General features: G+C 74.2%; 49 protein-coding genes (2 of these 49 running past the window's edge). 30 read left to right on the top strand and 19 right to left on the bottom strand.

Translation table 11 applies throughout. The annotated features are described in order from the left end of the window. On the bottom strand, window positions 1-508 hold the 5' portion of the coding sequence (locus J5Y04_RS32725) for a C40 family peptidase (RefSeq protein WP_209416029.1). Its footprint begins 173 nt before the window's first position; only the first 508 of its 681 coding nucleotides appear in the window; its start codon is at window positions 506-508; its stop codon lies beyond the left edge, outside the window. A gap of 189 nt (window positions 509-697) precedes the next feature. Between J5Y04_RS32725 and J5Y04_RS32720 the strand changes: the two genes are divergently transcribed. The 5 genes from J5Y04_RS32720 to J5Y04_RS32700 all read left to right on the top strand — a co-directional run bounded on the left by J5Y04_RS32720 (window position 698) and on the right by J5Y04_RS32700 (window position 7,758). Beyond that, window positions 698-1,102 carry a RidA family protein gene (locus J5Y04_RS32720; protein ID WP_209416028.1) on the top strand — a complete coding sequence of 135 codons (405 nt, stop codon included), beginning with the start codon at window positions 698-700 and terminating at the stop codon, window positions 1,100-1,102. Window positions 1,103-1,427: 325 nt separating this feature from the next. Next, window positions 1,428-2,966 carry a class I adenylate-forming enzyme family protein gene (locus J5Y04_RS32715; protein ID WP_307853417.1) on the top strand — a complete coding sequence of 513 codons (1,539 nt, stop codon included), beginning with the start codon at window positions 1,428-1,430 and terminating at the stop codon, window positions 2,964-2,966. 130 nt (window positions 2,967-3,096) lie between these two features. After that, entirely contained in the window at window positions 3,097-6,444 is a 3,348-nt protein-coding gene (locus tag J5Y04_RS32710; protein ID WP_245205875.1) for an amino acid adenylation domain-containing protein, read from the top strand. Continuing rightward, complete coding sequence (locus tag J5Y04_RS32705) at window positions 6,441-6,911, top strand: acyl carrier protein (protein WP_209416026.1); 471 nt, start codon at window positions 6,441-6,443, stop codon at window positions 6,909-6,911. Before J5Y04_RS32710 ends, J5Y04_RS32705 begins: the two co-directional genes overlap by 4 nt. 592 nt (window positions 6,912-7,503) lie before the next feature. After that, a complete protein-coding gene (locus J5Y04_RS32700) occupies window positions 7,504-7,758 on the top strand; it encodes a hypothetical protein (RefSeq protein ID WP_209416025.1) in 255 nt (84 codons plus the stop codon). Window positions 7,759-8,122: 364 nt separating this feature from the next. Here the strand turns inward: J5Y04_RS32700 and J5Y04_RS32695 are convergent, their stop codons facing one another. Further along, the gene (locus J5Y04_RS32695) at window positions 8,123-9,646 is read right to left on the bottom strand and encodes a hypothetical protein (RefSeq protein WP_209416024.1); all 1,524 of its coding nucleotides are present in this window, start codon (window positions 9,644-9,646) and stop codon (window positions 8,123-8,125) included. Window positions 9,647-9,914: 268 nt separating this feature from the next. Between J5Y04_RS32695 and J5Y04_RS32690 the strand changes: the two genes are divergently transcribed. The 5 genes from J5Y04_RS32690 to J5Y04_RS32670 all read left to right on the top strand — a co-directional run bounded on the left by J5Y04_RS32690 (window position 9,915) and on the right by J5Y04_RS32670 (window position 15,435). Continuing rightward, the gene (locus tag J5Y04_RS32690) at window positions 9,915-10,598 is read left to right on the top strand and encodes a ScbR family autoregulator-binding transcription factor (RefSeq protein WP_307853416.1); all 684 of its coding nucleotides are present in this window, start codon (window positions 9,915-9,917) and stop codon (window positions 10,596-10,598) included. Window positions 10,599-10,827: 229 nt separating this feature from the next. Further along, entirely contained in the window at window positions 10,828-11,898 is a 1,071-nt protein-coding gene (locus J5Y04_RS32685; RefSeq protein WP_209416057.1) for an AfsR/SARP family transcriptional regulator, read from the top strand. A 59-nt stretch (window positions 11,899-11,957) separates the two neighbouring features. Next, window positions 11,958-12,608, top strand: a complete 651-nt coding sequence (locus J5Y04_RS32680) for a ScbR family autoregulator-binding transcription factor (RefSeq protein ID WP_307853415.1) — start codon at window positions 11,958-11,960, stop codon at window positions 12,606-12,608. A 108-nt stretch (window positions 12,609-12,716) separates the two neighbouring features. Then, window positions 12,717-14,795 carry an NAD-dependent DNA ligase LigA gene (ligA, locus tag J5Y04_RS32675; protein ID WP_245205874.1) on the top strand — a complete coding sequence of 693 codons (2,079 nt, stop codon included), beginning with the start codon at window positions 12,717-12,719 and terminating at the stop codon, window positions 14,793-14,795. 193 nt (window positions 14,796-14,988) lie between these two features. Further along, a complete protein-coding gene (locus J5Y04_RS32670; protein ID WP_209416020.1) occupies window positions 14,989-15,435 on the top strand; it encodes a hypothetical protein in 447 nt (148 codons plus the stop codon). A 114-nt stretch (window positions 15,436-15,549) separates the two neighbouring features. Here J5Y04_RS32670 and J5Y04_RS32665 read toward each other — a convergent pair whose 3' ends face one another. After that, window positions 15,550-16,209, bottom strand: coding sequence for an HAD-IA family hydrolase (locus J5Y04_RS32665; protein ID WP_209416019.1), 660 nt, complete (start codon window positions 16,207-16,209; stop codon window positions 15,550-15,552). Between the two features lie 271 nt (window positions 16,210-16,480). On the opposite strand from J5Y04_RS32665, the gene J5Y04_RS32660 reads away from it, so the two are divergent. From J5Y04_RS32660 to J5Y04_RS32640, 5 genes are all read left to right on the top strand, one after another. Beyond that, window positions 16,481-17,272: a putative protein N(5)-glutamine methyltransferase gene (locus J5Y04_RS32660; protein ID WP_209416018.1), complete on the top strand. Its 792-nt coding sequence runs from the start codon at window positions 16,481-16,483 to the stop codon at window positions 17,270-17,272. Window positions 17,273-17,441: 169 nt separating this feature from the next. Beyond that, on the top strand, window positions 17,442-18,275 hold the full coding sequence (locus J5Y04_RS32655; protein WP_209416017.1) for a GNAT family N-acetyltransferase: 834 nt from the start codon (window positions 17,442-17,444) through the stop codon (window positions 18,273-18,275). Window positions 18,276-18,478: 203 nt separating this feature from the next. Beyond that, a complete protein-coding gene (locus tag J5Y04_RS32650) occupies window positions 18,479-19,339 on the top strand; it encodes an NAD(P)H-binding protein (RefSeq protein WP_209416016.1) in 861 nt (286 codons plus the stop codon). 154 nt (window positions 19,340-19,493) lie between these two features. Further along, a complete protein-coding gene (locus tag J5Y04_RS32645; protein ID WP_209416015.1) occupies window positions 19,494-20,108 on the top strand; it encodes a DUF1772 domain-containing protein in 615 nt (204 codons plus the stop codon). A gap of 421 nt (window positions 20,109-20,529) precedes the next feature. Beyond that, window positions 20,530-20,961 carry a hypothetical protein gene (locus J5Y04_RS32640; RefSeq protein WP_209416014.1) on the top strand — a complete coding sequence of 144 codons (432 nt, stop codon included), beginning with the start codon at window positions 20,530-20,532 and terminating at the stop codon, window positions 20,959-20,961. A 153-nt stretch (window positions 20,962-21,114) separates the two neighbouring features. On the opposite strand, the gene J5Y04_RS32635 is transcribed toward J5Y04_RS32640, so the two are convergent. Further along, on the bottom strand, window positions 21,115-22,095 hold the full coding sequence (locus tag J5Y04_RS32635) for a LysR family transcriptional regulator (RefSeq protein ID WP_209416013.1): 981 nt from the start codon (window positions 22,093-22,095) through the stop codon (window positions 21,115-21,117). Window positions 22,096-22,202: 107 nt separating this feature from the next. On the opposite strand from J5Y04_RS32635, the gene J5Y04_RS32630 reads away from it, so the two are divergent. The 3 genes from J5Y04_RS32630 to J5Y04_RS43740 all read left to right on the top strand — a co-directional run bounded on the left by J5Y04_RS32630 (window position 22,203) and on the right by J5Y04_RS43740 (window position 24,255). Continuing rightward, window positions 22,203-23,096 carry an NAD(P)H-binding protein gene (locus J5Y04_RS32630; protein ID WP_209416012.1) on the top strand — a complete coding sequence of 298 codons (894 nt, stop codon included), beginning with the start codon at window positions 22,203-22,205 and terminating at the stop codon, window positions 23,094-23,096. A gap of 183 nt (window positions 23,097-23,279) precedes the next feature. After that, window positions 23,280-23,645: a darcynin family protein gene (locus J5Y04_RS32625; RefSeq protein WP_209416011.1), complete on the top strand. Its 366-nt coding sequence runs from the start codon at window positions 23,280-23,282 to the stop codon at window positions 23,643-23,645. Between the two features lie 166 nt (window positions 23,646-23,811). Then, on the top strand, window positions 23,812-24,255 hold the full coding sequence (locus J5Y04_RS43740) for a hypothetical protein (protein ID WP_307853413.1): 444 nt from the start codon (window positions 23,812-23,814) through the stop codon (window positions 24,253-24,255). Window positions 24,256-24,410: 155 nt separating this feature from the next. Here the strand turns inward: J5Y04_RS43740 and J5Y04_RS32615 are convergent, their stop codons facing one another. Continuing rightward, on the bottom strand, window positions 24,411-24,911 hold the full coding sequence (locus tag J5Y04_RS32615; RefSeq protein ID WP_209416010.1) for a DUF1772 domain-containing protein: 501 nt from the start codon (window positions 24,909-24,911) through the stop codon (window positions 24,411-24,413). A 199-nt stretch (window positions 24,912-25,110) separates the two neighbouring features. Here J5Y04_RS32615 and J5Y04_RS32610 point away from each other — a divergent pair, with 199 nt between their 5' ends. Continuing rightward, window positions 25,111-26,121: an AraC family transcriptional regulator gene (locus J5Y04_RS32610; RefSeq protein WP_209416009.1), complete on the top strand. Its 1,011-nt coding sequence runs from the start codon at window positions 25,111-25,113 to the stop codon at window positions 26,119-26,121. A gap of 253 nt (window positions 26,122-26,374) precedes the next feature. Here the strand turns inward: J5Y04_RS32610 and J5Y04_RS32605 are convergent, their stop codons facing one another. The 3 genes from J5Y04_RS32605 to J5Y04_RS32595 form a co-directional block, all read right to left on the bottom strand. After that, complete coding sequence (locus tag J5Y04_RS32605; protein WP_209416008.1) at window positions 26,375-27,223, bottom strand: hypothetical protein; 849 nt, start codon at window positions 27,221-27,223, stop codon at window positions 26,375-26,377. 63 nt (window positions 27,224-27,286) lie between these two features. Continuing rightward, window positions 27,287-29,122, bottom strand: coding sequence for an aminotransferase class V-fold PLP-dependent enzyme (locus J5Y04_RS32600; protein WP_209416007.1), 1,836 nt, complete (start codon window positions 29,120-29,122; stop codon window positions 27,287-27,289). A gap of 46 nt (window positions 29,123-29,168) precedes the next feature. Then, window positions 29,169-31,481 carry an MMPL family transporter gene (locus tag J5Y04_RS32595; RefSeq protein WP_209416006.1) on the bottom strand — a complete coding sequence of 771 codons (2,313 nt, stop codon included), beginning with the start codon at window positions 31,479-31,481 and terminating at the stop codon, window positions 29,169-29,171. Between the two features lie 134 nt (window positions 31,482-31,615). Here J5Y04_RS32595 and J5Y04_RS32590 point away from each other — a divergent pair, with 134 nt between their 5' ends. After that, window positions 31,616-32,278: a TetR/AcrR family transcriptional regulator gene (locus J5Y04_RS32590; RefSeq protein WP_307853412.1), complete on the top strand. Its 663-nt coding sequence runs from the start codon at window positions 31,616-31,618 to the stop codon at window positions 32,276-32,278. Window positions 32,279-32,301: 23 nt separating this feature from the next. Here the strand turns inward: J5Y04_RS32590 and J5Y04_RS32585 are convergent, their stop codons facing one another. The 6 genes from J5Y04_RS32585 to J5Y04_RS32560 all read right to left on the bottom strand — a co-directional run bounded on the left by J5Y04_RS32585 (window position 32,302) and on the right by J5Y04_RS32560 (window position 39,889). Next, window positions 32,302-32,475 (bottom strand): hypothetical protein, encoded by a 174-nt coding sequence (locus J5Y04_RS32585; RefSeq protein WP_209416005.1) that lies wholly within the window; start codon window positions 32,473-32,475, stop codon window positions 32,302-32,304. Between the two features lie 234 nt (window positions 32,476-32,709). After that, window positions 32,710-34,086 carry a carotenoid oxygenase family protein gene (locus J5Y04_RS32580; RefSeq protein ID WP_209416004.1) on the bottom strand — a complete coding sequence of 459 codons (1,377 nt, stop codon included), beginning with the start codon at window positions 34,084-34,086 and terminating at the stop codon, window positions 32,710-32,712. Window positions 34,087-34,177: 91 nt separating this feature from the next. Further along, entirely contained in the window at window positions 34,178-35,698 is a 1,521-nt protein-coding gene (locus J5Y04_RS32575; RefSeq protein WP_209416003.1) for an MFS transporter, read from the bottom strand. A gap of 289 nt (window positions 35,699-35,987) precedes the next feature. Then, window positions 35,988-37,988: an ATP-binding protein gene (locus tag J5Y04_RS32570; protein WP_209416002.1), complete on the bottom strand. Its 2,001-nt coding sequence runs from the start codon at window positions 37,986-37,988 to the stop codon at window positions 35,988-35,990. A gap of 140 nt (window positions 37,989-38,128) precedes the next feature. Continuing rightward, a complete protein-coding gene (locus J5Y04_RS32565; protein ID WP_209416001.1) occupies window positions 38,129-38,527 on the bottom strand; it encodes a nuclear transport factor 2 family protein in 399 nt (132 codons plus the stop codon). A 45-nt stretch (window positions 38,528-38,572) separates the two neighbouring features. Further along, window positions 38,573-39,889, bottom strand: a complete 1,317-nt coding sequence (locus tag J5Y04_RS32560) for a cytochrome P450 (RefSeq protein ID WP_209416000.1) — start codon at window positions 39,887-39,889, stop codon at window positions 38,573-38,575. Between the two features lie 919 nt (window positions 39,890-40,808). Here J5Y04_RS32560 and J5Y04_RS32555 point away from each other — a divergent pair. The 5 genes from J5Y04_RS32555 (at window position 40,809) to J5Y04_RS32535 (ending at window position 46,604) form a co-directional block, all read left to right on the top strand. Beyond that, window positions 40,809-42,194, top strand: a complete 1,386-nt coding sequence (locus J5Y04_RS32555; RefSeq protein ID WP_209415999.1) for a hypothetical protein — start codon at window positions 40,809-40,811, stop codon at window positions 42,192-42,194. Window positions 42,195-42,311: 117 nt separating this feature from the next. Next, on the top strand, window positions 42,312-43,319 hold the full coding sequence (locus J5Y04_RS32550) for an LLM class flavin-dependent oxidoreductase (protein WP_209415998.1): 1,008 nt from the start codon (window positions 42,312-42,314) through the stop codon (window positions 43,317-43,319). A 160-nt stretch (window positions 43,320-43,479) separates the two neighbouring features. Further along, the gene (locus J5Y04_RS32545; RefSeq protein WP_209415997.1) at window positions 43,480-44,394 is read left to right on the top strand and encodes a hypothetical protein; all 915 of its coding nucleotides are present in this window, start codon (window positions 43,480-43,482) and stop codon (window positions 44,392-44,394) included. A 142-nt stretch (window positions 44,395-44,536) separates the two neighbouring features. Then, window positions 44,537-45,457, top strand: coding sequence for a class A beta-lactamase (gene bla, locus J5Y04_RS32540; protein ID WP_209415996.1), 921 nt, complete (start codon window positions 44,537-44,539; stop codon window positions 45,455-45,457). Between the two features lie 235 nt (window positions 45,458-45,692). After that, window positions 45,693-46,604: a glutaminase gene (locus J5Y04_RS32535; RefSeq protein WP_209416054.1), complete on the top strand. Its 912-nt coding sequence runs from the start codon at window positions 45,693-45,695 to the stop codon at window positions 46,602-46,604. A gap of 184 nt (window positions 46,605-46,788) precedes the next feature. Here J5Y04_RS32535 and J5Y04_RS32530 read toward each other — a convergent pair whose 3' ends face one another. Continuing rightward, window positions 46,789-48,024, bottom strand: coding sequence for an alginate lyase family protein (locus J5Y04_RS32530; protein ID WP_209415995.1), 1,236 nt, complete (start codon window positions 48,022-48,024; stop codon window positions 46,789-46,791). Between the two features lie 298 nt (window positions 48,025-48,322). Further along, window positions 48,323-49,279, bottom strand: a complete 957-nt coding sequence (locus J5Y04_RS32525; protein WP_209415994.1) for a GlxA family transcriptional regulator — start codon at window positions 49,277-49,279, stop codon at window positions 48,323-48,325. An 80-nt stretch (window positions 49,280-49,359) separates the two neighbouring features. On the opposite strand from J5Y04_RS32525, the gene J5Y04_RS32520 reads away from it, so the two are divergent. The 4 genes from J5Y04_RS32520 (at window position 49,360) to J5Y04_RS32505 (ending at window position 52,849) form a co-directional block, all read left to right on the top strand. Then, window positions 49,360-50,295 carry an NADP-dependent oxidoreductase gene (locus J5Y04_RS32520; protein ID WP_209416053.1) on the top strand — a complete coding sequence of 312 codons (936 nt, stop codon included), beginning with the start codon at window positions 49,360-49,362 and terminating at the stop codon, window positions 50,293-50,295. 176 nt (window positions 50,296-50,471) lie between these two features. After that, a complete protein-coding gene (locus J5Y04_RS32515) occupies window positions 50,472-51,431 on the top strand; it encodes an FAD-dependent oxidoreductase (RefSeq protein ID WP_209415993.1) in 960 nt (319 codons plus the stop codon). Between the two features lie 242 nt (window positions 51,432-51,673). Beyond that, window positions 51,674-52,051, top strand: a complete 378-nt coding sequence (locus tag J5Y04_RS32510; RefSeq protein WP_209415992.1) for a hypothetical protein — start codon at window positions 51,674-51,676, stop codon at window positions 52,049-52,051. A 153-nt stretch (window positions 52,052-52,204) separates the two neighbouring features. After that, a complete protein-coding gene (locus tag J5Y04_RS32505) occupies window positions 52,205-52,849 on the top strand; it encodes an FMN-dependent NADH-azoreductase (protein ID WP_209415991.1) in 645 nt (214 codons plus the stop codon). 125 nt (window positions 52,850-52,974) lie between these two features. Here J5Y04_RS32505 and J5Y04_RS32500 read toward each other — a convergent pair whose 3' ends face one another. The 3 genes from J5Y04_RS32500 to J5Y04_RS32490 form a co-directional block, all read right to left on the bottom strand. Continuing rightward, the gene (locus J5Y04_RS32500) at window positions 52,975-53,502 is read right to left on the bottom strand and encodes a GNAT family N-acetyltransferase (RefSeq protein ID WP_209415990.1); all 528 of its coding nucleotides are present in this window, start codon (window positions 53,500-53,502) and stop codon (window positions 52,975-52,977) included. 285 nt (window positions 53,503-53,787) lie between these two features. Then, window positions 53,788-54,360 carry a histone deacetylase gene (locus J5Y04_RS32495; protein WP_245205895.1) on the bottom strand — a complete coding sequence of 191 codons (573 nt, stop codon included), beginning with the start codon at window positions 54,358-54,360 and terminating at the stop codon, window positions 53,788-53,790. Window positions 54,361-54,808: 448 nt separating this feature from the next. After that, window positions 54,809-56,035, bottom strand: coding sequence for an alpha/beta hydrolase (locus tag J5Y04_RS32490; protein WP_209415988.1), 1,227 nt, complete (start codon window positions 56,033-56,035; stop codon window positions 54,809-54,811). A gap of 159 nt (window positions 56,036-56,194) precedes the next feature. Here J5Y04_RS32490 and J5Y04_RS32485 point away from each other — a divergent pair, with 159 nt between their 5' ends. Beyond that, window positions 56,195-56,586, top strand: partial view of a TetR/AcrR family transcriptional regulator gene (locus J5Y04_RS32485; RefSeq protein ID WP_209415987.1) — the 5' portion only. It continues 184 nt past the right edge of the window; the window shows 392 of its 576 coding nt (coding positions 1-392); its start codon is at window positions 56,195-56,197; its stop codon lies beyond the right edge, outside the window.

The raw sequence follows: 56,586 nt of genomic DNA, 5'->3' as shown, positions 1-56,586 counted from the left end.
GGGAGAAGAAGAGCAGGTCGCCGGGGAGCAGGCCGGTGCGGGGCACCGGGGCGGAGCGGTGGTACTGCGCGACGGTGTAGTGGGCGAGGTCCACGGCCCCGCCGCTGGCCCGGTACCAGCAGTACAGGGCGAGCCCGCTGCAGTCGAAGCCGACCGTGCTCTCGCCGAGGCACTGGCCGTTCAGGTAGCCGTTCTCCTCGTCGCAGAACCCGGGGCTCGCGCCCAGCCGGTCGCCGCCGCCCCAGGCGTACGGGACGCCGAGCTGTTCGGCCGCGACGGCGGCGGCCCGGGCGCCCCAGTCGGCCGGCCCGGTGAGGTCGTCGAACGCGGGTACGCCGGGCGCGGCGGCAGAGGGTACGGCGGATGCGGGCGCGGGTGCGGGTGCGGGTCCGGGTGCGGGTGCGGCTGGCGCGGCGGTGGCGGTCAGGGCCGGGACGACGCCCGCGCCGAGCGCCAGCCCCAGCAGCCTGCGGCGGCCGACGCCCCGGTCCGGTGACGGGAACACCATGGCAAACTCCCTGGTAGCGGTGGAGTACCAGGATCCCGGCCCGCCGCCCCGGCCCGCCATCACCCGCACCGGTGAACCGGGCGCAGGCCGGCCCATTAGCCGTACGGCGGGTGCCGGTAATTGGTTTGACGGGTGTTCACGAGCGGCCAACGATGAGGCGAAAACACCCGTTCGACCTCGGAGTGCGCCATGGGTAGTGCCGTCCGGCTGATCCGCAACCACCAGCTGACGCAGGCCGTCGACTACGCCTACGGCGCGGCCGTCGACGCCCCGGTCCGCTCGCTCTGGCTGGCGGGCTCCTGCCCGCTCGATGCCGAGGGGCGGACGGTGGCGGTCGGAGACTTCGAGGGCCAGGCCCACCAGGTGATGCGGAACCTGATAGCCGTCCTGGAGGGTGAGGGTGCCGCGCTCACCGACCTCGTCCGGACCACCGTGTACGTGGCCTCGTCCGACCAGAGCGACCTGGTGAAGGTCTGGGAGGTCTACCGCTCCTACCTGGGGGGCCACGACGTCCCCAGCACTCTGCTGGGCGTCTCGGTGCTCGGGTACGACGACCAGCTGGTCGAGGTCGAGGCGGTCGCCGTGCTCTCCTGACCGCCGGCCCCGGAGGCCGCGCCGCGGGCCGGTGGCGGGTGGCGTCGAGGCGGCCGGCAGGGCGACATCGCGGTGGCCCGGGCGGCCGTCGAGGTGGCCCGGGCGGGCGCTGCGGCGGCCGGCCCGTGCAGGCTCGGCCGGAAGATCCTCTCGAATCCTTGACCCGATAGGTGGTCTATGCCAATCTCTCAGCCAGGTCTGGACCAATGCCCCGTGGAGGGGTGTTCGGGGCGGACTTGAGGAAACAACGGGGAGAGTGTCAAGTTCCATGCACAGAGCCGAGTTTGGCGCGACCGCACGTGCCGTCGAATCGTCCGGGCCCGCTGTGCGGACACTCGCGCGCACCGTTCACGGCCTGCTGGAGATCAGGGCGGCGGCGCAGCCCGAGCGGACGGCGATCAGCACCGACGACGGACAGCGGCTGACCTTCGCCGAGTGGCAGGGCCGGTCGACCGCGGTGGCCGCCGCCCTGGTCCGGCGGGGTGTCCGGCCCGGCGACCGGGTGGGTCTGCTGTTCGGCCTGCGGGACTGGCCGGACTTCGCCGTCCACTACTGCGCGGTGACCCGGGCGGGCGGCGTGGCCGTACCGGTCTCGGACCGGCAGCCGGCCGAGGCGGTCGCCTACGTCCTCGGACACTGCGAGGCGTCCGGCCTGATCGCCGGCCCGGCCGCCGCCGTTCCCGCAGGCCCGTGGTGGGCCACCACCCCGCCCGAGCTCGCCGCGGAAGCGGAGGCGGTGACCGGGAGCGGTGCGCAGACCGGTGCGGAGGACGGCACGGAAACCGGTGCGGAGACCGGGCCGCTGCCGTCGGTCGGACCGGACGCACCCGCCCAACTGCTCTACACCTCCGGCACGACCGGTCGTCCCAAGGGCGTCCTGGCCACCCACGGCAACGTCGTGCACGGCACCCGGCCGACCGCCCGGCACCGGCCGCTCACCCACTCCGAGGAGTTCCTGCACTCCTTCGCCGTCGGCACCAACGCCGGACAGACCATGCTGGTCAACGCCCTGGACGCCCACCCGGCGGCCCTGGTGGCCACCCGCTTCACCCCCGGCCGGTTCGCCCGGCTGATCGAACAGCGCAAGGTCGGCAGCGTCTTCGTCGTCCCGGCGATGGCCGCCGAGCTGCTGAACGCCGGTGTCCAGAGCCGCTTCGACCTCTCCTCGGTCCGGTTGCTCGGCTCGACCGCGGCCGCTCTGCCGCCCACGGTCGCGACCGCGCTCACCCGGGCGTTTCCCAACGCCACCGTGGTGAACTACTACACCTCCACCGAGGCCGCGCCCGCCCAGACCGCGATGGTCTACGACCCGGCGCGCCCGACCGCGCTCGGCCTGGCCGCGCGTGGCAGCGTGATGGTGGCGGGGCCCGACGGCCGCCCGCTGCCGGCGGGGGAGACCGGCGACGTCCACCTGCGCTCCCCAGGGGCCCAGCGCGCGTACTACCGCGACGCCGAGGCCGGTGCGGCCGTCTTCCGCTCGGGCTGGGTGCGGATGGGAGATGTCGGATTCCTCGACGAGGACGGCTACCTGCACCTGGTGGACCGCGAGTCCGACGTCATCAAGTCCGGTGCCCACAAGATTTCCACGCTCCAGGTCGAGGCCGCCGCGCTGGAGCACCCGGCGGTCGCCGAGGTGGCGGTGGTCGGCCTCCCGCACCCGGTGCTCGGGATGGGCGTGGGCGCGGCCGTCGTCCCGGTCCCCGGCGCCGACTTCGACCCGGCCGGCCTGCGTGTCTTCCTCGCCGACCGGCTGGCCGCCCACGAGATCCCCACCCGGATCACCGTTCTGGACGCACTGCCGCGCAACGAGGGCGGCAAGCCGCTCAAGCGCGCCGTGCGCGACCTGCTCGCCGCCCCGGCCTGACCGGCCACCGTGCGGCCGGGCAGGGACCGGCGGCCCGACCACGCCGCCGTTCGCCCACCCGCGCCTGCCGGGGCGCGCCCGCCCGCGCCCCCACTCCGTGGCACCTCCCGACCCCTGAAGCGAGTTGTCGATGCCTGACCGCACCCTGGACCCGAGGCCGACCGCAGATGCGGCCGCGGCCGCCGTCCCCGCCGCAGCACCCACCGACGCGCCTGCCGTCGACGGGTCCACCGACGCGCCTGACATGCAGGGGCCCGCCGTCCCCGCGCCCGCCGTCCTCGGGCCCGCTGTTCCCGCTGTTCCCGCTGTTCCCGCGTCCCCCGCACAGCAGGGCGTCTGGATCACCGAACGCCTCGGTGCCGCAAGGTCCGGCCTCCACCTGCCGCTGCGGATCACCTTCGACCGGGTGGACGCCGCCGCGCTGGCCGCGGCCTGCACCACCGTGGCCGGCCGACACCCGGCGCTGCGGTCGGTGCTGGTGGAGCACGACGGCACCCTCGAACTCCGGCCCAGCGAGGCCGGGTTCACCGTCACCGAGGTCGACGCGGCCGCCGGCGGTCCGCAGGGCCTGGCTGAACTGCTGGCCGAGGAGACCGTCCGTCCGTTCGCCCTGGACGCCGGGCCGCTGGTCCGTTTCACCCTGTTCCACGGTCTCGACGGGCGTGCCGATCTGCTGATCGTCGCCCACCACGCCGTCTTCGACGGCGTCTCCAAGGACGTCCTGGTCGCCGATCTGGCCGCCGCCTACAACGCCCTGGTGGCGGGCGGCGGGCGCGGGCCGGAGGAGAACTCCCCTGCCGGGCAAGGCCACCCGGTCGTGCCCGCCCCGGACCCGGCGCTGGTCAAGGAGGCCGCGGACTGGTTCGGCCCGCGGTGGTCCGACCCCGCCGACGTGCTGCTGCCCGGCATCCGGCGCACCGCTCGCGGCGCAGGCTCCGGCCAGGCCGTGACCCGCCCGCTGGACCACGCCGCCCTCGGCGCGGCCGCCCGTGCCTGCGGCGTGACCACCTTCGAGTTCCTGCTCACCGCCGTGCACGTCCTGCTGCGCCGCTACGGCAACAGCGATGCGCCGGTGGCCCTGCCGCTCTCCACCCGGACGCCCGAACTGGCGGAGGCGATAGGTCTGTTCGTCAACGAGCTGCCGCACCACGCGCCGCCCGCGGGCGAGGCGGCACCCGGGTTCGCCGAGTTCGCCGTCGCCGTCCGGGCCGGCCTGCGTGAGTTGTACCGGTTCCGCACCGTGCCGTTCGGGGCCGCGGTCGGCGGCCTCACCCCGCGGGTCGGCCTCACCCCGGTCTCCTTCGGCTACCGGTGCCGCACCGGCGAGCCCGTCTTCACCGGCACGGACGCCCGCGTCGACTGGATGGCCTTCAACCACACCGCGCGCAACACCCTGCACCTCCAGGTGGTCGACGCCCCCGACGATTGCCAGCTCAGCCTCCAGTACGACCCGGCGGTCCTCGCCCCCGAGGCCGCCCACCGGATCGCCGGCCACTTCGAGACCCTGCTCGCCGCCGCAATAGCCGACCCGGCGACGGCCGTCGACGCCCTGCCCCTGCTCGACGCGGCCGAACACCGGCTGGTCACCGAGGGCTGGAACGACACCGCCCGCCCGTACCCCGCGGACCGCACCGTGGTCGACCTGTTCGACGCGCAGGCCGAGGCGACCCCGGAGGCGATCGCGGTCACCGCAGCCGACGCCTCCCTCCGCTACCGCGAACTGCGCGAGCGGTCCGTCGAGCTCGCGGGACGGCTGGCAGCGCTGGGTGTCGGACCCGGCTCGCTGGTCGCGCTCCACCTGGACCGCGCCTCGCGGCTCCCGGCGGCCCTGCTTGCCGTGCTGCGCACCGGCGCCGGGTACCTGCCGCTCGACCCCAGCCATCCGGCCGACCGGCTGGCCTTCGTCCTCGCCGACGCCGGCGCCGCCCTGTTGCTCGCCGACGGCGAGCCGGCCGCCGAGGTCGCCGCCGCCGCGCCCGTCGTGGTGCGGCTGGACGAGCAGAAGGGCGCGGGCGAGCCGACCGGGAGGGTCACCGCGCCCGGCCCGCAGGACCGCGCGTACGTGCTCTACACGTCGGGCTCGACCGGCCGTCCGAAGGGCGTGGCGGTCGGGCACCGGGCGCTGGTCAACCTGCTCTCCTCCTTCGCCGACCGGCTCGGCTCCGGGCCGGACGACGTCTGGCTGGGCCTCACCTCGCTCTCCTTCGACATCTCCGGGCTGGAGCTCTACCTGCCGCTGATCACCGGCGGGCGGCTGGTGCTGGCGCCGGACGGCCTCGCCCTGGACGGCCCGGGTCTGAACGCGCTGATCGGCCGTGAGGGCGTCACCCACGTGCAGGCCACCCCCTCCGGCTGGCGGGTGCTGCTGAGCGGCGCCGAGGGCCCCGGTCCCGGTGCCGTCACCGGGCTGGTCGGCGGCGAGGCGCTGCCGCTGCCGCTCGCCCGCGAGCTCCGGGCGCGGACCGCGCGGCTGTTCAACGTCTACGGGCCCACCGAGACCACCATCTGGTCCACCTGCGCCGAGCTCCCCGCCGGGCCGGAGACGGTCGGGATCGGCCGCCCCATCGCCAACACCCGTGCCTACGTGCTCGATCCGCACCGCCGTCCGCTGCCCGTCGGCGTCGCCGGGGAGCTGTACCTGGGTGGTGACGGCGTCGCCCACGGCTACCTCGGCCGGCCGGAACTGACCGCCGAGCGCTTCGTCGAGGACCCGTTCGGCCCGCCCGGCTCCCGCCTCTACCGGACCGGCGACCTGGCCGCCTGGACAGCGGAGGGAGAACTGGACTTCCTCGGCCGGATCGACCACCAGGTGAAGATCCGCGGCCACCGGATCGAGCTCGGCGAGATCGAGGCCCGGCTGCTGGAGCACCCGGCGGTCACCGAGGCGGCCGTCACCGTCGACGTGGACGCCACCGGTGCGGCCCGTCTGGTCGGCCATCTGGTGGCCCGGCCGGCCGCCGGGGAGCCGCCGACCCCTGCGGAGCTGCGCGAACACCTGCGCAGGACGCTGCCCGCCTCCATGGTTCCGCAACTGTTCGTGCTGCTGGCGGCGATGCCGCTGACACCCAACGGCAAGCTCGACCGCCGTGCCCTGCGCGTGCCGACGGGCACGGAGGCGGCGACCGCGGGGCGGTCGGCAGCGGCTCAGGTGGTCGTGGACCAGTCGGCAGTGGACCAGTCGGCGGCGGCTCAGGTGGTCGTGGAGTCGGAGGCGGTGGAGCCGGAGGGTGCGGAGCCGGGCGTCGGAACCGCCTCGGACCCGCTCGTCGTCGAGCTCGGCGTGATCTGCTCCGAGGTGCTCGGCATCCCGGACATCACCGCGGACGAGGACCTCTTCGACCTCGGCGCCCACTCGCTGATGTTCATCCAGATCGGCGCCCGGATCCGCAAGTCCTTCGGCGTGGAGGTCGACCTCGACGTCTTCTTCGACACCCCGACCGTGGCCGAGATCGCCGAAGCAGTGAAGGAGCAGTTGTGACGGACCACCTGAACACCGACCACCTGAACACCGACCACCTGAACACCGACCAGCTGAGTACTGGCCGCGACCCGGCAGCCGACCACCCGAACGGCAGTCGGCCGGATACCGCACGTGCGGGCGGCCTGCTGGGCGTCCTGGCCGGGATCGTCTCCGACGCCAGTGACGGGGAGCTGAGCGCCGCCGAGCTGCTGGCCGACGCCGATACCCCGTTCGTCGCCCTCGGTATCGGTTCGCTCGCCCAACTCCGTCTGGTGGACGCGGTGGAGACCCGCTACGAGGTCTTCCTCGACCTCGACGGGGACGGCGACTTCCTGCGCAGCCTCGCCGCGCTCGCGGAGCACCTGACCACCGAGCACGGGATCGAGGACCACGCGGCCGATGGCAACGCGGCCGAGGACCACGCGGCCGATGGCAACGCGGGCGACGAGCACGGGGTCCCGCAGGCGGGTGCCGGCGCGGGCTGAGCACGCCGGTTCTCACCATCGTCCGCGCTCGTCGGAAAGCACCGGGGCCCGTCAAAGGGCCCCGGCCGGCGTTCCGGCCACCGTGCCATCGGACGCTCGCGCGGGGGCCTGCGATGCAGCGGGGCCGGGCGGTGATTCCGCAGCCTCGGACCAGGTCGCCCACCGCAAGCGCAACGGCCCAACGTGGCAGGCCGCCCGCCTCGAGCGCGAGGCCTACGAGAAGCGCAACCGCGTCGAACGATGCACCAGCCGCCCGAAGAGACGGAGCGGCCTGGCGACTCGCCGCAGGAAGACCACCACCGTCCTCGGCCCGGGCATGGACCGCTGAACTCTCGATCCGAGTCGGTCAACTGAGCTCGCGTCATGGGAGACGGATCCTCCGGATCAGGCCCTGCTGCGAGGGTTGAATCCCGCAGATCGTCCATCATCCGATGTCCACTGTGAGGGCGCTCTGAGGGCGCTCTCGGTTCCTGATTCATTTCAGCTGTCACACATCTGTTCGTCATTCACATCAGTTGCTACAGTCCCTGCTTGCAGTGACCTTGTACGTGCCGACTCCCGCGCCATCCACCAGGGAAAGTGGAGAACAGCCATGAGTTCGCTTCCTCGCCGCATCGCCGCCGTGACTCTCGCCTCGGCAGCCCTGCTCGGCTTCGCAGGTGCCGCCACCAACGCGTCGGCCAGCACCGTCAAGTACTTCAAGGCCTACGGCGTCAACCCGGTCTACGCCGGCAACCGGGCCTGGGCGGCCGCACATGCAGCGGGGTACACCGACGACCAGTGCGGCGCGGAGAGCGACGTGATCTCGCCCGGCTACTGGGTGGTCGTCGTCACCTGCGTGAGCTGACCGGACACCACGTGCCCGGCCCGGCGGGGCAGCCGGCCGGGCCGGGCACTCCCCGCTGCACCCCGATCCGACCCTTGATCGAACAGGGGCCGGATCGAGAGTGCAGGCTGGAGACCCGGCAGTGGGATGACTCGGCCTGTGGGGCGTCCACGGGGCCGGCACCCGGCGTGCGGGCAGGGTGCCGGCCGCTCCGGACGAGGCCGGCGGCCGGGCACCACCGCAGGGTGCGTCGGCATCGCGACCACTCCCGGCGGGACGAGCCCCGGGCGGCGAGTCGGATGTCACGCCGTGATCGGTGGGTGAGGTCCCGGGCCCCCCGGCCCGCCGAGTGTGCGGGCCGGGGGCTTTCGTGTGCCCTGCGGGCTCAGCCCGTGACGGCCGCCAGGACGCGCTCCTCGACCGCGCGCAGGAACGGCTCGACCGCGGCCGCCGGGAAGTGGCGGGTGTCCACCAGTAGGGTCGCGACCGCCTCGCCGTCGCGGTGCGCCAGGCCGAAGAAGAACTTGCAGTCCTGCCGTGCCCACCGCGACCGCCAGCCGAACCGTCCGGCCGGGAGGTCGGCGGGCTCCACGGGCTCTGCTGACGGGCCCCTGCCGGCGGTGTCGGCGGCCCGGTCGGCGGCGCGGTCGGGGGAGCGTTCCGGCTCCCGGTGGTCGTTGAAGAGCGCGTTGAGGTCCATTGCGGTGCCGCGCCGCTTCTCCTCCGCCTGTACCGCGGCGGCCAGTGCGTCCGGGTCGTAGTGGCCGTGCCGGGAGGTCTGGAGCTGGGATCGCCAGGCCTCCCGGGCGAGTTGGTCGAAGTCGCCGGTCGTGCCCAGGACGACCAGCCCGTTCTGGGCGAAGGCGCCGACCGCTGTCCGCTGGGCCTCGCTCACCCGGTTTCCCAGGATCACCTTCAGCGGCACCGCGGTGGCGCCCGTGCGTGCGCCCAGTTCCAGCCCGACGGCGGCGAGGACGACCGCGCTGGCCGAGGTTCCGGTGCGCACCGCGGCGGCCCGGCTCGCCAGGTCCAGCCGGGGGCAGTCCAGTTGGCCCTCCCACCAGCGCTCGGCTTCCTCGGGGCCGGCCGTCCCGGAGCTCGGCTCCGCCTGGTCGGTCTCCGCCGGGCCGCCGGCCACGGCGGGGTGGCCGGTCTCCGCTGGACGGCCGCTCGTCTCCGGGTCGGTCTCCTCGGGCCAGAGCGAGGCCGGGATGCCGGCCAGCTGTCGGGTCCAGAGGGCGAGGGCCGCCGCGCTGCGGGCGGCCGCCTGCGGGCCGGCCTCGTATCCGGCCTGCTCCCTCGGCTGCCGGCCCGGCACCGGCGGGGGCAGGGTACCGGGGCGTCGGCGCTGCTGGGCGAGAAGGCGGCGCAGGTCGTCCCGGACCACCTGGGCTCCGGTGCCGTCGGCGGCGATGTGTGCCATGGTCAGGACGGCGCCGGCGACCTGTCCGTTCGCCACGACCGCACTGACCCGGACCGGGAGAGCGCCGCCGGCGAGGCCGTCCGCGGTCGCCGGCAGCTCGAACCGGATCGCCCTGTCCTGCGCGGCGACGCGCTCCAGGACGGCGGACAGCGGCTCGCCTTCCGGGGCCGGGACCAGTCGCAGGTGCAGCACACCCGACCCGTGCAGCACCTGCTCCAGGGCGCCGTCGGACCCCGTGCGGTAGAGGGTGCGGAGCGACTCGTGCCGTTCCAGCAGTGACCGCACCGCCGCGCCGAACGCGGCCGGCTCGACGGGGTGGCGCAGCTCCAACGGCAGCGCGATGTTGAAGTAGTGGTCGTCGGGCGCGTACCAGGTGATCGGCGCCCAGATCGTCCGCTGCCCCCAGGTCGCCGCGGTGACGCCCTGTGCGAGCCCGTCGAAACGGACCTCCAGGCGCTCGTCTGCCGGCCCTCTGCCGTTGTCCATCAGGAGATCCCCCGTCCGCGCCCACCCGAAGTGGTTCAGACCAATATGTGGCACCGGATCCTAGGCCACCGGCCCGCGCGCGGCTACCGTCCGCCGGGAAGCGGAATCATGTACCGCACGGTTGGTTTCTTGGCGGCCCGGATGCAGTCGGCCGACAGCGGAACAGCGGCAGCGGTCCGGAATATCGGGGTGGTTAAGATACGGGCTGTTTGGTTTTGTTCAATCGCTGTGGCGGGTGGGTGGTCGTATGGTGCGGCAGGAGCGGGCGGTGCGGACACGCCGGCTGATTCTGGAGGCGGCGGCCTCGGTCTTCGACGAGTTCGGTTACGAAGCGGCGACGATCGGCGAGGTGGTGGCCCGGGCCGGCGTGACCAGGGGCGCGGTCTACTTCCACTTCGCGTCCAAGCGGGAGCTGGCGCAGGGCGTGGTGGAAGAGCAGTTCGTCCAGGACGTCATCCCCGAAAGGGCCTGCAAGCTCCAGGAGTTCGTGGATACCGGCTTGGTCGTGGCGTACCTGATGCCGCGCGACCGGCTGCTGAGCGCGGGGGCACGGCTGTCGCTCGGGCCGGACGTCCACGGCGATCTGGGCGGCGGGGCGATCCCGGGGTGGATCGCGCGGCTGGAGGACCTGCTCAAGGCGGCGGGGGAGCGGGGTGAGCTTCTGCCGCAGGTGGTGCCGGCCGACACCGCCTGGCTGGTGACGGCGGCTTGGACGGGCGTGCAGATCCAGTCGCAGAAGCTCTCGGGCCGTGCGGACCTGGAGCAGCGGGTGGCCGGCCTCTTCCGGCACCTGATGCCGGCCGTCGCGGTGCCGGGCGTGCTGGCCGCGCTGGAGATGGACGCCGGGCGGGGTGCCCGGGTGGTCGCGGAGGTGTCGGCCGCGCGCCCGGCCGAGCGCCCGGTCGTCGGCGCGGCCGAGGGGGCAGAGGGGGCCGAGGGCGTCGGGGGGTAACGGCCGGGCGGTTCCCGGGGATTCGGCAGTCGAGCGCGGCCCGTCTCGGGTCGTCGCGGACTGCCGTTTTCGTCTCCGTCCGACCGGCTGCAAGAAGATGCAGCGCGTCCGGTTTTCCATTGACAAACCGCTCGTCCCGTTTTTGGATGATCGCGTAGTCGAGCGGTGGGCCGAGCGCGGGTCGTCAGGGGCCCGCGCCGTCGAAGGCAGGCGGGACGGGGTGGTGGGCGTGGAGATCCGGGTGCTGGGGGCGCTGGAGGTCCGGGTGTGCGGGGTGTCGGTGGTGCCGTCGGCACCCAAACCCCGCCAGGTGCTGGCCCTGTTGGCCCTGAACGCCGATCAGGTGGTCCCCGCGGCCGTCCTGGCGGAGGAGCTCTGGGCGGGCCGCCCGCCCCGAACCGCGCGGACCACGGTGCAGACCTATGTGCTCCACCTGCGGGACCGCATCGCCGCCGCCCTCGGTGCGGCCGCCGTCGGGGGAGGGGCCGGTGGAGCCGAGCGGCCCGCCGGCCGACCGGCGGGAGGCGGGCCGGCCGGAAGTGACGCGGCTGGAACTGAATCGGCCGGAAGCGAATCGGCCGGAGGTGAACCGGTCGGAAGCGAACCGGCCGGAATTGAACCCGCCAAGACTGTTCTGGAGACGGCGGCGGGAGGTTACCGGTTGAATACCGGTGGGTGCACGGTGGATGTGCGGGAGTTCGAACGGCTCGCCGGGGCAGGCCACCGCGCCATGGAGGAAGGGGACGTTCCTTTGGCGGCACGGCAGTTGGCGAGCGCCCTGGCGCTCTGGCGCGGCGCGGCGGTGGCTGACGTCCCGGCCGGACCGCACCTGGGCGTCGAACTGCGCCGACTGGAGGAGACCCGCCTCTGCGCGCTGGACCAGCGGATCGACGCCGACCTCCGGCTGGGTCGGCACCGCGTGCTGCTGGCGGAGCTGACGGTGCTGGTCGAGCGGTACCGCACCCACGAGAGCCTGCACCGCCAGCTCATGCTCGCCCTGCACCGTTCGGGCCGTCGGGGCGAGGCGCTGGAGGTGTACCGCCGCCTCCGGGGCACCCTGGTCGGGGAGTTGGGGATCGAGCCGTCGGCGGAGTTGCGGCTCCTGCAGCGGGAGATCCTGCTGGCGTCCCCGGAGGAGCAGCCGGAAGCCGGGCAGCCGGCGACGGAGCGACCGGTGGCGGGCCTTTCGCTGACCGGCCGTCCGGGGGCCGGGCAGCTCCCGGCCGGTTGGCCGGCGACGGAGCCGTCGGCGCCGGAACGACCGGTGGCGGGTGCGGGGCGGTTCCTGCGCACGGGGTAGCCGCACGGGCGGGCGGGCAGCAGAGGCGGACGCGAACGCGTCGCCGGGGATGAGGAGTTGTGGGCCGGTTGGGACAGGAGAGGTCGGAGCGGACACGCGGGCGGCTGGTCCGGGAGGGAGCGGTGCGGTTCGACCGGTCCGGCTACGCGGGGGCGACGCTCGCGGAGATCGCGTCCGCGGCCGGGGTGACGAAGGGCGCGCTGTACTTCCACTTCAGCTCCAAGGAGGAGCTGGCACGGGCGGTGGTGGCCCACGCCGAGCGGGCGCTGCGCGGCGCCCTCGGCACGCTGCGGGCCGGTTCCTCGCCGCTCCAGGCGCTGATCGACGCGGGGTACTGGCTGGTCGCGGCGCTGCACACGGACCCGGTGGTCCGGGCGGCTTTCCGGCTCGGCCACGAGGACGGCGCCTGGCAGGGCGAGGGCGAACCGGTGGCCGGCGTGCGCGGTATCCAGGGAGTCTGGGCGGGAGCCGTCCGGGAGCTGCTGGCGGGCGCGCGGCGGGCGGGGGAGCTGCGCGGGCGCTCGGGCGGCACGGGCCCGGAGTCCCTGGTGGTCGCCGCGGCCTGCGGCCTGGAGGTGCTGGGCGTGGCCACCCGTGACCGGGCCGACCTGCACCGCCGGATGGAGGCGCTCTGGGAGTGGCTGCTGCCCTCCCTGGTACCCCCGGGCGCGGTCGGCTCCTACCGTACGGCGGCCCCGCCTGCCCTCTGACCAGCGGTGACGCGGACGCGCCCGGGTGGCCGCCCGGTCGGCGCCCGGTGGTCGTCCAGGACCGGCTCACGACCGTCGATGTCAGTGGTCGGCGCGATGATGGGCGGTATGAAGGACGCAGCCACCATGGCCTCTCCCGCTGCCCTGGCGTCTCCGGACGCCTACGCCGACGCCGTCGCCACGGCCGTACGGGCCGCCGCCGCGTACTACGCCGACGGCTCCACCCCGCTCGGCGACGACGAGTACGACGCCCTGGTGCGCGCCATCGAGGCGTACGAGGCCGAGCACCCGCAGCAGGTGCTGCCCGACTCTCCGACCGGAAAGGTCGCCGGCGGCGCGGTGGTGGGCGACGTCCCGCACTCGGTGCCGATGCTCTCGCTCGACAACGTCTTCTCCGCGGAGGAGCTGGAGTCCTGGGCGGCCGGACTGGAGCGGCGGCTGGGCCGGCCGGTCGCCGCCTGGTGCGTGGAGCCCAAGCTCGACGGCCTCGCCGTCGCCGCCCGCTACCGGGCGGGCCGCCTGACCCAGGTGCTGACCCGCGGCGACGGCCTCGCCGGGGAGGACATCACCCACGCCGCCGACGCCGTCCTCGGCCTGCCCGGCCGGCTCACCGAGCCGGTCGACATCGAGCTGCGCGGGGAGGTGCTGCTCACCCAGGAGCAGTTCGAGCACGCCAACGCCGTCCGCACCGAGCACGGCGCCACCCCCTTCGCCCATCCGCGCAGCGGTGCCGCCGGCACCCTGCGGGCCAAGGACCGGCCGTACCGGATCGAGCTGACCTTCTTCGCCTACGGAGCGGTCGGCCTGCCCGGGCTCGACCACGGCGAGCTGCTGGGCCGCCTGGCCGTGCTCGGTGCCAACACCGCGGCCAGTACCGCCGCCGACCCGCGGCGCTGCACCACGCTGGACGACGTCCGCCGGCGGATCGACGCCATCGCCGCCCTGCGCGACGCGCTGCCGTTCGGCATCGACGGCGTGGTGGTGAAGGCGGACGCGGTCGCCGACCAGGAGGGGGCCGGTTCCGGCTCGCGCGCCCCGCGCTGGGCGGTCGCCCGCAAGCTCCAGGCCCAGCACAAGGTCACCCGGCTGCTCGGCGTCGAGTGGAACGTCGGCCGGACGGGAATCATCGCCCCCCGCGCGGTCCTTGAGCCGGTGGTCATCGACGGCGTCACCGTCACCTACGCCACTCTGCACAACCCGGCCGACATCGAGCGCCGCGGCCTGATGATCGGCGACCAGGTGTTCGTCTACCGCGCGGGCGACGTCATCCCCCGCGTGGAGGCGCCGTTGGTGGACGAGCGGACGGGTGCCGAGCAGCCGATCGCGTTCCCGCAGGCCTGCCCGCGCTGCGGCGACGCCATCGACACCTCCGAGCAGCGGTGGCGCTGCGTGCGCGGCCGCGGCTGCCAGGCCGTCGCCTCGATCGTCTACGCGGCCGGGCGCGACCAGTTGGACATCGAGGGGCTCGGCGGCACCCGCGCCGTCCAGCTGGTGGAGGCCGGGCTGGTCGCCGACCTCGCCGACCTGTTCACCCTCACCCGGGAGCAGCTGCTCACCCTGGACCGGATGGGGGACACCAGTGCCGACAACCTGCTTGCCGCGATCGGGACGGCCCGTTCCCAGCCGCTGAACCGGGTCTTCTGCGCGCTCGGCATCCGCGGCACCGGGCGGACGATGTCCCGCAGGCTCGCGGCGCACTTCGGCAGCATGGCCGCGATCCGGGCCGCCGACGCCGAGGCGCTGGCCGGGGTGGACGGCATCGGGGTGGAGAAGGCGGCCGTCATCGTCGCCGAACTCGCGGACGTCTCGGATCTGTTGGACCGGCTGGCGGCCCAGGGCGTCGGCATCGCCGTCACCGCGCCGGCCGCCGCCGTGAGCGTCTCGGGCACCGTCACCGCCGAGGGGTCCGGCGCGGAGCAGGAGGCCGGGGCGCCGGCACCACTGGCGGGCCAGAGCGTCGTCGTCACCGGCGCGATGACCGGACCGCTGGCCGAGCTGTCCCGCAACGCGGTGAACGAGCTGATCGAGCGCGCCGGAGGCAAGGCCTCCTCGTCCGTCTCGAAGCGGACCACCCTGCTGGTCGCCGGCGAGAAGGCCGGCTCCAAGCGGGCCAAGGCCGAGGAGCTCGGCATCCGGATCGTCACCCCGGACGAGTTCGCCGACCTGGTCGCCGACCACCTGGCCTGACGCCTCCGCGACGGCATCGGACCCGGCCGACCGGCCTGCCCGACCACGGTCGGCCCGACTTCTGCCGGTCGGGCACCTGACCCGGGGCCCGGTCGCGGATCGGTCAGGGCCGACACGGGAATGCCGGACCGGGCTGTCCCTGCTGAGGTGTCCGTCGAACGCGTACAGGGTCGAACACGGACAGGAGGGACAGGTGGGGGGAGCGATGGTGGGGCAGGCCTGGCAGGCGGCGCTGGCGCGGCTCTGTGCGGTCGCACTCCCGGAGGACGAGTCGGCCAACTTGCCGGACGAGGTCTTCGACGCCGTGAACGACCTCATCGAGGCGTACGGCGCGGACGACATCGCCGAGATCGTGGCCCGGGCCGTGCACGCGGGGCAGGCCACGGTCGGACAGGCGACCACCCTCCTGAACGTCGCGGCGTGGTCCGGGACGGACAACGGGGCTTCGATGAAGCTCACCCTGGACGACTGGGTGCGGCGGGCGGACGACACCGTCCGGCTGTCGATGGCTCTTCACCACGAGGTGTACCTCCTCCCCACCGCGGCCGAGATGACGGCCGTCCTCACGGACGTCGCCGCCCGGTTCCCGGAACACCGCGCCATCTGCCAGGACCGCATCGCGGGCCGCCGGGGCGACTGACCCCGGCGGCCCGGACACCGAGGGGGATCCCGGTAGGGCGACCGGGGTCACCGGAGCCACCGGGGCGACCGGAGTCAGCGGGGCGACCGGGGCCACCGGAGTCGGCGGGTGGTCTCAGAGCGGGTCGGCCGTGGGCGCGGGGTCGAGGAGCGGCCCGAGCGCCCGGTGCAGGTCGGCCGGCTCGCGGTAGAGCAGCCCGGTCATGCCGAGGCGGCGGGCGGCCTCGACGTTCTCGGGCCGGTCGTCGACGAAGAGGCACCGGCCGGGGGAGACCCGGGCCTGGTCCGCGGCGAAACGGTAGATCCGCGGATCGGGCTTGGCCGCGCCGACGCGGGCGCTGTTGACCACGCCGTCGGCGAGCCCGGCGAGCCCCAGCGCGGCCAGGTCCTCGTCCAGCCACACCGTGGCGTTGCTGACGAGCAGGACGGTGCAGCGCTGCCGGGCCCGGCGCAGCAGGTCGACGACGGCGGCGTCCGCGCGGGCCGGCACCCGGGTGAAGGCGGTGGCCAGTTCGGCGGCCGGGCCCGCCGGGACGCCGTCGCCGCGCAGACGCCCGGCGATGGCCTGGGCCCACTGCTCGCGGGTGAGTGCCCCGAGCACCAGCTGCTCTGCGATCCCGGGGCCGAAGGCCGCCTGCGCGGCTCCGCCCTCGGGCAGTCCCGCCGCGTGTTCGAGGAGGGCGATCCCGCGGTGGTCGAAGAAACGGATCACCCCGTCGATGTCGCACAGCACGGCGTCGAAGGGCGGCTTGCCAGGGTCTGCGGAGGTCGTCATCGCCCTTGGATACCACTCCGCACCGGTCCGCCGGGGTGAATCCGGCAGACGCACGGGCGGGCGGCGAGGGTGCGATAGGGTGGCGGCGCCGAATGTAACCACGGACTCGGGGAGGTGAGACCCATTACCGGTGTGTCGGAGCGGGTGCTCCCCGGAAACGACCGTGATGGCGTGGTGCCGCAGTTCTAGTGGTGCCGCTCAGGCGCGGTGACGGTTTTTCGGGAAGCCCCGGCGGATTTCTTCTTCTGCCTGTTCTTTGAGGGGTTTCTCCTTGTCGGTTTTTTCTTCTGCACTGCTGCGTTCGTCCGTGGCCACCCGTCTGCGTGCCGCCGGGTGCGTGTTCGCCGAGGACGAGGCGCGCATCCTGCTGGACGCCGCGGCCACGCCCGCGGACCTGGCCGTGATGGTCCGCTCCCGGGCCGCCGGCCGCCCGCTGGAGCACGTGGTCGGCTGGGCGGAGTTCGGCGGCCTTCGGGTGGCGGTGGACCCGGGTGTGTTCGTGCCCCGGCGTCGAAGCGAGTTCCTGGTCGAGACGGCCGCCGGGCTGACGCCCGAGGGCGCGCTCGTGGTCGACCTCTGCTGCGGCAGCGGCGCCCTGGCCGCCGCCCTGGCGGCTTCGGTCGGCCGGCCGGTCGAGGTGTACGCGGCGGACGTCGACGAGGCCGCGGTCGGCTGCGCCCGCCGGAACCTGGCCGGCGTCGGCGGCCGGGTGTTCCGGGGCGATCTCTTCGAGCCGCTGCCCGGCGCCCTGCGCGGCCGGGTGGACGTGCTGCTGGCGAACGTCCCGTACGTGCCCACCGCCGACATCGAACTGCTGCCCGCGGAGGCCCGGGTGCACGAGGCGCGCCCGGCTCTGGACGGCGGTGCGGACGGCCTGGACGTGCTGCGCCGGGTGGCCGGGGAGGCCCCGCAGTGGCTGGCCCCGGGCGGCTCGCTGCTCTTCGAGACCAGCGAGCGCCAGGCCCCCGCGGCCCTCGCCGTCGTCGGCTCGGCGGGGTTGGACGCCGCCCTCTCCTGGTGCGAGGACCTCGACGCGACCGTGGTGACCGCCACCCGCCGCTGAGGCCGCTGACCCCTCCGAGCAGCGGCTGCGTCCGGGGCGCCGACTCGTCCGGGCCGCCGAGTCGCCCGGGCCCGTCTCTGCGGGCCCGGGGACCTCGGCGGCCCCGGACCTCCCGTCACCTGCGGAATTCCGATTGCCCCGTAGGCCCCCGGGGTGGTGAAGTGCACGCATGGAAACTGATCATGACAAGCTGCTCGCCCTCCTCGACGCCCGGATGCGCCGCGGCGTGCAGTCGGAGACCGTCTCCGCCCGGATCGAGCACACCCCGCACGTCGTGCGCCAGAGCGGTTCCGACAAGGTCTGGAACGGCATCCTCTGGTCGGACCTCGAATCCGGGACGGCCGATGCCGTGATCGCCGAGCAGATCCGCCACTACGCCGGGCTCGGCCAGGACTTCGAGTGGACGCTCTACGCCCACGACCGCCCCGCCGACCTCGGCGGCCGCCTGGTCGCCGCGGGATTCACCCCGGAGGAGAGCGAGACCCTGCTGGTCGCCTCCGTCGCCGACCTCGTCCGCCGGACGTCGGAGACGGACGCGCCGGCCGGGATCGAGCTGCGCGAGGTGACCGACGAGGCCGGCGTGGCACAGGTCGTCGCCGTCCACGAGCAGGCCTTCGGCACCGACGGCACCCGGTTGGGCCGGCGGATCTCGGCCCAGCTCCAGGAGAGCCCGGAGACCTTCCGCGTCCACCTCGCCGTCGCCCACCACGACGGCCGCGAGATCCCGGTGAGCTCGGCCCGGCTGGAGCTGTACCCCGGCACCGGCTTCGCCGGCCTCTGGGGCGGCGGAACCCTCGCCGAGTGGCGGGGGCGCGGCGTCTACCGGGCGCTGGTCTCCCACCGGGCGCGGATCGCGGCCGAACTCGGCTACGAGTACCTCCGCGTCGACGCCTCCGACCAGAGCCGGCCGATTCTCGAACGCCTGGGCTTCGCCGCCCTGACCACCATGACCCCGTACCAGTACCGGTACCAGGCCCAGGCTCAGGCCCAGTCCCGGCCCTGACCGGGGCGGATGCCGCGACGGGCCCTCCTCCGCGCCCGCCCGGTCCGGAGGCCGCCGGTGGAGGGGCGCTCAAGGCCCGCTCGACGGCGCTTGGCCCGCGCACCCGGGCGTGGTTGGCTCGCCGGAGCCACGTAGACGCGTGCGTATGGAGCTGAGCCCGGCGGCTATGGTCCGCCCGCCCGGACTGGAATTGACTGGTTGCCATGACGGACAACACGCAGAACACGCAACAGCAGCACTCCGACTCCCGCACCGCCGGCCCCCTCGTCCTGGTGACCGGCGGGACGGGCAAGACCGGCCGCCGCGTGGCCGAGCGCCTGACGGCCTGCGGCCGGGAGGTCCGCATCGCCTCGCGCACCGCCCCCGTGCCGTTCGACTGGAACGACGACAGCACCTGGGCGCCGGCCCTGGAAGGGGTCGGCGCCGCCTACCTCGCCTACTATCCGGACCTCGCCTTCCCGGGGGCGGTCGAGACGGTCGGCGCCTTCTCCCGGCTGGCGGCCAAGGCCGGCGTGGAGCGGCTGGTCCTGCTCTCGGGGCGGGGTGAGGAGGCCGCCCGGGCGGCCGAGGACGCGGTGCGTTCGGCCGGTACGGGGTGGACCGTGGTGCGCTGCGCCTGGTTCAACCAGAACTTCGACGAGGACTTCTTCCTCGAATCCGTCCTGGCAGGGGAGTTGGTGCTGCCCACCGGGGACGCGGCCGAGCCGTTCGTGGACGCGGACGACATCGCGGACGTCGCGGTGGCGGCGCTCACCGGGAGCGGTCACGACGGCCAGGTGTACGAGCTGACCGGGCCGCGTCTGCTCACCTTCGCCGACGCCGCCGCCGAGCTGTCGGCGGCCACCGGGCGGGAGATTCGCTTCACCGCCGTCTCCGTGGAGGAGTACCGTACGGTGCTGTCCGCAGCCGGGCTGCCGGGCGACTTCGTCGACCTCTTCACGCTGATCCTCGACGGCCGCAACGCCCACTTGACGGACGGCGTCCGGCGGGTGCTGGGCCGCGAGCCCAGGGACTTCGCCGAGTTCGCCCGTGCGGCGGCCGCCACCGGCGTCTGGGACGCCTGACCCACCCGCGCACGGCCCCCGGGACCTCACAAGGGTCCCGGGGGCCGGCGCCGCCCGGCCTGCTCCGCTGCTCCGCTGATCCGCCCGCCCTGCCCCGCCGTTCGCGGCCCGCTCCACCACCTGGTCCGCCGCCCGCCCGACCGAAGGAACCTCGATGAGCCACGACCACACCACCGCACCGGCCTTTCCCGCCTCCGCCCCGAGAACGGCGGCGACCCCGGCGACGCCTGCGACCCCGGCGACGCCTGCGACCCCGGCCGCCGCCGGCCGCGGTCGGGCCGCCGGACCGCTCCTCGCGACCGCCACGGTGGCGATGGGTCTGATGGCGGGTCTCTTCTTCGCCTTCGACGTGTCCGTCATGCCGGGCCTGGCCAAGGGCGACGACCGCACGTACGTCACGGCGATGCAGAACATCAACAAGGCGATCGAGAACGGCCTGTTCGGCCTGGTCTTCGTCGGCGCGTTCGCGGTCACCGGCGCCGCCGCCTACCTCCAGTACCGCGCCGGACACCGCACCACCGCGCTCTGGGCCGGCGCCGCCACCCTGCTCTACGTCGCCGCCCTCGTCGTCACGATGGGCGTCAACATCCCGCTCAACAACGAGCTGGCCCAGGCCGGGGACCCGTCGCAGATCGCGGACTTCGCCGCGGTGCGCACCCGGTTCGAGTCCACCTGGGTCGCCACCAACATGCTGCGCACCGCGTTCTGCACGGCGGGCCTCGCCGCGCTGATCCGTGCCCTCCTCCTGCACGCCCGCGCCCAGCGCTGAGGCCCTCCCGGGCGGCAGTCGGGCGGCAAGAGGGCGGCAACCGGGCGGCGACCGGTCCGTCCTGGCGGGCAGCCGGTCGTCCTGGCGGACGCCCGGCCCTCCCGGCCGACCTCCGGTCATCCCGTGCGCGGGTCGGCGGGATCGCGGTGCTCGGCACGACCCGGACCACGGCGCCCACGCCTTCGAGGAGCAGTCCTCGCCCGTCACCCGGTCACCCGGTCACCCGGTCGACGGTCCTCCCGGCGCCGACCGGCGCCAGGGGGACGGGGGCGGGTCGCGCCCCTGCGCGTCGCCGTGCTCCCCCTGCGCCCCCTCGTGCTTTCGGCCAAGTCCACTGGGGTGCCGGTGACTTGGACGGCCGGGGTGGGTTCTAGAATCATGTCGGGCACAGCGACGACCCGGCGAAGGGGCGGCAGCCACCGTGAATCCCGCACTGCGACCGTTCCGTGTGGAGGGCAGGGCGATCCCGCTCGCCAAGTACCTTGCGGAGGAGGAGATCGGCGATCTCGTCGGCTGTTCGTGCATAGGCAACGAGGTGACGATCGACCTGTCGGACACGCACTTCCTGATCGGCCTGGTCGACCTGGGCGGGGGGCTGCGGCTGAACTTCCACATGGCGCACGACGGCCCGGCGCACGCCCGCTCCTGGAGCCGCCGGCTGCCCGCGGAGGCGGGGCCGCGCGAGATCGCCCGGCGGATCGCGCTGGACGTGGCGACCCTCGCCCGCGAGCTGGCGCCGCTGCGCGAGAAGCCCCCCGTGCCGCCGACGCCGCGCACGCCCCCGCCACACACGCCCCCTCCGCGCACGCCGACGCCTCGTACGCCCCAGCCTCGTACGCCGCGCAAGCCGTGACGCGCACGATGTGACACCCCCGGGCGAGCCCGGGTACAGGATCAACGCCCCCTGGGGCGTATGGACATTGACGGAGCATCACCCGGCTCGCGCCCCGAACTGCGTCACCGCCGCCGACGGGCGGGCGTTCGTACGGGCCGGGGCGGTGTCGTGCTACCCGGGGGCGGTCACGTCCGCGAAGGTGACCTCGGAAACCGCTGCCGGCGGGCGGAGAGCCCGACGGACGGCGTTGCGGAGCCAGTGGTGGGCTCCGTCGGCTGTGTGCCGGGGGTGCCAGGCCATGCCGATGGTCACGGGTGGCAGTGCCAGGGGGATGTCGAGGAGGTGCAGTCCGAGGGCGCCGGCGTCGTGGGTGAGGGGCGAGGGGGCGGCGCCGGGGAGTGCCGCGGGGACGAGGCAGACGACGTCGCTGCGGGCGGCGAGGGTCATCGCGGCCAGGTGGCTGGGGAGGACGACGCCGACCCGCCGGTGGAGGTCCTGCTCGGCCAGGGCGGTGTCGAGGGGACCGGTGAACCGGCCGCGGCGGCTGACCGCGACGTGTTCGGCGGCAGCGAGACGGGCCGGGGTCAGCGGCCCTTCGGTGAGCGGATGGCCGGGCCGGACGGCCGCCATCATGCGCAGGCCGACCAGTTCTTCGACCCGGGTTTCGGGGTCCACGTGGTCGATGGATCCGATCTCCAGGTCGATCCGGCCGTCGCGCAGGGCGGGGCCGGCCTCCAACTCCTCGGCCCGGATGCGGAACGAGACCCCCGGCGCCTCCTGCCGGGCCTGCTGCAGCAGTCCGGGGGCCAGCGCCGAGCCGACCAGGTCGGCGGCCTGGAGGGTGAAGGTGCAGCGGAGGCCGGCGGGGTCGACGCTCGCGCCGGGGCCGAGCAGCGCTCCGAGGCTGCGTACCACCGCGGCGGCCTCCTCGCGCAGGGCCTCGGCGCGCGGGGTGGGAACCATGGTCTGTCCGGCCCGGACCAGGAGGGGGTCCTGGAGGATGCGGCGCAGCCGGGCGAGGGTGCGGCTCATCGCGGCGGGTGAGGTGTGCAGGCGTGCGGCGGCGCGGGTCACGCTGTGCTCGGCCAGCAGGGCATCCAGCGCGATGGCGAGATTGGCGTCGATGACCGGATCCGGGCTGCTCACCAGCATTATTCCATTTCAGTCAATGATTCCGTGCCGAAGTTCCCATTGTGGCAGCACGGCGGGCCTCAGCAGGATGAGGGACGTACCGAACCGGCACGACCTGCGAGGTTTTCATGATCGTCATTACTGCTCCCACCGGGAACATCGGCCGTCACCTGCTCTCCCGGCTCCTGGAGTCCGCCCCCGCCGCGGGCGAGGAACTGCGCGTGATCGTGCGTGATCCCGCCCGGCTTCCGGCCGCGGCGCGCGGACGCGTCGAGGTGGTCACCGGGTCGCACGCGGAAGCCGAGGTCCTCGACCGGGCCTTCGAGGGGGCGGACGCCGTCTTCTGGCTCGTCCCCCCGGACGCCTCCCTGGCCCCGCAGGACGCCTTCAGCGGCTTCGCCCGCCCGGCCGTCAAGGCGCTCGCCGCCCACGGCGTCGGCCATGTCGTCGGCGTCTCCGCGCTCGGTCGCGGCACCCCGCTCGCCGGCCGGGCCGGCCTCGTCACCGCCTCCCTCGCCATGGACGACCTCATCGCCGGCACCGGCGTCGCCTACCGGGCCCTGGCCAACCCGTCCTTCTTTGAGAACCTCCTGGAGGAGGCCGGCTCGATCCGGGAGAAGGGCGTCTTCACCGACGTCGTCGACGCCGACCGTAAGGCCCCGCTCGTCGCCGTCGCCGATATCGCGACGGCCGCCGCCGGCCTGCTGCTGGACCGCTCGTGGACCGGCAGCGGCAGCGTCCCGGTCCTCGGGCCGCAGGACCTGTCGCCCAACGACCTGGCCCGCATCATGACCGAACAGCTCGGCCGCCCCGTCCGCTACGAGCGCCGGCCGCTCGACGAGCTGTACACCACCCTCGTCGGCCACGGCCTCAACGAGGCGTTCGTCCAGGGCCTAGTCGACATGAAGCGGGCCAAGGACGAGGGCCTCGACGCCGGCATCGCCCGCACCCCGGACACCACCTCGCCCACCAGCTTCGAGCAGTGGTGCGTCCGGACCCTCAAGCCCGCCGTCCTCTCCTGAAGGCCGGCACCGAACCCGGATCCTGAACTCCAGCACCCGGCGCCGGAAGCCCAGCGCCCAGCTCCTGAAGTCCACTACCCGGCTCCTGAGGTCCAGCGCCCAGCTCATGAGGTCCACTACCCAGCGCCGGAACCACACGGGCCCGGCGAACCAGGACCACCCGCCATTTCGGAGGCACCCCTGATGCCCGCTGAGAAGACCGGACCGCCGGTCACCGCGTTCATGCTGGTCAAGACCACACCCGAGTGGCTCGCTCTGACCGTCCAGGAACGCGTGGACGCCTTCACCACCCAGGTCCTGCCGACCATCGAGGCCAGGACCACCGGCGTCCGGTCACGCTTCTACGACACGGAGTTCTACTCCGCGCGCGTCACCGACGTCTGGGTGTGGGAAGCCGAAGACCACCACGCCTACCAGCTCCTCGTCGACGCACTGCGCGAAACCCCCTTCTGGGACCGCTATTTCGAGGTCGTCGACCTCCTCGTCGGCACCGAGAACGGCTACGCCCGGACCTACGGCCTCGAACCCGTCGCCACCATCAGCACCTGACACACCGCCCACCTGCGCAGCCGCTCACCCGCTCACCCGCTCACCCGCTCACCCGGGCCGGCGCCCTCCGGCGGCTTCGGCCGACCGGAGGGCACCGGCCCGGGCGGACCGGAACGTCACGACCCGACGACTGACCCACAACCTCGCGGGCCCTAACCTGTGGTCCGTGTACCAGCCCCAGCCCCGGAGGCGCGACCGGCGCCCGTCCCGCCGTGTGCCGCCGCAGGCGGTGCGACGCCGGGCGTCTCCGCTCACGGCCGCCGGCGCCGACGTGGTCCTGGTCGGCTACTTCTCCGCGAAACAGAAGGACTTCGAGGTGGTCATGGCGTCGGCAGTCGCGGAACTGGCAGCGCGCGGCGCTCGGGTCGTCGTGCAGATCGTGCAGCGACGGGGCGTCTCGGACGGTGGGGCCCAGAAGATGGGGCTGCCCTACTCCTCGCGGACTCTGCTGAGTCACGGAAAGGTCCGTGAGGTGGCGCTGGCCTGCGACCGGGCCGAGGCGGACGCGGTGATCTTCGTCGCCTCCCTGACCGGGCGTCAGCAGCGCGCGCTGACAGCCGTACTCGGCCGCCCCGCGGTCGGCCTCGCCGACATCCTCGCCGCCGGCTGACCGCGCAGTCGCGGCGGGTCCGTGGAAGGGGCCCGCGGGCTCGCGAACCGGACCGGCGGGCTCACGTGCTCCGGCCTTGGCTGAAAACCGGCCGATACCGATCGGCGCCGACCGGTGCTGACCGGTGCTGACCGGCGCCGACCGGCCGGGCGGGCTCAGCCCGTCGCGTTGCCGTGCAGCACCAGCGCCCAGCACAGGCACCCGAGCGCCGCCGTGCAGAGCAGGGCCCGCGCCACGTTCCACCGCACCCACCGCGCCTCGAACCGGCCACGCACCGCCCCCGGCTCCGCGATCCGCCCGGGCTCGCCGGCGGCGGCCAGGGCATCGTTCAGCGGAATGTTGATCACCCGCGTCACCACCAGCGACGCCCCGTAGAAGACCAGCGCCGCCACCGCCGCCGGCAGCACCCGGTGTCCGTCGGCCGGTAGGTGCAACGCCACGGCCGCAGCCGTGGCCACCAGCGCCCCCGCGAAACCCAGCAGGAACCACCCGTTGAGAATGGCCACGTTGATGCGCTGCATCACCTCGATGAACGTCCGGTCCTCCGTCCCGCGCAGGCCCGGCATCACCGAACACGCGTACGCGTAGAACAACCCCGCGCTCAGTCCGGTGGTGATCGTGGCGGCCACGAGTGCAATCACGCGCGACAGTTCCATCGGGCTCATCCCTCTTTCCGGCCAACGGCGTTGCGGCCGCGGCATCGCTGCCGGCGGTCGTGCTGCGCGCCCGCGTCGTCACCGACACCGGCCGCTCCGCCGATCATCCCCCGTACCGCCGGGCGTAGCCCGCCCGACCACTCAAGACTCTCTCAAATGACGGTCCGTCAATCCATGTTTCAACGTCTAGGCTTACCCCATGGACACTCTCACCGGCCTGCTCGACGGCCCCAAGGCCCGGGGAGCGTTCGTGCTCCGCTCGATCCTCAGCCCACCGTGGTCCCTGCGGATCGAGGACGGCGCACCGCTGTCGGTGGTCGCCCCGATCCGCGGGGACGCCTGGATCCTCCCGGAGGGCGGCGCTCCGGTGCTGCTGCGCCCCGGCGACGTGGCCATCGTGCGCGGGCCCGAGCCCTACACCGTCGCCGACAGGCCGGACACCCCGGTACAGGTGGTGATCGGCCCCGGACAGGTCTGCTCGCGCGACGGCGCCGACGTCTCCGCCTCGATGGCCCTCGGCGTCCGCACGTGGGGCGAGGTCCGGCCCGGCGACGACAACTCCTCCGTCCTGCTGTCCGGCACCTACCAGGCCGAGCACGAGATCGGCAGGCGCCTGCTGGACCACCTGCCGACCCTGCTGGTCCGCCCGGCCGGCGAGAACGCCGCCACCACCGAGGACACCCTGGTCCGCCTGCTGGCCGCCGAGACGACCCGCGACGAGCCCGGCCAGGAGCTGGTCCTGGACCGTCTGCTGGACCTCCTCGTCGTCGGCGTGCTGCGCAGCTGGCTCGCCACCCCGGACAGCGGCGCCCCTGCCTGGTACCAGGCCCAGCACGACCAGGTGGTCGGCCCGGTCCTGCGCCTGATGCACGACGACCCGGCCCGCCCGTGGACGGTCGCCGCACTGGCCGCCGAGGTCGGCGTCTCGCGCGCCGGCCTGGCCCGCCGCTTCACCGCGCTGGTCGGCGAGCCGCCGATGGCCTACCTGGCCACCTGGCGCCTGGCGCTCGCCGCCGACCTGCTGCGCGACCCCGGGCACACCGTCGCCTCGGTGGCCCGCCGGGTCGGCTACAGCAACGCCTTCGCCCTCAGCGCGGCCTTCAAGCGGGTCCGCGGCGTCACACCCCAGGAGCACCGCCGGCTGGCCGGGGAGGCACCGCCCGCCGCGCCGCCCTTCACCATGACCACGGTGGTCCTGGCCGCCGGCTGAGAAGGGTCGGGCAATGTATCGACCGCGTGGCGTGGCGCACTGGCGGTGATCTTCGCTGTCGAGGTGTCCGCAAGGATCACCGCCATGTGCGGCTGCGGGTGCAGGTTTCCCCAATGGCTTGTCGTTGACGGATGTTCAGGAGCGGTGATCGAACCGCGGCCGCCGGTGCGGGAACCGCGCCGGGCCGGCCCTCGGTCGAGGTGCCGGCGACGGGTGCCGGCCGGCCTCCCGGCCCCCGCCCCCGGCCGTGCCGTCAGTGGCGGGTGGACCGCCGGCGGCCGGCGTAGACGACCGTGCAGCCGGCGGCGACCAGCACGGTGGCGCCGACCGCCGTGGCGGCCAGGAGGCCGGGGTCGGCTCCGGTGGCGGCCAGTGCCGGGACGGCCGTGGCCTGGCTCGGGGCCGGGCGCGACGAGCCGGCTCCGGCGGGGGAGGACGTCGACGTGGCGGGGGAGGACGTCGACGCGGCGGGGGTGGGGGTCGGCCCGGCCGTGGGGACGCCCGCCGTCGCCGGTGCGGGGGTCGGCGTGACCGTGGGCGGCGTGGCGGGGTTCGTCGGGGCCTGGGTGGTCGGGCTGCCGGTCGGCTCGGGCGGGCAGGCGGTGCCGCCGTTCCACGAGGCGAGCAGCACCCCGGAGAACGGCTCGTCCGGGTAGTGCGGCAGGGGGTGGTCCCCGTCGCTTCCGTCGTACTTCTCGCCGACTCCGTACAGCGCCAACTCGCCGAAGCAGTGGGGCAGGTGGCCGCTGACGTCGAGCACGTCGCGGTAGTGCTCGCGGGTGAGCGTCGTGGTCGCCCAGCCGAGGAAGGTCTGCCGGCCGGAGGTGGCCCAGGTCGCGCCCTGCGTCTCGTACGACCCCAGCGAGACGTGGTAGTCGCAGCCGGCGGTGGGCTGGCCGGCCAGCCGGACCTGGACGGTGGCCGACGGCGCCGCGATCGTGGCGCTGTTCGTCCAGTTGGCGCCGCCGTCCACGGAGTACTGGACCGGTGGCCGCCCGCAGGTGGGGGCGGCGTGGGCGGCGGGCGCGGCGAGTACGGCGGCTCCGGCGGTGACGCCGAGGGCAGTGAGCGTCAGCAGGCCGCTTCGGTGGTGTCTGAACACGGGGATTGCTCCAGATGCGTTGGGGCGGAATGACAGGACAGACAGGACGGGGGACGGCGGGGCTCAGTTGCCGTGGCCGTGCTGCCCGGAGACGTCCAGGGGGACGAGGTTGGCGGGCAGCAGGGGAAACCAGCGCAGCGCCTCGACGGAGGCGGGCAAGCCGGTCGGCGCCTCGGCCGGGGGCTCGGGCCGGTCGGCGAGCACCGCACGGGCCTGCTCCAGCTGCTCGTGCAGTGCGGTCGACGGGGAGCCCGGCGCGGTTTCCGTCGTCCGGACCCGCTGCCACGACCGGCCGTGGAAGCCTGCGAGCCGGACGCCGGGTTCCCCGCCGGGGCGGGCGCGGTGGCGCCACAGCCCGGTGCGGGGGTCGAACGCGTAGTCAGGCAGCAGCCGATGACCTTCGGAGGCCACCAGCTCGACGGCGGCGAGGACGTACTCCAGCGCCTCGTCCGTGGTGAAGTACGGGAAGCTCACCCGAGTCCAACCGGGTTTGATGCCCTCCAGGCGCTGACCGACGATCACCTCGCGGAAGGCGGCTGACCGTTCTGCGTCGATGCCGAGCAGTCGGTGCCCGTACGGGCCGGCGCAGGAGCAGCCGCCGCGCGCCTGGATTCCGAAGAGGTCGTTGAGCACCGCCGTGACGAAGTTGTGGTGCAGGTAGCGGTCGGGCCGGCGCCGGTCCTGGACCAGGAAGGAGACCACGGGCAGGCGGGGTACGTCGGTTCGCCCCAGCAACCGCAGGGTGGGGTGTCGGCCCCACCGGGCCCGCACCCGGGACCAGGCGGCCTCTTCTCGCTCGTGGATGAACCCGCTTCCGATGTCCTCCTTGAGGGCGAAGACCAGGCCGGCGCGGATCGACTCGACGACGGCGGGGGTGCCGCCCTCTTCGCGGGCGACCGGATCGGTGACGTACTCGTGGTCGACCGGGCTGACGTAGGAGACCGTGCCCCCGCCGGGCACGGTCGGCACCGGTCCGCCCAGTACGTCCCGGTGGACGACCAGGACGCCCGGTGTCTGCGGACCGCCGACGAACTTGTGCGGCGAGAGCATCACCGCGTCCTTGTGGTCGCCGCGGCCGGGGGACGACTCGGCGACCCGGATCGGAAGGTAGGGGCCGGCCGTCGCGAAGTCCCAGCAGGCAAGCGCTCCGTAGGCGTGGAGGAGGGAGGATATCCGGTCGGTGGCGGCAAGGATGCCGGTGACGTTGGAGGCCGCGGAGAAGCTGCCGACCCGCAGCGGGCGGTGGGCGTGGAGCAGCAGTTGGGCGCGCAGGTCGTCCTCGTCGAGCCGGCCGTCCGCGCCCTCCCGGATCACCACGACGTCGGCGGCCGACTCCCGCCACGGCAGTTCGTTGGAGTGGTGTTCGTGGGGGCCGACGAAGACCACCGGGCGGTCGTGCTCCGGAAGTGGGGTGCCGTAGGTGCGGCTGCGACGCGATGGGCGGCGCAGGTCGAGCAGGGCCACCAGGCGGTCCACGGCGCCGGTGGTACCGGAGCCGCAGAAGAGCACGGCGTGGTCGTCGCCGGCTCCGACGGCACGGTGGATCAGGCCGCGGGCCTCTTCGCGGAGGCGGCCGGTGCGCAGGCCGTTGCCGGAGCTCTCGGTGTGGGTGTTGGCATAGCGGGGCAGGACGGCTTGCCGGACGAAGTCCTCGACGAAGTCGAGGGGGCGGCCGGAGGCGGTGTGGTCGGCGTAGGTGATCCGGCGCGGGCCGTACGGACCGTCGAGCAGGTCGCCCTCGCCGATCAGTCCGGCCTGGATGCGGGCGAGGAGGTCAGCACGTGCCGCATCGGCGGCTGACGGGTCGACGGGCGCAGGGCCGGAGAGCGGGAGGCGGCCGGCGGCCGGGTGCTCGCCGGGGTGGGACCATTCGGCGTGGTGCGGGGTTGGGATGGTCATCAAGGAATCTTCACCTGAACTGTGGGTGTGTCTGACGCGGCCGGCCCTATCGGGTGGGCCCGGCCGGCGCGGGCCGGGAGGGGGCTCCACCCTCGGTGGCGGCTCCCACCGCGTCCTCCGCGTCCTCCGCGTCCTCCGCGTCCTCCGCGTCCTCCGCGTCCACCGCGCCCTCCGCATCCGCGGTGCTCCCCGTGTGCGGGTGGCCCTGGTGCCCGTCGCCCTCGATGTCGATGTGCGGGAGCAGGCGGTCGAGCCGGCCGGGCAGCCACCAGTTGCCGTCGCCGAGCAGGACCATGGTCGAGGGCACCAGCAGGCCGCGGACGACGGTGGCGTCCAGGGCGACGGCGGTGGCCAGGCCGATGCCGAACATCTTGACGACCGGGTCGTCGGAGAGCAGGTAGCTGAGGAACACCGCGACCATGATCAGGGCCGCCGAGCTGATGATCCGTCCGGTGCCGGCGAGGCCGGTGACCACGGCCCGCCGGTTGTCGCCCTCCCGCAGGTAGGCCTCGCGTACGGCGCTGAGCAGGAAGACCTCGTAGTCCATGGAGAGGCCGAAGAGCACCGCGAACATCAGCAGCGGTACGTAGCCGGGGATCGGGACGGCGCCCTCCAGGCCGATCAGCCGGGCGCCCCAGCCGTGCTGGAAGACGGCGGTGAGCACGCCGTACGCGGCGGCGACCGAGACCATGTTCATCACGGCGGCCTTCACCGCGACGACCGGCGAGCGGAAGGCCAGCAGCAGGAGCAGGCCCGCGACGGTCAGGACGAAGCCGACGACGAGCGGCATGCGGTGTGCGATCCGCGCGTTGAGGTCGGCCTGGGCCGCCGGGGTGCCGCCGATGTGCACCTGCTGGCCGCTGCCTGCGGTGGCGGCGGGCAGGACGTCGGAGCGGAGTCGGTGCACCAGTCCGGTGGTGGCCGGGTCGGCGGGAGCCGTGGAAGGGGTGACCTGCCAGCGGACGGTGCGTCCGTCGGCGGCCACGGCGGGCGGACCGACGACGGCGACGCCCTCGGCACCGCGCAGCGCGGTGGTGACGGCGGTGAGGCGCGGGTCGCCGGCCCCCGCGGCGGCCGGAACGGAGGTGGGGAGGACGCCGACCACCTGGAGCACGCCGTTGGAGCCCGGGCCGAAGGCCGCGGCCATCCGGTCGTACGCGGTGCGGCTCATGGTGCCGCTCGCCTTGCTGCCGGCGTCGAGCTGGCCGAGGTGGAGGTGGGCCGCGGGGGCGGCGAGGATGCCGAGCAGCGCCAGGCCGGCCAGCAGGAGCGGCCACGGCCTGGCCGCGACCAGGGCCGCGACCCGGCCCCAACCGCGCGGGCGGCCGTCCGGGGCGGGCGCGGCCGGCTTGGGCGTCAGCCGCGTGCCGAGCAGAACGAGCAGGGCGGGCAGCAGCGTGAGATTCACGCCCAGCGCCGTCATCACGGCGATCGCGGGGGCGAGGGCCAGGGCGTACAGCAGCGGGAGTCCGCCCAGGGCGAGACCGGAGAGTGCGGCGACGACGGCGCTGCCGGCGAACGCGACGGACTTGCCGGAGCCGGCGGTGGTGCGCACGGCGGCGTCCTCGATCCCGACGCCCGCGGCGCGCAGCTCCCGGAAGCGGGTGAGCCCGAAGAGGGTGTAGTCGATGCCGACGCCCAGGCCGATCATGGCGGCGATGGTCTCGCCGGCCTCGGGCACGTCCAGCAGGTGGCCGGCCAGGCCGAGGACGGGCAGGGCGATGCCGAGGCCGATCACCCCGGCGAGCAGCGGCAGCCCGGCGGCGACGAGGCTGCCGAAGGTGAGGGCGAGGATCAGCAGGGCGGTGCCGAGCCCGATGGCCTCGCTGCGGCCGGTGCTCCCCTTGTCGACCGCGGCGGCCAGGTAGCCGCCCGGGGTCACCTCGATGCCGGCGGCGTCGGCCGGCGTCGCCGCCGCGAGCACGGCGTCGGTCGTTTCGGGCGTGATCTCCCGGCCGGTGACGTCGAGGTCGATCGCGAGGTAGGCGGTGTGGCCGTCGGCGCTCATGGCGCCTGCGCCGGCCGGGTCGTAGGGGGTGGTGACGGCGACCACGTGCGGCACCCGGGCGATGGCCGCGGCGGCGCTGCGCACCGCCGCGGCGGTGTCGGAGGCGGACAGCGGAGCGGCCGTGGCGGCGGTGTGCAGCAGGACGGGCTGTCTGCCGGACGCGGGGCCGGGGAACGCGCGGTCGGCGATGTCCCGCGCGGCCTGGCTGTCGCTGCCCGGAATGGAGACGGCCTCACTGGTGACGCGGCCGAACACCGCGAGCGCCGCGAGTGCGGCGGTGAGGAGGAGCAGCCAGGCCGCGACCACGCGCTTGGGCCTGCGGGCGCACCAGCGCCCGACACCGGTGAACATCTGCGGCGAACCGCCCTTCGTACGGCGGTGGGACGGCGACGGGCCGGTCCCCACCAAAACTTATTGCACTCAGCGTGCAACGCGTACACTTGCACTCGCGGTGCAAAAATGTCAACGAGAGGGCGGAGGCCCACGTGGAACGGAGCGAAACCGCCGCGCCCGTCACTGACGGACGCACGGAGCGCGGGCGTCAGACCCGAGAGAAGATCGCCGACGCGATGCTGTCGCTGCTCGACGAGAACCAGGCGCACTTCCCCGCCGACAAGGTCGCCGAGCGGGCCGGCGTCTCCCGGCGGCTCGTGTTCCACCACTTCGCGGACATGGCGCAGTTGGCCGAGGTCGCCGTCGGCCGGCGCCTGGAACAGCTGATGGCGCAGGTCCGGCCGCTCCCCACGGAGGGGCCGCGGGACGTCCGGGTCGCGGCCCTCACGGAGCAGCGCGCCCGGATCCTGGAGGGCCTCACCCCGGCCCGGCTCGCCATCATGCGGCTGGAGAACCCCTCCCCCCGCGTCCACGAGGCGGTCCAGCAGATGCTGGAGTTCGCCCGCCTGCGGCTCGGCCAGATCTTCGCCCTGGAGCTCGACCCGCTGTCCGAGCCCGGCCGGACGGACCTGCTCAACGGCCTGGACGCGGTCACCACCTGGAGCACCTGGCACCATTGGCGCAGCACCGGCCTGAGCCCGGAGCAGGCCCGCCACACCATGGCCGTCACCGTGCACGCCCTCCTCGCCTCCGCCGACCACCAGGCCGACGATCGTCCCGCCGAGGACGGTCCGGCCGACGACCCGACCGGCTGAGAGAGTGTCGGGTGGTCATGTGATCACTCGTTCTTGAGGCGTCGTCGGAGGCGGGCTGCTTCGGTCTCGATGCGGCCGCGCGGTTCGAACTCCTCGCCAGCGAGGCGGGCGCTCACCCGGTTCACACCGACCCGGTCGATGCGGAGCCGGTCGGCGCCCGGCAGCAGCGGGATCGGTGCGACGGGCGGGCAGGGCACGACGAAGGCCGGCGGCAGGGAGGCCTGCCGCCGGCCGGGGTGGGGCGGGGGTGCGGGGTGTTCGAATCAGAGGAAGAGCACGGTCAGGGGGTGGGCGGGGTCCGGTCGGCGGGCAGGCCGGACCGGGTGAGGGCCGGGCCTCGGCGAGGCTGTAGTGGTCCTGGTCCGAGGCGATCCGGCCGCCGCCGCGGTGCGCGGCGCGTACGGTCGTCCGGTCAGCCGAGGTCGGTCCGGTCAGCCGCGGCCGGTCCGGGCATCCGTGTCGCCGTCCGGGATCCAGGAGCCGTGGACGCCGCCGGGCACCCGGCGGGGCAGGTGGACGGTGGCGACGTTGTCGAGGCCGGAGGCGTCGAGGACCAGCAGCTGCGACGAGTCCTGCTTGAGGTCGGAGACGACGGTGAGCAGGTAGCCCTCGTCCTCGCCGGTGGCCCCGGCCGCCGGGACGAAGACGGCCTCGCTGGGCAGCCGGGCGTCGCCGATCCGGCGGATCCGGCGGGCACCGGTCACCCGGTCGTACTTGACGACGCCGTAGCCGCCGAAGCCCTGCTCGTCGGGGAAGGCGACGGCGTACTGGTAGCGGTTCTCGGCGCCCAGGTACGCCTCGTTGAGGGTCGGGAACTCCACCGGCAGGTCGTCGACGATCCGCTCGTCGACGCTGCCGGCCGCCAGGTCGACCACCCAGCGCCGCGTGTAGGAGCGGGAGCCGGGCTCACTGCCGCGTCCGGGCGCGCCGACCCACCAGTTCCAGGAGAGCCGGAATCCCTCCCGGTCCACGGTGGGGCCCTCCAGGACGATGCGGCCGCGGTCGTCCTCGTAGGCGTTCGCGACGTGCAGCATGTTGCCCGGTTCGATGGAGAACCAGCGGATCTTCCCGGCGCCGCCGGCCCCGCGCGGCATGACGCCGATGCGGGCGGGCTGTTCGTCGCTCCAGCCGTACGGGATGCCGGAGTGCTCGGAGGGGTCGAAGGTGACGTTGCCCTCGACGAAGACCACATGGTGGCGGGTGATGGCGAAGTCGTGCTTGAGCGAGGCGGTGGCGTCCGGCACCTCGACGCTGTGGACGATCGCGCCCTTCGCGTCGGCGACGTAGTAGGTGAGGAACGGCGGGAGGGGCGAGGAGCCGAAGAAGTGGAGCTCGCCCGTCAGCGGGTCCTCCTTGGGGTGGGCGGTCATCGCGGTCCGCAGCCTGCCCTCGAAGTCGTAGGCACCGACGGTGTCCAGCTCCCGCGTGAGTTCGAACGGCAGGTTCGCCTCGCACAGGGCGAGCAGGCGCCCGGCGTGCTCGATGACGTGGGTGCCCGCGACGGAGGCGGTCAGGTCGGGGCCGTGCTCGGTCATGTACGGGGCGCCGTCGAGGGCGGGGGTGTGCACCCAGCGGTTGCGGTACCACTCGGCGCGGCCCTCGCGGAGCCGGATGCCGTGCACCATGCCGCTGCCCTTGAACCAGTGGGTCGGGGTGACGCCCGGCTTCGGGTTGTGGCCGTTGCGGATCAGCCGGCCGGTCAGCTCGGGCGGCAGGGTGCCCTCGACGGTCAGTTCGGTGGCGGTGAGCTCGTCGGCGACGGGCGTGAAGTGGCCGGTCAGGTACGGCGGCTTCTGGGAGGTGGTCATGGCAGATCCCTTTCGGTGAAGGTGGATGTGGTGGATGCGGTGGATGTGGTGGAGGTCGTGACGGTGGAGACTGCGGTGAAGGTGGTGACGGTCAGGCGTGCCCGGTGCGGGCCGCGCGGCCGTCGGGCCGCACCCGGGCCCCGGGGGCCGCGGTGGCGTCGGTCGTCGTCCGGCCGGTGCAGCGGGCCAGGAGGACGGTGAGGAGCGCCGTGACGGCCAGGACCGCGGCGGAGACCGCGAAGGCCGCTCGGTAGCCGGCGGTCAGTGCTTCCAGGTGTCCCCGGGCGGCCGCGTGGCCGGTGACGGAGCCGGCGAGGGTGGTCAGGACGGCGAGCCCGATCGCGCCGCCGACCTGCCGGGTGGTGTTCACCAGCCCGCCGGCCAGCCCGGCGTCCCCCGGCGGGACGCCGTCCACGGCGAGCCCGGTGAGCTGGACGAAGGCGATGCCGAGGCCCAGACCGACCAGGAGGCTCGGGCCGAGGATGTCGGTGAGGTAGCCGCCCCCGGCGTCGATCCGGGACAGCCACAGCAGACCGAGGGCCTCGGTGAGCAGGGCGGCGGTCGTGGTCGCGGTCGCCCCGAGCCGCCGGGCCAGTCGTGGTGCCAGCGTGGCGCCGATCATATTGGCGGCGGCGAGCGGGAGTTGGCCCGCCCCGGTGGCCAGCGGCCCCGAACCGAGGACCTGCTGCTGGTAGAGCGGCAGGAAGAAGAACAGGGCGATCCACACCGAGCCCAGCAGTGCCATCAGCAGGTTCCCGGAGGCCACCCGGCCCGTGGTGAACAGCCGGGGCGGGATCAGGGCGTCCGGCCGGCGCCGCTCGATCACGACGAAGGCGGTGAGGAGGACGGCGGCGGCTCCCAGGGCAGCGAGCACCGGACCGTCGTCCCAGCCGGCGCCGCGTGCGGTGGTCAGGCCCCAGACCAGGCAGGTCAGGGCAAGGGTGACGGTGACGGTGCCCGCCAGGTCGAACCCTCCGGCCGCCCCCGCGGGCTGCCGACCGGTCACCGGACCGGAGTCCGCCGGGACGAGGACCGCCGCGGCGGCCAGCACCAGCGCCGAGCCGAGTGCGACCGAGTGGAAGATCCACGGCCAGCCCCACGCCTGGGTGAGCACGCCGCCCAGCAGGACGCCGCCCGCCCCGCCCGCGCCGGAGACCGCCCCCCACACCCCCAACGCCCTGCCGCGCCCGGTGCCGCCGGGGAACTGCGCCATCGCCAGGGCGAGTGCCGCCGGGGCGATCGCCGCAGCGGCGAGCCCCTGGACGGCCCGGGCCGCGATCAGCGGCCCCGGGGCGGTGGCGAGGCCCGCCGCCAGCGAGCCCGCCGCGAACAGCGCGAGCCCGACGGTGAGCACCCGGCGGCGGCCGAGCAGGTCGGCCGCCCGCCCGCCGGCCGGGAGCAGCGCCCCGAACGCCAGGCCGTAGGCGTTGACCACCCAGGTGACGGCGCCGTCCGAGAGGCCGGTCCCGGCGCGGATCTGCGGGAGCGCCACGTTCACGATCGAGGTGGCGACCATGACGGTGAACTGGGCCCCGGCGAGCGCCGCGAGCGCGGCTCCCGGGGAGCGGGACCGGCCTGGTGCCGGCGTCTTCGGTGCAGGTGCAACGTTCATGGCCACAGACTCGGGCCGGCCGCTGTCCACTTGCCAGGCCCGTCGGGTCCGGGGACTGTCCACCGCTGTCCGCACCCGTCCACCCCCGGACGGTCCGGACGCTCCGGACGGTGCGGGGCCGCCCCTTCGGACGGTGCGGCGCCCGTCCGTCCCGTCCGGTGCGGACCATTCAGCGAGGGCCGGTCAGCGAGGCCGGTCCGTCCGCGCCGGTCAGTGGGCCCGGCCACTGAGGGCCGGTCAGCGAGGGCTGATCACTGGGCTGATCACTGGGCTGATCACTGAGGGCTGCTCACTGAGGGCCGTGCAGCTCCTGCTGCCACAGCGCCTCGGTGAGCAGGTCCAGGCCCTGGCGCAGATGCCGCCGGTACGTCCCGTACGGCAGGCCGAGCCGACGGGCGGCGCCCTCCTGGGTGGGCGCGCCGGAGAAGTAGCCGGCCGTCAGGGCCTCGCGGGCGCGGGCCCCGCGCGGATCCTGCGCGAGGTCGTCGACGGCCCCGCGGAGCAGGGCACGCAGCTCCTCGACGGGCTCGTCGAGGTCGGCCGCGAGGCGGCTGCGCAGCAGGGAACAGGTGGCGAAGGCCGCCGCGTCGCGCCAGTGGGCCAGGGCCTCGCGCACGGCCTGGTCGAACGCGGTGCGCGAGATCCCCGACGGCCCGGCCTGGACCGGCACGGGCGTCGACGTCATGAAGTGGCGCAGCCAGGTCTCGACGGGCACCTGGCGCCAGTCGACGCCGAACACGCCGTAGGTGTGCGCGCCGACCCGCGGCCGCGCACCGGTGTCGTCGAGACTGCCCCTGACCCGTGCGGCCCACGTGTCGGCATCCCGCCAGACGGCGAAGCCGTAGGCGCGGGCCCGGGCGCGGGCCGACTCGGCCTGGGCGCGGGAGGAGCTGAGGTCCATCACGCGCGAGGGCACCTGGTACCGCTCGGGGTAGACCGAGAACCGGCTGATGCCGATGTGCTCGCCGGAACGCACCGGCACGGTGGCGTCGGTGTACGCCCACGCGGCCGCCACCACCGGGTCGGTGGCGAGGTCCTCGGGGTCGGCCGGGGCGGGCAGGGCGAGCCGGGCCGTGAACGCGACGATGCGTCCGGTGCTGACGAGCCGGTAGACGCTGAACGCCTGCGGCTGGCGCTGCGCCCAGTAGCGGACCAGGTCGGCGGACTCCGGGCCCTCGGTCTCGGCGGCCATCCGCAGGACGACGTCGAGGTCCTCCGGGCACAGCGGCCGGTCGTGCACCTCCTCCTCGCGCGACCAGGTGCGCAGCCGCGCCACCATCTCGCCCTCGCGGAAGAGGTAGAAGAGCTCGTCGGTGACGGTCCACACCCGCTCCTCGGGGGCTTCGCGCAGCAGCCGCAGGTACTCCTCGGCCAGCCGTCGGCGCATCTCCACGAAGGCGTTGGGGGCCCGCCAGCGCAGGTCCGCGGCGAGCGTCTCGCGGGCGGCGTCGTGCGGGTGGAGGCCGCGGTGGGTGGACTCCATGAACGGCAGGCCCCTGAGCCACCCGAAGAGCAGGTGGGCGTCCTCGCCGGGCAGGACGGTGGCGAGTAGTTCCTCCGAGGTCGCGCGGGCCTGCGCCGCCACCTCCAGGGCGCGGCGGTGGGCGGCGGTCGGCACCTCGCCGACGAGGCCGGAGAGCAGGGTGCGCAGCACGTCGGCCGAGGGCGCCCAGACGCCCTCCCGACTCCAGTCGGCCTCCCTGGCGGCGGCCGCGAGGGAGAGCGCCAGCGGGTTGCCGCCGGCGAACCGCAGGACGCGTTCGCGCAGTTGGGGCGGGACCTGGGCGTTGGACAGCAGGCTGCGGGCCTGCGACTCGGAGAACGGCCCCAGTTCGACGACCCGCAGCAGCCCGGACCAGGCGGGGTCGGCGGTCCACTGGGGCTGGGGCGCGTGGCGGCCGGCCAGGACGACCAGGGTGTCGTCGGCCGCGCGGGGCAGGAAGCGCTGCCACAGCCAGCTCTCCAGCCACTGGCAGTGCTCGAAGGAGTCGACCGACAGGACCGTCCCTGGGACGTCGAGGAACGGCGCGGCGGCGCGTTCGAAGTCGGCCGGGTCCCGGCTCACGAAGCGGCCGTCCAGCTCCAGGAGCAGCCGCCCGGTCGCGCGGGCGTGGTCCGCGAGGCGGCGCAGCAGCGTCGACTTGCCGATGCCGCCCGGGCCGACGACGTAGAACGCGAACGGCGCCTGCGGGTCGCCGGCCAGGGCGTGCGCGAAGCCGTCGAGTTCCTCGTCGCGGCCGATGAAGGCCTGGGCGCGTGCGCTGCTCAGTCTCTGCTTGACGGAGGCCATGTGACGGCTCCTCTCCCCTCGTGGCGGTCGGCCAGGTCGGCCAGGTCGGCCAGGTCAGCCCGGTCAGCCAGGTCGGCCCGGTCAGCCGGTCAGTCCGGTTGGCCCGGTCGTGTCGGTCGTGTTGCCGGATCCGTGCCGCCTCACCTGACGAGTCCCAGGTTCCGGTCGTCCTCGTCGCCGGAGACGAGCAGGGTGGTCTCCTCGACGAGTTCGAAGCGCCCGTCGGCGGCGAACCGGGCGAACAGGTACACCTCGGTGCGGGAGGTGCGGCCGTCGTGCCGGGTGACGGTGACGGTGTGGCGGTCGGCGTAGCGTGCGCCGTCGCGGAGCTCGTCGTGGACCTCGACGTGCCCGCTGCGGACCAGGGAGCGCAGCCGGGTCATGTGCTGGACGAAGGCCGCCCGGTCGCTCCACACGCCGTTGGTGCGCTGGCGGTAGTCGGGGGTGAAGTGCCGGTCGACGGCCTCGTCGAGGGGGAGGTCCGGGTCCGGGGCGAGCAGCAGGTCGTTGAGGGCCCGGGTGATGTCGGTGGCGGTCATCTCGGTCTTCTTCCAGGAGGGGTCGGTGGAGTGCGGGCCGGACCGTCATCCGTGGACGGGGGCCCACGGGGGTGTCGTCGACGGGGCCGCGCGGCCGGGGGTGGTGTGGCGAGTGTTGGTGTGGCGGGTCGTGGCGTGGAGGGTGGCGGCGTGGACGGGCGTGAAGTCCAGCGACAGCGCGGAGGGGCCGCGGGTGTAGAGGCCGGTCTCCCGGTAGACGAAGCCGGGGCTGTAGCGGACCCGGTCGAGCAACGGGAGCAGCAGCGCGGCCACGGTCTCGATCTCCGCGCGGGCGAAGGCCGCGCCGACGCACTGGTGGAGGCCGGTGCCGAAGGCCAGGTGCTGGGCGGCCGCGGTGAACGAGCGGGCGGTGCCGAGGTCCGGACGGTGGAGGTCGAAGGTGTCCGGGTCGGTGAAGGCCTCGGGGTCGCGGTTGGCCGCGCCGATCATGCAGAAGACCGTCGCGCCCGCCGGGACGACCGTGCCGGCGAACTCGGCGTCGCGCTCCGCCAGTCGGGGGATGAGCTGGACGGGTGGGGTGCGGCGCAGGGTCTCCGCGATGGCGGCGGACAGCAGGGCCGGGTCCCGGCGGACCTGCGCGAGCTGCTCCGGGTGGTCGATCAGGTGCTTGAAGAGCAGGCCGAGGGTCCTGTCGGCGGGCTCGACGGCGGCCACCAGGACGTTGATGATCAGCGCGATCACGTCGCGGGTGCTCATCGTGATGCCGTCGAACCCGGCCGTGCAGAGCGCGGATATCAGGTCGGCGCCGGGGTGACGGCGGCGCTCTTCGACGACCGGGACGAGGTAGGCCTCCAACTCGCGGGCGAGGTCCAGGCAGACGCGGCGGCGGTCGTCGGTCAGCTCGATGGCGGTGACGAATTCGCCCACGCCGGCGAGCCAGGAGGAGACCTGCCGCCAGTCCCGCCGGTCCAGGCCGAGGACGTCCAGCGTGACGCGGACGGCGAAGGGCTTGCCGAAGTCGTTGACGAGGTCCATCCGCCCGCCGGCGAGGAGGGGTTCGAGGAGTTCGACGGCGTTGGCGCGGATCGTGCGGACCTGCTCCTGGAGCTCCTGCCCGGTGAAGGCCCGGACGACGATCTTTCGCTTCGCGGTGTGCTCCGCCCCGGTCATCTGGGCGAGGACCGGCCCGCGCATCACCGGCTCGGCGCGCACCTGGAGCGTCTCGGTGGTGAAGGCCTCATGGTCCGTCAGCACCCGGTGCACATCGCGGTACCGGGAGAGGAACCAGCTGTCGATCGCCGGCTCGTAGTGCACCGGTGCGTGCTCCCGCAGCCAACCGAAGTGCCGGTCGGGTGCGGCGGCGAACTCCTCGGAGAGGATGCTGAAGCGGGGATCGGCCATGACGGGGCGGACCTCTCGGGGAACCGGGCGCCCAGGGAGCGCGGGGTCGACGTGGTGCTTCGGTGACGTGGTGCTCGGGGACGGTGGGCGAGGCTCAAGGAGGCGTCCGGCGGCGGTCCGTGGGGCGGGATCCGCTGCCCGGGTGCTCAGGCCGGCGTCAAGGGGAACGAGGATCTCCGGCGACAACGGCGGCAACAGCGGCACCGGCGGCCGGAGTCGGCAGGAGGACGGGGGCGACGGTCCGGGGCCCCGTGCGGCGCGACCGGACCGCGGAGCGCAGCGCTCCACGCGGTGGCCGTGCTGGCAACTCGCACTCCGGGCAACGTCGTCGGTTCCTGCGTCGGGGCGGCCCCGTCGGGGTCCACCGTCGGGATGGCGGCCCGCAGCCGGCCCACCCCCGGGCATTGACGTGGGCACTATAACCCGAAGCCCGAACGGCGCAACCAGGGCTTTCCCGTGCCAAGGGTGGTTCGTACCATGCCCGTTCCGGACGCGGACGGACCGTCGGGCGGACACCTGTGGACACCTCCGGATGCCATGGACGCCTTGGACGCCTTGAAACGACTTGGACGTCTTGGACGTCTTCGGGCGGTGGCGGACACCTGCGGACGTTTCCGCCTCGCGCGCCACCGGGCGCCGGACGGGACCTGGTGTTCGTCGGTGCTGGCCCCCCTCACGGCGGAGACACCGGATGCCCGCTCCGTTGCTCGGATGCCCGCTTCGCTCCCCGGATGCGCGTTTCCCGGACGTCCGCCGGCGCGGACCCGGCCGGAGGTCGGTTTCCGGACAATCCACGGCGGGTGGGGGGAATTCCAAGGGAATTCGGCGGGCGGCACGTTGGGCATCCCCGCCGACGGGGCATGGGGAGCCCGTAGGTCAGGCCCGTTACCTCGGTGGTTGATGGCAGAAAAGAGATGCCATGGACAATTTCGACGGTGAAGTCCCCAAGCGCAACCCGGTGTTCTGCTCGCGCGTCGGCGCGGTTCTCGACCTCGACCGCGACGACCTGGGACACCCCGCACACCCCGGCCTGTGGCGGCAACTCCTCGCCGACCGCAGGCCCGTCGAACAGCGCGGCCTGTACTGCCCGGACTGCCTGGCGAGCCGGCCGGAGCGGCCGGAGTGGATGTACGTCTACGAACGCGGCGGCCTACGGATCGCCGCCCACCACAACCCGGCCCGTCGCCACCACGACATCGAGAGCGACGCGCACCAGGCGTACCGGGACCGGTATGCCCGGGCCGCGGAGAGCGACGGCCACCGGGTCGAGGTGGCGCCCGTCGGCGGCGACGGCAGGCGACGGCCCGAGGTGCTGGTGACCGGTGCGGGCGGTCGCCGGTACGGCTTCCGGCCCCAACTGTCCTACCTCGCCGCCGGAACGGCCCGCGCGCGCGACGCCGCCGCCCGCGCGGCCGGGATAACCGCCGTCTGGCACACGGTCGACGCCGGGGCGCCGCTGATCGACGCCGTCCACTGGACGCGCACCGACAACCTTCCTGCCGCCGCCATCCGCGACAACCGCGACCTGCTCGTCCGCGGTGGCGTCCGGGCCCTCGCGTTGGAGCGGTGCGACCGCAGGCCGGGGCCCTGCTCGCGGCGGGGGAGTGGCAACTGCGGTCACCGCCACCCCCGTTGGGATCCGATGCCCCGTCAGTTCGACGACCTCGTCCGGGACATCGCCAGCGGCGCCTACGTCCCGCTCACCGTCAGGACGGGCCGTGGGCTGCACCGCTTCTGGGCCTGCGCCGCCGACCGGGAGGCCTTCCTCGACAATGGCGGGCTCCTCGCCGACCTCGAGTTCGATGCGGAGCTCGATGCGGAGTTCGACGCCGAGGCCGGTCCGGGAGCCGGTCCGGGAGCCCGTCCTGGGGCCAGTCCTGGGGCCGAGACCAGGGTCGGCTCCGGGGGCGACGTTCAGGCCGGACATGCGACCACCGGCCTAGGGACGGTTCCCCGCCAGCGGCACACCTCCCTGCGCCGGCGCAGGGAGGTGCAGTGCGTCCTGGACCGGGTCGAGCGCGGGCACCGCCGCCTCGACGCCCTCCCGCCGCGGGACACCGGCGAGCCCCTCAGGTTGCCGCCCGCCCCCGCTCGGCCCGCCACCGTGCCGCCCGTCCCCGCCCAGCCCGCCACCGTGCCGTCCGCGGCCCCGGCGCGGCCCCAGCGCCCGCCGATCGCCCCGCTGCGCCCGCACGTCTGCTCGGCGGGCACGACCCCGTGCGGTGCACCGGCCCGGCCCTACGCCGGCGGGTGGTTCTGCGAGGAGCACCGCCCCGGCCCCGGCTTCGGACGGCCGGGGCCGTGAGGGAGGGACGGTGACGGAGGGGCAGTGAACGCGGGGCGGTGAAGGCGGGGTGAGGCGGCTCGCCGGCCGTCCGGCGCCCGGGGAATGAGATCCGGGACGGTGGTCGTTGCTGCCGACGTGACCACTGCAGCGCCTGCGATCCGTCTCTCCGTCCTCGACCGTTCCCGGACGCGGCAGGGGCAGGAGCCCGCGCAGGCGCTGCGCGACACGGTGGCCTTCGCCCGGGAGGCCGAGGGCTTCGGGTACCACCGCTTCTGGGTGTCCGAGCACCACGGCGTGCCGGGGGTGGCGGGCTCGGCGCCGACCGTGCTCGCGGCGGCGGTGGCGGGGGCCACCACCCGGATCCGGGTCGGCACGGGCGGCGTGATGCTGCCCAACCACCAGCCCTTGGTGGTGGCCGAGCAGTTCGGCGTGCTCGCCGCGCTGTTCCCCGGCCGGATCGACATGGGCCTCGGCCGCTCGGTGGCCTTCACCGACGGCGTCCGGCGCGCACTCGGCCGGGACAAGGACGCCGCCGACGCCTTCCCGGCCCAGCTGGCGGAGCTGCTCGCCTACTTCGACGGGGCGAGCCGCACGCACCGCGACGTCCACGCCCGGCCCTCCGAGGGCCTGCACGTCCCGGCCTTCGTGCTGGCCACCGGCGAGGGCGCCGACCTCGCCGCGGACGCGGGCCTCCCGCTGGTGATCGCCGCCGTCCGCGGGGAGGACCGGATGCTGGCGGCCATCGACCGCTACCGCGCCCGCTTCCGCCCTTCCGCACAGGCCACGGAGCCGTACGTGGTCGTCTCGGGCACGGTGGCGGTCGCCGGGACGCCCGAGCAGGCGCGCGACCTCCTGGTCTCCGAGGCCTGGTCGGGCGCCCACGCCCGTACCCACGGCGAGTTCCCGCCGCTCGCCCCCACGGCGGAGGTCCTGGCCCGGGAGATGACGGAGCGCGAGCGCGCCGCGTACGAGCAGTCCCTGCGCGGCCACATCGCCGGCACGCCCCGGCAGGCCGCCGCCGAGCTCACCGCCCTGATGGCGCGCACGGGGGCCGACGAGTTCCTCGTCACCACCAGCACCTACGACCGAGCGGCGCTCCTCGACTCCTACCGGCTCCTCGCCGAGGCCGTCCGCCTCCGCTGAGCCCTGTGCTCTCGGCGGGCCCTGCCCCTTCCACGATGCCCTGTGCCTCGGCCGGGGGAGTCCGCCGACGGGGAGCGCCCTCGTCCGCCGGCGGGCGCGGCCTCAAGCCCGCCCGGCCCCCGGTCATCGCCTGTCCGACCGTGTTTGTAGGGTCGTGATCATGAAGTTCTTCCGTTCCAAGGCCACGCCCCAGCACGACCCGCACCTCCCGGCCCTGACGACCGACCAGGCCGACCGCCTGCGAGACCTCGTGCGCCGGCACCACGCCGGAGACCCCCGGGTCACCGTTGCCGGTGACACCGTGCACGCGCCGCAGGGCACGCGTGCCCTGCACAACCTCGCCGAGCTGTGCCGACGCGCCGACCCGCGCGAGTGGCCCCGGCTGGTGGAGCACCACTTCCGCGCCCTCGACGGCGCCGAGGCGGCGACCCCGCAGGGCTCCGAGCAGATCCTCCGCTCGGCCTACCTGCGCCTGCTGCCCGAGGACGCGTTCCCGCCGGAGGCGGCGGCCTCGTTCAGCTACGTGCGCCGTGTCGCCCCGGGGCTTCAGGAGGCGCTCGCCCTGGACCTGCCGGAGGCCGTGCGACTGCTGGACGACCGGGCCGTGGCCGAGGTGGGGCTGGAGGCGCTGCGCGCGGCCGGGCGCGCCAACCTGGTGCGGGAGCCGGTGGAGTACGAGGTCGCCCAGGGCCGGGGCGGCGCCACCCTGCACATCGTCTCCGGCGAGTCGATGTTCGTCGCCAGCAAGGCCCTGGTCCTGGCCCACCTGGCCCGCGCGGTGACCGGGCACGACCTGCCCGAGGAAGGCGCACTGTTCACCGTGCCGAGCCGGCACTACCTGGTCTTCCACCCGTTGGCCGGTCGGCAGGTGGTCGAGGCGGTGAACGACCTGGCGGCCTTCGGTCTCGGCGCCCACCAGGACAACCCGGGTCCGCTCTCGCCCCGGCTCTACTGGTGGCGCAAGGGCACCGTGACCTCGTTGACCCACATCGACGAGGCGACCCGCTCGTTCTCCGTGGCCCCGCCCGAGGAGCTGATGGCGATCCTGCGCCGCCTGCACGAGACCGGCGCCTGACGGTCCTCGCGCCCGCGTCCCCCGAGCCCGACCGGACTCACTCGTCCGTGTGCAGTGGAACCCGGATGGAACTTCTCGGCCCCTCGTTGCGTGTTGATCGTTGTCGTGACCACGAGACAGAACAGGGCAGAAGGAGACGCTGATGGGGACTTCAGGAGCACGTCCGTCCCGCCGCTCGGTGCTGACGGCCGGCGCCGGGGCGGTGCTGGCCGGCGGCTTACTCACGGGCGGACGGGCCTACGCCTCGTCGCCCGGTGGCGACGCGGTCGCCCGGGAGTTGGCCGCGTTGGAGCGGGAGCACGCCGCCCGGCTCGGAGTGTTCGCCCGGAACACGGCCACGGGCGTCACGGTGTCGTACCGCGCGGACGAGCGGTTCCCGCTCTGCTCGGTCTTCAAGCCGCTGGCCGCCGCGGCCGTGCTGCGGGACATCGACCGTAACGGCGGGTCCCTGGCGAAGCGGATCCACTACACCGCGCAGGAGGTGAAGGACTCGGGATACGGCCCGGTCACCGGCTTGGAGGAGAACCTCGCCAACGGCATGACCATCGAGGCGCTGTGCGCCGCGGCGATCGGCGAGAGCGACAACCTGGCCGGCAACCTCCTCCTCCGCGAGCTGGGCGGCCCCACCGCCGTCACCCGGTTCTGCCGTTCGACCGGGGACGGGCGGACCCGGCTCGACCGGTGGGAGCCCGACCTCAATTCGGCGGAGCCCTGGCGGACGACCGACAGCACCAGCCCCCGCGCCATCGGGGCGACGTTCGGGCGCCTTCTCCTCGGTGACGTGCTCGCGCCCCGCGACCGTGAGCGCCTGACCGGCTGGCTGGTCGCCAACACGACCAACACCGAGCGGTTCCGCAAGGGCCTGCCGAAGGACTGGACGCTGGCGGACAAGACCGGTACCGCGAGCTCGTACGGGGTGGCGAACGACGTGGGCGTCGTCCGGCCCCCGGACGGACCGCCGATCGTGCTGGCCGTCCTGACCACCACCCACGCCGCCACGGGTCCGAGCGACAGCGCGCTGGTCGCGAGGACCGCCGAGCTGCTGGCGCCGGTGCTCACCTGACGGCGCGCCCGGTCGACGGTGCCCGTCGGATGGCGCCCGGTCGGCGGTAGCTCGTCGCACGGCGCTCCGGTCGACGGTGCTCGTCGCACGGTGCTCGTCCGACGCGGCCGGCGCCCCGGTCCGGACGGGGGTGCTTCCCGGTCCGGACGGGGTGCCGGCCGGTCCGGACCGGCGGCACGGGTACCTGCCGTGCCGCCGGCCTGTGGAGGTGGACCACAATGGCGGCGTGAACGATGTGGACTACCAGGTGCTGTTGCAGGATGCGATGGAGGCGGCGCGTCGGGCGCCCGGCCGGGGGCGGGTCGCCGACTACATCCCGGCGCTCGCGAAGGCCGACCCGACGGCCTTCGGGATGGCGATCGCCACCGTGGACGGCGAGGTGTTCGGCGCGGGCGCGTGGCAGCAGCCGTTCTCTGTCCAGTCGGTGTCGAAGCTCTTCACCCTCGCCCTGGCGCTGGCGGAGGGTGGCGACGCCCTCTGGACGGGCGTGGGCCGCGAACCGTCCGGCAACCCCTTCAACTCGCTGGTGCAGCTGGAGTCCGAGCACGGGATCCCGCGCAACCCGTTCATCAACGCCGGAGCGCTGGTCGTCACGGACCGGCTGCTCAAGCTGACCGGCGACGCGGTGGGCGCGGTCCGCGAGTTCCTGCGCACGGAATCCGGCAACCCGGCCGTCGCGGTGGACGACTCGGTCGCCTCCTCCGAGGCCCAGCACGGCCACCGCAACGCCGCCATGGCCCACTTCATGGCGAGCTACGGCAACCTGCGCAACCCGGTGGACAGCGTCCTCGCCCACTACTACGCGCACTGCGCGATCGAGGCGAGCTGCCGCGACCTCGCCCTGTCCGGGCTCTTCCTCGCCCGGCACGGGATAAGGGCCGACGGTTCCCGGCTGCTGTCCCGCAGCGAGGCCAAGCGGATCAACGCGGTGCTGCTCACCTGCGGGACGTACGACGCGGCAGGGGAGTTCGCCTACCGGGTGGGCCTGCCGGGCAAGAGCGGTGTCGGCGGGGGCGTGCTGGCGGTGCTGCCGGGCCGGGGCACGGTCTGCGTCTGGAGCCCGGGTCTGGACACCGCGGGGAACTCGGTGCTCGGGGTCGCGGCCCTGGACGCGCTGACCACGGCGACCGGCTGGTCGGTGTTCTGAGGCCGAGGCGTTCCGTGGCCGGAGTGTTCAGTGACCGCAGTGTTCAGTGACCGAGGCGTTCTGCGGCCTAGGTGAGGCCGAGGCGTTCTGAAGCCGGGGGCGGACGTCGTCGGCGCGGGCCGTCGGGACCGGCTTCGTCGGTGCGGGCGGGCGTCTCCGGCCCGCACCGACGAAGTCCGCGTGGTCAGGGGGTGCCGGTGTGGGTGAGGGTCTCCCAGCCGATGAAGTAGTCCGCGCCGAACGGGCTGTTGGCGGCCACGTACCGTTCGGTCTGCGGCATCGCGAGGCCTTCCCGGCCGTGGTACTCGTTGTAGGCGAGCTGGACGGCCGGGCCGAGACCGGTGTCGACGGTGCCGCCGCAGAGCCAGCCGGGCGCCTTCGCGCCGTTGTCGTACTTGGTGTGGAACTCCACCGCCTTGACCAGGCGTTGCCGGCCCTCGCTCCAGAGGTCGAGCCCCTGCAAGCGGGCGGTCTCGGCGGTCTGGGCGGCCGCGGCCAGGCCCCAGCCGGTGTGCCCGAAGTCCCGGCAGGTCTCCTGGGAGAGCCCGTCCACGAAGGTCTGCTGGCCCTGCCAGTACTTGACGAGGGCGTCCCGGCCGTTGATCCCCGCCTTGGGCGGCGGGACCGGCAGGTCCCCGTCCGTGGTCAGGTAGACGTAGGCGGGCAGCCGGGCCCGCCACATCGTCACGGCCTGGTCGAAGGCCTTGTGGTCGTCGGTGAAGACGGCGATGCCCATCAGCGCGTCGGTCTCGATCAGCTCCCAGTTCCCGTTCTTACGGGGGCTGCCCGGTGAGAGCTGGGGCAGGTAGACGGTCCGGAGCATGGTGGCGAAGCGGTCGACCGAGGCGGTGGGCCAGCCCGCCCCGGAGTACCGGACCAGTTCGGCCGCCCGGGCCCAGTTGTTGGCCGACCAGCCGCTCTGCAACTGCGCGTTGGTGTTGGTGTGCTCGCGGATGACCTTCGCCCAGGCGTCCATGATCTCGATTGCCTTGTCGGCGTGACGCCGGTCGCCGGTGAGGGCCCACTGCAGGGCGTGCGCGTAGGCGGCCATCGAGTCGTCGCGCTCGTCGGAGCAGCCGTGGTTGGGGTTCGACGCGGAGCCGCACTCGACGGTGGCGCGCGGCTTGGGCTTCCAGGACAGGGCGGCGTACCGGTCGGCCGCGAGCTTCGCGTAGGCGGACTTCCACGGCTCGGCGCCGGCGGCCACCTTGGCCTTGACGAAGGCCAGCTGCTGGCTGCCGAGCAGGACGCCGGGGTGGCGGAACGGCGCGTCGAGCGGCCGGGAGCGGTCCTGGCCGGGCGTCGTGGCGGCGGCGGGGGTGTTGTCGCGGGGCCCGGCGGTGGCGGGCGTCGCCGTGATGGCGAGCAGAGCGGCCAGCGCCGCTCCGGTCGTCAGGGACTTGGTGGTCCATCGGCCCATGGGGAGTGGTCCTCTCGGCGACGTACGGGTCGGTGGTGAGGCGGATCCGGCGCGGGCGGCGCCAGGCACCCCGGGCGTGGCGGCCCGGGCCAGGTATTCCAGGCCGGCCATCCCGGGCCGGGCACCCCAGACCGGGCAGCCGGCGCCGGACGTCGGACAGCCCGATCCGGAGCTCGTTAGGAAAGTTTCCTAACATGAAGCATTGAACCACCAACTCATGGACACGCCAAGAGGATCGGCGGCACGGGACCGCACCGCCGTCGTGCCGGCGGTGCTGCTGGCGGTGCTGGGGCGGTGCTCAGCTCCGGAAGGTCCGCCGGTATGCGCCCGGCGGGACGCCGATCGCCGTGTGGAGGTGCTGCCGCAGGGACGCGCCGGTGCCGAAGCCGACCCGTTCGGCGATCCGGTTGACCGGCAGGTCGCTGCTCTCCAGCAGGTGCCGGGCCAGGTCCACGCGCTGCTGGGTGAGCCACTGGCCCGGGCTGAGCCCGACCTCGGCCCGGAACCTCCGGGTGAAGGTGCGCCGGCTCATTCCCGCGTGGTCGGCGAGGTCGCCCAGCTGGAGCGGCTCGTGGAGTCGGTCGAGCGCCCAGGCGCGGGTGGCGGAGGTCCCGGCGTCCGTGGCGGTCGGGACGGGTCGCTCCACGTACTGCGCCTGGCCGCCCTCGCGCTGCGGCGGGACGACGCAGCGCCGGGCCACCTGGTTGGCGATGGCGCTGCCGTGGTCGGCGCGGATCAGATGCAGGATCAGGTCGATGCCGGCGGCCGCGCCGGCCGAGGTCACGATCCGCCCGGAGTCCACGAACAGGACGTCGGGGGCGAGGTCGACCTGCGGATAGTGCCGCCGGAAGTGGTCGGCGTGCCGCCAGTGGGTGGCGGCGGCGCGCCCGTCGAGCAGGCCGGCCGCGGCGAGCAGGAAGGTGGCGATACAGATGCCGGCGATCCGGGCGTCCGGCCGCAGCAGCGCCAGCGCCTCGGCGGCGCCGGGCGGCAGGGAGTTCCGGTCGGTGATCCGGGCGAACTCCTCGGAGGCGGGGACGACCAGGGTGTCGGCCTCGGCCAGCGCGGTGCAGTCGCGTTCGACGGTGATGGAGAAGTCGGCGGCGGTGCGGACCGGGCGCCCGTCCAGCGAGCAGGTGACCACCTCGTAGAGGGGGCGCTCGTCGGCGTCCGTGGCGGTGCCGAAGAGCCGGGAGGCGAGGCTCAGCTCGAACGGGATGACCCCGTCCAGAGCGAGGACGACGACGCGGTGCATGGCCCAATCCTTGCACATGATGGCCTCTGGGCCGCTATTCGTGCAGGTCGGTCCCGGGACATCCTGAACGCATGACAACGATGAAGGCCATTTCCCAGGACACTCTCGGCGGCACCGACGTACTGCGGGAGGTCGAGATCGACCGCTTGGTGCCCGGCCCCTCCGAGGTGCTGATCCGTGTCCACGCGGCGGGCATGAACCCGACCGACTGGAAGCACCGCCGGTTCACCGGTTTCCTCGGCCGCCTCCCGCAGGTGCTCGGCTGGGACGTCTCCGGTGTGGTCGAGGCCGTGGGCCCCGGCGTCACCATCCACCGGCCCGGCGACGAGGTCTTCGGGATGCTGCCCTACCCGCACGGCGTCGGCTCCTTCGCCGAGTACGTGGTGGCCCCGGCCCGGGCAATGGTCCACAAGCCCGCCGGGATCGACCACGTCCAGGCCGGGGCGATCCCGCTGGCCGCCCTCACCGCCTGGCAGGTCCTGGTGGACGCCGCCGACGTCCAGCCCGGACAGCGCGTCCTGATCCACGCCGCGGCGGGCGGCGTCGGCCACTTCGCGGTGCAGATCGCCAAGGCGCGCGGCGCGTACGTGATCGGCACGGCCAGCGCCCCCAAGCACGAGCTGCTGCGGGAGCTGGGCGCGGACGAGCTGATCGACTACCGGACCGAGGACTTCACCGCGGTCGAACCGGTCGACCTGGTCTTCGACACCCTGGGCGGCGACACCGCCAGCCGCTCCCTCGCCACGCTCAAGCCGGGCGGCCAGCTCATCACCATCGCGCTCACCAGCGTGCCCGCCGACCTCGCCGAGCAGGCCGCCGCCCGCGGCGTGCACGCCTACCCGCTGCTGGTCGAGGCCGACCAGGCCGGGATGCAGGCGCTCGCCGACCTGGTCACGGCCGGCCGGCTGCGGGCCGTGGTCGAGGCCGTCTTCCCGCTCTCCCAGGCCGCGAAGGGCCACGAGCTGGGCGACACCGGCCGGGTGACCGGCAAGGTCGTGCTGACCGTCGCCGAGTAGGCGCACCCCGCGGCCGTCCCGCGAGTGTGGCCGCCCCCTCCGCGCGGACGGGGCGGCCACACGGCGTGGTGCCGGACCTCGGCGCCGACCGTGCCGCCCGCTGCGGGGCCGGACGGGGACGGACAGGAGGTCCGGATGCGGCTGACACAGGCCCTGCTACGGCTGACAATGGGCGCATGAAGGTCAGAGTCGTCGGCGCGGGCATCGTCGGACTCACCTGTGCGCTCCGCCTGCGAGAAGCCGGTCACGAGGTTGCACTGGTCGCCGCCGACCGGCCCGAGAACACCACGTCGTCCGTGGCGGCGGCGCTGTGGTACCCCTACCGGGCGTTACCCGAGCAGGCTGTCACACGGTGGGCTGCTCACACGTACGACGTGCTGAAGGGAATGCTCGACAGCCCGGACACCGGGGTGAGGCTCCGGACCGGTCGTGAGCTGTTCCGTCGGCCCACCAAGGACCCCTGGTGGGCCGGCGCGGTGCCAACACTGGAGCGGGTCCCACCGGCCGGGCTCCCCACGGGCTACGCGGACGGCCTGGCCTTCCCCGCCCCCGTCGTGGACATGAAAGCGCACCTTGCCTGGCTGCTCAACCGCCTGCACGCCCTGGACGTCGACATCACCTGGGGGATGATCCGGCACCTGGACCATGCACGCGCCGACGTCGACGCCGTCGTCAACTGCACCGGACTGGGTGCCCGCGAACTCGTCCACGATCGGACACTGACGCCGGTCCGCGGCCAGGTCGTCATCGTGGAACAGACCGGCCTCGACGAGTGGACGCTCGACCAGAGCGACCCGCGACGGTTGACCTACATCGTTCCCCGCACGGACACGATCGTTCTCGGTGGTACCGCCGAGGAGCGCGATGAGGACGACGCCGTCCGGCCGACAACCGCGTCGGCGATCGTCCAGCGCTGTTCCGCCCTCGTGCCGCAGGTCGCCGGAGCCCGGATCCTCGGCCACCGCGTCGGGCTGCGCCCGGCCCGGCCGGCCGTGCGGCTGGAGGCAGAGGAGCACGGGGACCGCGGCCTCGTCGTCCACTGCTACGGCCACGGAGGCGCCGGCGTGACCCTGTCCTACGGCTGCGCCGCCGACGTCGTACGCCTCGTGTCGGAGCACGCATCCAACGGGAGATAGCCATTCCGACGTACACCGGGTCGGGGCTGCGGGGATCCTTGTCGTGACTGGCCCGGCGGCCGCGGGGTACGTGCCGTGACTGGCCCGGCGGCCGCGGGGGAGAATGGCCGGCAGCAACCGGGGCCGCGCAGCGCCGAACCGGGCCGAGCCGGCCCGCACCAGGTCGAGCTGCAGCGTGGAACCGGGCCGTCACAGGGCCGCGGGCACTGCGCCGCGCGCCACGATCCGGGGGAGCGCCGACCATGGGATCCAGCTTCTACGTCCACGCCCACTCGCAGGACGGCGGCCCCGCCTGGGCGTTCACCCGCGCGGAACTCGCGGCGGCGCTGACCGCGCGCTGGCCGGGCGCTTCGGTGGTCGACTCCGTCGAGGGCTGGGCCGAGATCCTGGTCGAGGTGGAGCCCGGCCAGTGGGCGGAGCTGTCCTACAACCTGCGCGGCAGGGCGTTCTCCTTCGAGGACCGGGAGCCGTGGTCGGCCCCGCTGACCGTCCTCCACACCGTGCTGCGCGACCTCGCGCCGGACGTCCCGGTGGTGTGGTGGCCGGACTTCGACGCGGTGCCGGAGCCCTTCGACCTCACCGCCGACCTGCCGGCGGTCCTCGACGCCTTCGGCGCGTAGGACGGCCGGCCTGAACGGGTCAGGCACAGGCTTGCCTTGACGTCGGCGTCAATCCCTACGGTCGTCCTCACACGCCGCGTCCGGCGCCGTCGGCTCCGCCACGGTCGGCGGTACCGCGCCGCTCCGGCACCGCCCGAATCCGAGGACACCCCCATGCCGACAGTCCGGCTTTCGCTCCTGCACCTCGACGCGAGCATCCGCAGCACCGGGTCCACCTCCCGGGAACTGTCCGCCCACTTCGCGTCGGAGTGGCGCCGGAACCACCCGGAGGGCGACTACGTCTACCGCGACCTGGCAGCCGTGCCGGTCCCGCACCTCACGCACGCCGTCCGCGAGGCCCTGCTGAACCCGGCCGGCGAGCACGGCGAACCCCCGCACGAGCGGGCCCTGACCGCGGCGCTGACCACCGAGGTGCGCGAAGCGACGACGCTGGTCATCGGGGTGCCGATGTACAACTACTCGATCCCGTCGACGGTCAAGGCGTGGCTGGACCGTCTCGTCACCCCGGCCCACATGGTGGCCCCCGGCGGCGGTCCCGGGCCGCTGTCCGGCAAGTCCGTGGTGGTGGTCTCGGCCCGCGGCGGCTCGTACGCGCCGGGGACGCCCCGGGAGGGGTGGGACCACCAGGAGCCGTACCTGCGGTCCGTCCTGGGCTCGATCGGCCTCGCGGACGACCTCGGCTTCGTGCACGCCGAGCTGACCATGGCGGGCGTCGTACCGCAGATGGCCGCCCTCAGGCCGCTGGCCGAGAAGTCCCTGGCGGCGGCGTACGAGACCCTGGACGGGTTGGCCCGCTGACGGTCGCTCACCGCACAGGCCCAGGGCAGCGGGATCCGAACAGCGCGGTGGATCGGGTTTGTCGGCTCCGGCGGCCGATCCCGGCTGCGCAGGCGGCGGCCCGGACTCCGGCGGAGACGGCGAGGTCACTCGTCGAGGACCCGCTCCCACAGCAGCCCGTCCCGCCAGCTCCCGTCGAGAAAGATCGAGGAGTGCGCGACGCCGTACGGGCTGAACCCGTTGCGGCGCAGCACCCGCTGCGACGGCAGATTCTCCAGATCGGTGGACGCCTCGGCGCGGTGCAGCCCGAGTTCGTCCGTCATCACCCGGAGTGCGAGCTCGACGGCGCGCCCGGCGTGCCCTTGGTGCTGGGCGACACTGCCGATCCAGTACCCGACGGAGCCGCGGCGCAGGTGCGGCTGCGGCAGGATGCCTCCGATGGTGACCTGCCCGATCACCTGGTCGTCGGCGAGTACCACGCCCGGCCAGACCGTGCCGGCCCGGTATCCGGCCAGCAGCTTGTCGATCCGCTCCGCCTGGCCCTGCGGGGTGAAGAACTCGGCCGGCTGGGCCGGCTCCCACCGCCGGAAGGCCTCGACGTCGCGCACCCGATGCGCGGCGATCGGGGCGGCGTCGGTCGGCTCGATCAGGCGGATCCTGGTGCTGCGGTGCATGGGCTGATCCTCGTTGCGGTGCGTCGGATGAGACGGCCGCCAGCCTAGGCAACGGCCGCCGGCGCGCGGTCTGGCAGAGCCGCAGCGACGGTTGGCCGTCGGTGGACCCGGCGTGGCAAGCCACGCCGCGAGCGGAAAGTCGCGTTCGCGCGAGAGTCCGCCACTCGGCAACACCGGGTTCCGATTCCAAGGCGCGCTTACGAGGAGGTGAGCAACTGAGGGACAGCGGAAAGCTTTTGGGTCGGTGTAGGGACTCGGTCACCCGGTCACCTGTGGTGCCGGGGGCTACAGCTCCCGGAGGAGCGCGGCGGGGCTCCAGTGCCCCGACGCGCCGGGGCGGCTGCTGAGGTAGTCCGCCGCCCGCCCGAGGCTCCACCCGTGGGCCTCGACCAGACCGGAGGCGAGGTTGCGCAGGTAGGCGACGCTGGGAGCGTTCAGCTCCGCAGCAGGCAGGCCCCAGGGCGCGGTGAACGTCAGCACCGGCACGCCGTCGAGGGAACCGGGACAGACCAGGGTCTCGTAGCGGCCCGGCCCGATCCGCTCCTGCCCGGTGCCGAGTACCCCGGCCAGCGCGAGGTCCTTACCGGGCTCCCGGTACATCTCCTGGGCCGCGAGGTCGCTGAACTGCCCGACGGTCAGCAGGTAGGCCCGTGCGGGCGTCTTACCCGGCTGCGCGGGGTCGTAGAAGCCCATGCCGCCGCCCCAGACCGCCGACTCCCGTGCGAAGTACAGCGTCCCGGGAAGCACCAACGGCACGTCCCGCCGGGGCGGCCTGCCGTCCCGGCAGCCCGGATAGGTACGTGCCCCGCCCGGCGGACGGCCGCCACGGAGGTAGTAGGCCAGCCGGCCGGCGTGCATGTTCGAGCCGTACGCCGCGTACCAGACGAGCTCCGGCTCGCCGTCGGCATCCGGCCGCAGCTCCTCCACACGAACCTCCTCCACGCCAGCCTCCTCCGGGCAAACCCTTCACGAATCTCCTCCGCAGCCGGCGACGGTACCCGACGAGTGGCCACCGCACCCCGGCGCCCGCGCTCACGGCCCGTACTCACGGCCTGTACTCGCGGATCGCGCTCACGGAACGTCAGAACGCGCCGCCGCGGACCTCATGGAGCCTCTCCGGGGGCGCCCCACCGGGTCAGCGGCTGCGGCGGAACCAGCGGCGGGAAGTCGGGGCAGGAGGGGCAGATCGGGCACGAGGCCGAAGAAGTGGAGCGACAGGACGAGTCCGCGTTCGTCGGTCCAGACGTCTGCCTCGCGCTCGGTGAAGCCGGTGAGGTCCAGGCTCGTGATCGGTGTCATGACGTCATCATGCGGGCTCCCCGGCCGGATTCCCGCGGCGGGGTCGGCGCCGGTCGGTTGCCGGGCAGGGCGGTTCCGGTACCCGCCCGTCGGACCGGACCCAGGCGGCGAAGGCCTCGACGGCGTCCACGACGGCTTCGTTCCGGAGTGAGTGGAAGAGGTCGAAGGCGTGCTGGGCGCCGGGGAGTTCGGCGTAGACGACGGGGCCGGCGGAGACGGCCCGCAGGTCGTCGGCGAAGCGGCGGGCGACGGTGACGGGGACGATGGTGTCGTGGTCGCCGTGCACCAGCAGGAACGGCGGGGCGTCGGCGGTGACGTGGGTCGAGGGGCAGGACTCCGGTCCCTGGCCGTAGTAGGGGCCGTAGTAGCCGTTCAGGCCGATCACGGCGGTGACGGAGGTGTCGGCGGTCTCGAAGCCGGGCTGGAGGGCCGGGTCGCCGGCGGTGAGGGCGGCCAGCGAGGCCATGTGCGCGCCGGCCGAGCTCCCGGCGACGAAGAGGGTGGCCGGGTCGGCGCCGTACGCGTGGGCGTGGTCGCGGGTCCAGGCGATCACCCGTTTGAGGTCGATCAGGTGCTCGGGGTGCTGGACCTCGGGCCGCAGACGGTAGTTGGCGCTCACGCAGACCCAGCCGCGTCCGGCCAGGCGGTGCAGCAGCGGCATGCTCTCGCTGTTCTTGCGCCCGCCGTGGTAGGCGCCGCCGTGCAGGTGGATCAGCAGGGGAGCGCCGTCGGGCCGGGAGCGGTGGTGGAGGACGTCGAGCCGGTGCCGGCGGCCGGCGGGGCCGTACGCCAGGTTCGGCACCCGGGTGACGGTACGCGGGCGGCGGGGGAACGGCCGGAGCAGGATGCGGGCGAGCGGGTGGCGGCGGCGCAGTCCGGCGGCGGTGTCCGGGGCGATCGCGGCGCGCCAGGAGGGGCCGAGGCCCTCGGCGAGGGCGTGCTCGACGACGGGCCGGGCGCGCAGTGCACGCCGGACGACGATCGGTAGCCCGGCCGCGGTGGCCGCGGCGACCGCCGCGGCCGTCCAGCCGGCGGGTTCGTGGACGTCGCCCTGGGTGAAGGCGTTGGCGGTCCAGAGCAGGAGCCAGGCGAGGGAGACGAAGGGCAGCTCGTTGACGAGCAGGCCGAGGCGGTAGGCCAGGGTGGCCAGCGGCCGCGGCCGGCGCACCGGAATGAGGGCGAACAGCGTGCCCGCGGCGACGGACGCCACGGTCACCAGGTAGCCGACGGGCACGGGGTCAACCTCCGATCAGACGGGTCCACGGCTTCACCCCTCTGGATTCACCCCATCCGTGGTACCCCATCCGTGGTACCCCATCCGTGGTACCCCATCCGTGGTACCCCATCCGTGGTACCCCATCCGTGGTACCACGGATGGGGTACCATCGGCAAGGTGAACAGGGACCGACGCGACCGACTGCGGGACGCGGCCATCGAGGTGCTGGCGGAGGCCGGCGGGCGGGGACTGACCCACCGGGCCGTGGACGCGGCCGCGGGCGTCCCTGCGGGCACCGCCAAGAACTACTTCCCCACCCGGGACGCGCTGCTCGCGGCCGTGGCCGAGCGGTGTGCGGAGTTGTACGGCGAGGTGCCCCGGCCGGCGCCCGCCGACCGCGTCGGCCTGGCGGCGATGCTGCGCACCCTGCTGGAGAACGTCGCCGGCCCGGGCCGTGCCCGCATGCTCGCCTACCTCGAACTGCGGGCCGAGGCCGCCCGCCGGCCCGCGCTGGCAGTGGTTCTGGACGCGGTGGCCGCAGCCGACTTCACCGCTTTCGAGCAGGCCCA

It is taken from the genome of Kitasatospora sp. RG8 (genome assembly GCF_017813315.1).
In the GTDB taxonomy this organism is placed as follows: domain Bacteria; phylum Actinomycetota; class Actinomycetes; order Streptomycetales; family Streptomycetaceae; genus Kitasatospora.
Note: the sequence above shows the minus strand (reverse complement) of the source record. Positions and strands in the feature narration are given on the sequence as shown.

Coding starts and splice junctions, on each gene's coding strand:
- J5Y04_RS32720 (WP_209416028.1), top strand. CDS start 698: ATGGGTAGTGCCGTCCGGCTGATCCGCAACCACCAGCTGACGCAGGCC.
- J5Y04_RS32710 (WP_245205875.1), top strand. CDS start 3,097: ATGCCTGACCGCACCCTGGACCCGAGGCCGACCGCAGATGCGGCCGCG.
- J5Y04_RS32700 (WP_209416025.1), top strand. CDS start 7,504: ATGAGTTCGCTTCCTCGCCGCATCGCCGCCGTGACTCTCGCCTCGGCA.
- J5Y04_RS32695 (WP_209416024.1), bottom strand. CDS start 9,646: ATGGACAACGGCAGAGGGCCGGCAGACGAGCGCCTGGAGGTCCGTTTC.
- ligA (WP_245205874.1), top strand. CDS start 12,717: ATGAAGGACGCAGCCACCATGGCCTCTCCCGCTGCCCTGGCGTCTCCG.
- J5Y04_RS32665 (WP_209416019.1), bottom strand. CDS start 16,209: ATGACGACCTCCGCAGACCCTGGCAAGCCGCCCTTCGACGCCGTGCTG.
- J5Y04_RS32655 (WP_209416017.1), top strand. CDS start 17,442: ATGGAAACTGATCATGACAAGCTGCTCGCCCTCCTCGACGCCCGGATG.
- J5Y04_RS32650 (WP_209416016.1), top strand. CDS start 18,479: ATGACGGACAACACGCAGAACACGCAACAGCAGCACTCCGACTCCCGC.
- J5Y04_RS32645 (WP_209416015.1), top strand. CDS start 19,494: ATGAGCCACGACCACACCACCGCACCGGCCTTTCCCGCCTCCGCCCCG.
- J5Y04_RS32635 (WP_209416013.1), bottom strand. CDS start 22,095: ATGCTGGTGAGCAGCCCGGATCCGGTCATCGACGCCAATCTCGCCATC.
- J5Y04_RS32630 (WP_209416012.1), top strand. CDS start 22,203: ATGATCGTCATTACTGCTCCCACCGGGAACATCGGCCGTCACCTGCTC.
- J5Y04_RS32625 (WP_209416011.1), top strand. CDS start 23,280: ATGCCCGCTGAGAAGACCGGACCGCCGGTCACCGCGTTCATGCTGGTC.
- J5Y04_RS32615 (WP_209416010.1), bottom strand. CDS start 24,911: ATGGAACTGTCGCGCGTGATTGCACTCGTGGCCGCCACGATCACCACC.
- J5Y04_RS32610 (WP_209416009.1), top strand. CDS start 25,111: ATGGACACTCTCACCGGCCTGCTCGACGGCCCCAAGGCCCGGGGAGCG.
- J5Y04_RS32600 (WP_209416007.1), bottom strand. CDS start 29,122: ATGACCATCCCAACCCCGCACCACGCCGAATGGTCCCACCCCGGCGAG.
- J5Y04_RS32595 (WP_209416006.1), bottom strand. CDS start 31,481: ATGTTCACCGGTGTCGGGCGCTGGTGCGCCCGCAGGCCCAAGCGCGTG.
- J5Y04_RS32580 (WP_209416004.1), bottom strand. CDS start 34,086: ATGACCACCTCCCAGAAGCCGCCGTACCTGACCGGCCACTTCACGCCC.
- J5Y04_RS32575 (WP_209416003.1), bottom strand. CDS start 35,698: ATGAACGTTGCACCTGCACCGAAGACGCCGGCACCAGGCCGGTCCCGC.
- J5Y04_RS32570 (WP_209416002.1), bottom strand. CDS start 37,988: ATGGCCTCCGTCAAGCAGAGACTGAGCAGCGCACGCGCCCAGGCCTTC.
- J5Y04_RS32565 (WP_209416001.1), bottom strand. CDS start 38,527: ATGACCGCCACCGACATCACCCGGGCCCTCAACGACCTGCTGCTCGCC.
- J5Y04_RS32560 (WP_209416000.1), bottom strand. CDS start 39,889: ATGGCCGATCCCCGCTTCAGCATCCTCTCCGAGGAGTTCGCCGCCGCA.
- J5Y04_RS32555 (WP_209415999.1), top strand. CDS start 40,809: ATGGACAATTTCGACGGTGAAGTCCCCAAGCGCAACCCGGTGTTCTGC.
- J5Y04_RS32545 (WP_209415997.1), top strand. CDS start 43,480: ATGAAGTTCTTCCGTTCCAAGGCCACGCCCCAGCACGACCCGCACCTC.
- bla (WP_209415996.1), top strand. CDS start 44,537: ATGGGGACTTCAGGAGCACGTCCGTCCCGCCGCTCGGTGCTGACGGCC.
- J5Y04_RS32530 (WP_209415995.1), bottom strand. CDS start 48,024: ATGGGCCGATGGACCACCAAGTCCCTGACGACCGGAGCGGCGCTGGCC.
- J5Y04_RS32525 (WP_209415994.1), bottom strand. CDS start 49,279: ATGCACCGCGTCGTCGTCCTCGCTCTGGACGGGGTCATCCCGTTCGAG.
- J5Y04_RS32520 (WP_209416053.1), top strand. CDS start 49,360: ATGAAGGCCATTTCCCAGGACACTCTCGGCGGCACCGACGTACTGCGG.
- J5Y04_RS32515 (WP_209415993.1), top strand. CDS start 50,472: ATGAAGGTCAGAGTCGTCGGCGCGGGCATCGTCGGACTCACCTGTGCG.
- J5Y04_RS32510 (WP_209415992.1), top strand. CDS start 51,674: ATGGGATCCAGCTTCTACGTCCACGCCCACTCGCAGGACGGCGGCCCC.
- J5Y04_RS32505 (WP_209415991.1), top strand. CDS start 52,205: ATGCCGACAGTCCGGCTTTCGCTCCTGCACCTCGACGCGAGCATCCGC.
- J5Y04_RS32500 (WP_209415990.1), bottom strand. CDS start 53,502: ATGCACCGCAGCACCAGGATCCGCCTGATCGAGCCGACCGACGCCGCC.
- J5Y04_RS32495 (WP_245205895.1), bottom strand. CDS start 54,360: ATGCACGCCGGCCGGCTGGCCTACTACCTCCGTGGCGGCCGTCCGCCG.